Origin of the sequence: Rouxiella badensis (assembly GCF_002093665.1) — a bacterium.
Classification (GTDB): domain Bacteria; phylum Pseudomonadota; class Gammaproteobacteria; order Enterobacterales; family Enterobacteriaceae; genus Rouxiella; species Rouxiella badensis.
Genome location: NZ_MRWE01000030.1, coordinates 1 through 57,671 on the forward strand (window position 1 = coordinate 1; position 57,671 = coordinate 57,671).

General features: G+C 53.7%; 52 protein-coding genes, 2 tRNA genes and 1 pseudogene (1 of these 55 running past the window's edge). 35 read left to right on the forward strand and 20 right to left on the reverse strand.

Annotation, left to right across the window (positions count from 1 at the left end):
• Positions 1–122 precede the first annotated feature (122 nt).
• The 7 genes from hemA (BS640_RS16410) to BS640_RS16440 are packed head-to-tail and all read left to right on the forward strand — an operon-like array spanning position 123 to position 8,608.
• The gene (gene hemA / locus BS640_RS16410; RefSeq protein ID WP_017494385.1) at positions 123–1,328 is read left to right on the forward strand and encodes a 5-aminolevulinate synthase; all 1,206 of its coding nucleotides are present in this window, start codon (positions 123–125) and stop codon (positions 1,326–1,328) included.
• A 10-nt stretch (positions 1,329–1,338) separates the two neighbouring features.
• A complete protein-coding gene (locus tag BS640_RS16415) occupies positions 1,339–2,172 on the forward strand; it encodes a TauD/TfdA dioxygenase family protein (protein WP_017494386.1) in 834 nt (277 codons plus the stop codon).
• Positions 2,172–3,137 carry a 3-oxoacyl-ACP synthase III family protein gene (locus tag BS640_RS16420; RefSeq protein ID WP_017494387.1) on the forward strand — a complete coding sequence of 322 codons (966 nt, stop codon included), beginning with the start codon at positions 2,172–2,174 and terminating at the stop codon, positions 3,135–3,137. The genes BS640_RS16415 and BS640_RS16420 overlap by 1 nt, the downstream gene beginning before the upstream one ends.
• Positions 3,134–4,297 (forward strand): ATP-grasp domain-containing protein, encoded by a 1,164-nt coding sequence (locus tag BS640_RS16425; RefSeq protein WP_084912937.1) that lies wholly within the window; start codon positions 3,134–3,136, stop codon positions 4,295–4,297. The genes BS640_RS16420 and BS640_RS16425 overlap by 4 nt, the downstream gene beginning before the upstream one ends.
• 48 nt (positions 4,298–4,345) lie before the next feature.
• Positions 4,346–6,205, forward strand: coding sequence for a phenylacetate--CoA ligase family protein (locus BS640_RS16430; RefSeq protein ID WP_084912938.1), 1,860 nt, complete (start codon positions 4,346–4,348; stop codon positions 6,203–6,205).
• Entirely contained in the window at positions 6,202–7,407 is a 1,206-nt protein-coding gene (locus BS640_RS16435; protein WP_084912939.1) for a pyridoxal-phosphate-dependent aminotransferase family protein, read from the forward strand. The genes BS640_RS16430 and BS640_RS16435 overlap by 4 nt, the downstream gene beginning before the upstream one ends.
• Positions 7,400–8,608, forward strand: coding sequence for an MFS transporter (locus BS640_RS16440; protein ID WP_017492179.1), 1,209 nt, complete (start codon positions 7,400–7,402; stop codon positions 8,606–8,608). The genes BS640_RS16435 and BS640_RS16440 overlap by 8 nt, the downstream gene beginning before the upstream one ends.
• A gap of 10 nt (positions 8,609–8,618) precedes the next feature.
• On the opposite strand, the gene BS640_RS16445 is transcribed toward BS640_RS16440, so the two are convergent.
• Positions 8,619–9,701, reverse strand: coding sequence for an Ldh family oxidoreductase (locus tag BS640_RS16445; RefSeq protein WP_017492178.1), 1,083 nt, complete (start codon positions 9,699–9,701; stop codon positions 8,619–8,621).
• Positions 9,702–10,120: 419 nt separating this feature from the next.
• Here BS640_RS16445 and BS640_RS22390 point away from each other — a divergent pair.
• Both BS640_RS22390 and BS640_RS16450 read left to right on the forward strand, forming a co-directional pair.
• Positions 10,121–10,585 (forward strand): annotated as a pseudogene (locus BS640_RS22390) (iron-containing alcohol dehydrogenase); the annotation flags it as partial.
• Between the two features lie 618 nt (positions 10,586–11,203).
• Positions 11,204–12,397, forward strand: a complete 1,194-nt coding sequence (locus BS640_RS16450) for an aminotransferase class I/II-fold pyridoxal phosphate-dependent enzyme (RefSeq protein WP_026110563.1) — start codon at positions 11,204–11,206, stop codon at positions 12,395–12,397.
• An 85-nt stretch (positions 12,398–12,482) separates the two neighbouring features.
• On the opposite strand, the gene BS640_RS16455 is transcribed toward BS640_RS16450, so the two are convergent.
• Positions 12,483–14,102, reverse strand: coding sequence for an ABC transporter substrate-binding protein (locus BS640_RS16455; RefSeq protein WP_084912940.1), 1,620 nt, complete (start codon positions 14,100–14,102; stop codon positions 12,483–12,485).
• Positions 14,103–14,364: 262 nt separating this feature from the next.
• Positions 14,365–14,697: a YebG family protein gene (locus BS640_RS16460; protein ID WP_084912941.1), complete on the reverse strand. Its 333-nt coding sequence runs from the start codon at positions 14,695–14,697 to the stop codon at positions 14,365–14,367.
• 309 nt (positions 14,698–15,006) lie between these two features.
• On the opposite strand from BS640_RS16460, the gene BS640_RS16465 reads away from it, so the two are divergent.
• Positions 15,007–15,945: a 2-hydroxyacid dehydrogenase gene (locus BS640_RS16465; protein WP_017492174.1), complete on the forward strand. Its 939-nt coding sequence runs from the start codon at positions 15,007–15,009 to the stop codon at positions 15,943–15,945.
• Between the two features lie 8 nt (positions 15,946–15,953).
• On the opposite strand, the gene BS640_RS16470 is transcribed toward BS640_RS16465, so the two are convergent.
• Positions 15,954–16,952, reverse strand: coding sequence for a nitrilase family protein (locus tag BS640_RS16470; RefSeq protein WP_084912942.1), 999 nt, complete (start codon positions 16,950–16,952; stop codon positions 15,954–15,956).
• Positions 16,953–17,065: 113 nt separating this feature from the next.
• Between BS640_RS16470 and BS640_RS16475 the strand changes: the two genes are divergently transcribed.
• The 6 genes from BS640_RS16475 to BS640_RS16500 all read left to right on the forward strand — a co-directional run bounded on the left by BS640_RS16475 (position 17,066) and on the right by BS640_RS16500 (position 23,969).
• Entirely contained in the window at positions 17,066–17,920 is an 855-nt protein-coding gene (locus tag BS640_RS16475; protein WP_084912943.1) for a LysR family transcriptional regulator, read from the forward strand.
• A 406-nt stretch (positions 17,921–18,326) separates the two neighbouring features.
• The gene (locus BS640_RS16480) at positions 18,327–18,857 is read left to right on the forward strand and encodes a Csu type fimbrial protein (protein ID WP_017492171.1); all 531 of its coding nucleotides are present in this window, start codon (positions 18,327–18,329) and stop codon (positions 18,855–18,857) included.
• A 28-nt stretch (positions 18,858–18,885) separates the two neighbouring features.
• Positions 18,886–19,608, forward strand: a complete 723-nt coding sequence (locus BS640_RS16485; RefSeq protein WP_017492170.1) for a fimbrial biogenesis chaperone — start codon at positions 18,886–18,888, stop codon at positions 19,606–19,608.
• Positions 19,580–21,952 (forward strand): fimbria/pilus outer membrane usher protein, encoded by a 2,373-nt coding sequence (locus BS640_RS16490; protein WP_017492169.1) that lies wholly within the window; start codon positions 19,580–19,582, stop codon positions 21,950–21,952. The genes BS640_RS16485 and BS640_RS16490 overlap by 29 nt, the downstream gene beginning before the upstream one ends.
• A gap of 27 nt (positions 21,953–21,979) precedes the next feature.
• On the forward strand, positions 21,980–22,954 hold the full coding sequence (locus BS640_RS16495) for a Csu type fimbrial protein (protein WP_026110562.1): 975 nt from the start codon (positions 21,980–21,982) through the stop codon (positions 22,952–22,954).
• A 40-nt stretch (positions 22,955–22,994) separates the two neighbouring features.
• The gene (locus BS640_RS16500; protein ID WP_241528252.1) at positions 22,995–23,969 is read left to right on the forward strand and encodes a Dyp-type peroxidase; all 975 of its coding nucleotides are present in this window, start codon (positions 22,995–22,997) and stop codon (positions 23,967–23,969) included.
• 75 nt (positions 23,970–24,044) lie between these two features.
• Here BS640_RS16500 and BS640_RS16505 read toward each other — a convergent pair whose 3' ends face one another.
• Entirely contained in the window at positions 24,045–24,458 is a 414-nt protein-coding gene (locus BS640_RS16505) for a DoxX family protein (protein WP_084912944.1), read from the reverse strand.
• Between the two features lie 108 nt (positions 24,459–24,566).
• Between BS640_RS16505 and BS640_RS16510 the strand changes: the two genes are divergently transcribed.
• Positions 24,567–25,475, forward strand: a complete 909-nt coding sequence (locus tag BS640_RS16510; protein WP_017492165.1) for a LysR family transcriptional regulator — start codon at positions 24,567–24,569, stop codon at positions 25,473–25,475.
• A 51-nt stretch (positions 25,476–25,526) separates the two neighbouring features.
• On the opposite strand, the gene BS640_RS16515 is transcribed toward BS640_RS16510, so the two are convergent.
• The 5 genes from BS640_RS16515 to ychF all read right to left on the reverse strand — a co-directional run bounded on the left by BS640_RS16515 (position 25,527) and on the right by ychF (position 31,404).
• Entirely contained in the window at positions 25,527–25,883 is a 357-nt protein-coding gene (locus BS640_RS16515; protein ID WP_017492164.1) for a cupin domain-containing protein, read from the reverse strand.
• Between the two features lie 203 nt (positions 25,884–26,086).
• Positions 26,087–27,370, reverse strand: a complete 1,284-nt coding sequence (locus tag BS640_RS16520; protein WP_084912945.1) for a c-type cytochrome — start codon at positions 27,368–27,370, stop codon at positions 26,087–26,089.
• Positions 27,371–27,386: 16 nt separating this feature from the next.
• Positions 27,387–29,162 (reverse strand): GMC family oxidoreductase, encoded by a 1,776-nt coding sequence (locus BS640_RS16525; protein ID WP_084912946.1) that lies wholly within the window; start codon positions 29,160–29,162, stop codon positions 27,387–27,389.
• A gap of 2 nt (positions 29,163–29,164) precedes the next feature.
• The gene (locus BS640_RS16530) at positions 29,165–29,893 is read right to left on the reverse strand and encodes a gluconate 2-dehydrogenase subunit 3 family protein (protein WP_017492161.1); all 729 of its coding nucleotides are present in this window, start codon (positions 29,891–29,893) and stop codon (positions 29,165–29,167) included.
• Between the two features lie 419 nt (positions 29,894–30,312).
• Positions 30,313–31,404: a redox-regulated ATPase YchF gene (gene ychF, locus BS640_RS16535; RefSeq protein WP_017492160.1), complete on the reverse strand. Its 1,092-nt coding sequence runs from the start codon at positions 31,402–31,404 to the stop codon at positions 30,313–30,315.
• Between the two features lie 190 nt (positions 31,405–31,594).
• Here ychF and BS640_RS16540 point away from each other — a divergent pair, with 190 nt between their 5' ends.
• The gene (locus tag BS640_RS16540; protein WP_084912947.1) at positions 31,595–33,124 is read left to right on the forward strand and encodes a SulP family inorganic anion transporter; all 1,530 of its coding nucleotides are present in this window, start codon (positions 31,595–31,597) and stop codon (positions 33,122–33,124) included.
• A 77-nt stretch (positions 33,125–33,201) separates the two neighbouring features.
• On the opposite strand, the gene pth is transcribed toward BS640_RS16540, so the two are convergent.
• Positions 33,202–33,792, reverse strand: coding sequence for an aminoacyl-tRNA hydrolase (pth, locus tag BS640_RS16545; RefSeq protein WP_017492158.1), 591 nt, complete (start codon positions 33,790–33,792; stop codon positions 33,202–33,204).
• Between the two features lie 299 nt (positions 33,793–34,091).
• On the opposite strand from pth, the gene ychH reads away from it, so the two are divergent.
• A complete protein-coding gene (ychH, locus tag BS640_RS16550; RefSeq protein ID WP_017492157.1) occupies positions 34,092–34,364 on the forward strand; it encodes a stress-induced protein YchH in 273 nt (90 codons plus the stop codon).
• A 113-nt stretch (positions 34,365–34,477) separates the two neighbouring features.
• Here the strand turns inward: ychH and prs are convergent, their stop codons facing one another.
• The 3 genes from prs to lolB all read right to left on the reverse strand — a co-directional run bounded on the left by prs (position 34,478) and on the right by lolB (position 37,150).
• Positions 34,478–35,425 (reverse strand): ribose-phosphate diphosphokinase, encoded by a 948-nt coding sequence (gene prs, locus BS640_RS16555; protein WP_026110560.1) that lies wholly within the window; start codon positions 35,423–35,425, stop codon positions 34,478–34,480.
• Between the two features lie 221 nt (positions 35,426–35,646).
• The gene (gene ispE, locus BS640_RS16560) at positions 35,647–36,522 is read right to left on the reverse strand and encodes a 4-(cytidine 5'-diphospho)-2-C-methyl-D-erythritol kinase (RefSeq protein WP_084912948.1); all 876 of its coding nucleotides are present in this window, start codon (positions 36,520–36,522) and stop codon (positions 35,647–35,649) included.
• A gap of 1 nt (position 36,523) precedes the next feature.
• Positions 36,524–37,150: a lipoprotein insertase outer membrane protein LolB gene (gene lolB, locus BS640_RS16565; RefSeq protein WP_017492154.1), complete on the reverse strand. Its 627-nt coding sequence runs from the start codon at positions 37,148–37,150 to the stop codon at positions 36,524–36,526.
• Positions 37,151–37,485: 335 nt separating this feature from the next.
• On the opposite strand from lolB, the gene hemA (BS640_RS16570) reads away from it, so the two are divergent.
• The 7 genes from hemA (BS640_RS16570) (at position 37,486) to BS640_RS16600 (ending at position 43,711) form a co-directional block, all read left to right on the forward strand.
• Positions 37,486–38,763: a glutamyl-tRNA reductase gene (gene hemA, locus BS640_RS16570; protein WP_017492153.1), complete on the forward strand. Its 1,278-nt coding sequence runs from the start codon at positions 37,486–37,488 to the stop codon at positions 38,761–38,763.
• Between the two features lie 96 nt (positions 38,764–38,859).
• Positions 38,860–39,942, forward strand: coding sequence for a peptide chain release factor 1 (gene prfA, locus BS640_RS16575; RefSeq protein WP_017492152.1), 1,083 nt, complete (start codon positions 38,860–38,862; stop codon positions 39,940–39,942).
• Complete coding sequence (gene prmC, locus BS640_RS16580) at positions 39,942–40,796, forward strand: peptide chain release factor N(5)-glutamine methyltransferase (protein WP_017492151.1); 855 nt, start codon at positions 39,942–39,944, stop codon at positions 40,794–40,796. The genes prfA and prmC overlap by 1 nt, the downstream gene beginning before the upstream one ends.
• 119 nt (positions 40,797–40,915) lie before the next feature.
• Positions 40,916–41,317 (forward strand): SirB2 family protein, encoded by a 402-nt coding sequence (locus tag BS640_RS16585; RefSeq protein WP_017492150.1) that lies wholly within the window; start codon positions 40,916–40,918, stop codon positions 41,315–41,317.
• A 2-nt stretch (positions 41,318–41,319) separates the two neighbouring features.
• On the forward strand, positions 41,320–42,129 hold the full coding sequence (sirB1, locus tag BS640_RS16590) for an invasion regulator SirB1 (RefSeq protein WP_017492149.1): 810 nt from the start codon (positions 41,320–41,322) through the stop codon (positions 42,127–42,129).
• A 68-nt stretch (positions 42,130–42,197) separates the two neighbouring features.
• Positions 42,198–43,052: a 3-deoxy-8-phosphooctulonate synthase gene (gene kdsA / locus BS640_RS16595; RefSeq protein ID WP_009635433.1), complete on the forward strand. Its 855-nt coding sequence runs from the start codon at positions 42,198–42,200 to the stop codon at positions 43,050–43,052.
• Positions 43,053–43,141: 89 nt separating this feature from the next.
• Positions 43,142–43,711 carry an RBBP9/YdeN family alpha/beta hydrolase gene (locus BS640_RS16600; protein WP_017492148.1) on the forward strand — a complete coding sequence of 190 codons (570 nt, stop codon included), beginning with the start codon at positions 43,142–43,144 and terminating at the stop codon, positions 43,709–43,711.
• 94 nt (positions 43,712–43,805) lie between these two features.
• Here BS640_RS16600 and BS640_RS16605 read toward each other — a convergent pair.
• Together BS640_RS16605 and BS640_RS16610 are read right to left on the reverse strand one after the other, a co-directional pair.
• A tRNA-Ser gene (locus tag BS640_RS16605) sits at positions 43,806–43,895 on the reverse strand.
• 197 nt (positions 43,896–44,092) lie between these two features.
• Positions 44,093–44,182, reverse strand: a tRNA-Ser gene (locus BS640_RS16610).
• 395 nt (positions 44,183–44,577) lie between these two features.
• On the opposite strand from BS640_RS16610, the gene BS640_RS16615 reads away from it, so the two are divergent.
• From BS640_RS16615 to BS640_RS16630, 4 genes are all read left to right on the forward strand, one after another.
• Positions 44,578–46,047, forward strand: a complete 1,470-nt coding sequence (locus tag BS640_RS16615; protein ID WP_017493857.1) for a peptide MFS transporter — start codon at positions 44,578–44,580, stop codon at positions 46,045–46,047.
• Positions 46,048–46,161: 114 nt separating this feature from the next.
• Positions 46,162–47,103 carry a glyoxylate/hydroxypyruvate reductase GhrA gene (gene ghrA, locus BS640_RS16620; protein ID WP_017493858.1) on the forward strand — a complete coding sequence of 314 codons (942 nt, stop codon included), beginning with the start codon at positions 46,162–46,164 and terminating at the stop codon, positions 47,101–47,103.
• Between the two features lie 87 nt (positions 47,104–47,190).
• Positions 47,191–47,928: a phosphatase gene (locus BS640_RS16625; RefSeq protein WP_084912949.1), complete on the forward strand. Its 738-nt coding sequence runs from the start codon at positions 47,191–47,193 to the stop codon at positions 47,926–47,928.
• A gap of 48 nt (positions 47,929–47,976) precedes the next feature.
• The gene (locus tag BS640_RS16630; RefSeq protein ID WP_017493860.1) at positions 47,977–48,561 is read left to right on the forward strand and encodes a TorD/DmsD family molecular chaperone; all 585 of its coding nucleotides are present in this window, start codon (positions 47,977–47,979) and stop codon (positions 48,559–48,561) included.
• A gap of 85 nt (positions 48,562–48,646) precedes the next feature.
• Here the strand turns inward: BS640_RS16630 and BS640_RS16635 are convergent, their stop codons facing one another.
• The 3 genes from BS640_RS16635 to mdtH form a co-directional block, all read right to left on the reverse strand.
• Positions 48,647–49,210: a lipoprotein gene (locus tag BS640_RS16635; protein ID WP_017493861.1), complete on the reverse strand. Its 564-nt coding sequence runs from the start codon at positions 49,208–49,210 to the stop codon at positions 48,647–48,649.
• Positions 49,211–49,333: 123 nt separating this feature from the next.
• Positions 49,334–49,981: a glutaredoxin 2 gene (gene grxB / locus BS640_RS16640; RefSeq protein WP_017493862.1), complete on the reverse strand. Its 648-nt coding sequence runs from the start codon at positions 49,979–49,981 to the stop codon at positions 49,334–49,336.
• Between the two features lie 157 nt (positions 49,982–50,138).
• Positions 50,139–51,344 (reverse strand): multidrug efflux MFS transporter MdtH, encoded by a 1,206-nt coding sequence (gene mdtH, locus BS640_RS16645; protein WP_017493863.1) that lies wholly within the window; start codon positions 51,342–51,344, stop codon positions 50,139–50,141.
• A gap of 319 nt (positions 51,345–51,663) precedes the next feature.
• Here mdtH and rimJ point away from each other — a divergent pair, with 319 nt between their 5' ends.
• From rimJ to murJ, 4 genes are all read left to right on the forward strand, one after another.
• On the forward strand, positions 51,664–52,248 hold the full coding sequence (gene rimJ / locus BS640_RS16650) for a ribosomal protein S5-alanine N-acetyltransferase (RefSeq protein ID WP_017493864.1): 585 nt from the start codon (positions 51,664–51,666) through the stop codon (positions 52,246–52,248).
• A gap of 16 nt (positions 52,249–52,264) precedes the next feature.
• On the forward strand, positions 52,265–52,924 hold the full coding sequence (locus tag BS640_RS16655; protein WP_017493865.1) for a YceH family protein: 660 nt from the start codon (positions 52,265–52,267) through the stop codon (positions 52,922–52,924).
• A gap of 11 nt (positions 52,925–52,935) precedes the next feature.
• Entirely contained in the window at positions 52,936–53,856 is a 921-nt protein-coding gene (locus BS640_RS16660) for a Gfo/Idh/MocA family protein (RefSeq protein WP_084912950.1), read from the forward strand.
• Between the two features lie 144 nt (positions 53,857–54,000).
• A complete protein-coding gene (gene murJ / locus BS640_RS16665; RefSeq protein ID WP_017493867.1) occupies positions 54,001–55,530 on the forward strand; it encodes a murein biosynthesis integral membrane protein MurJ in 1,530 nt (509 codons plus the stop codon).
• Positions 55,531–55,646: 116 nt separating this feature from the next.
• On the opposite strand, the gene argS is transcribed toward murJ, so the two are convergent.
• A complete protein-coding gene (gene argS / locus BS640_RS16670; RefSeq protein WP_084912951.1) occupies positions 55,647–57,377 on the reverse strand; it encodes an arginine--tRNA ligase in 1,731 nt (576 codons plus the stop codon).
• Positions 57,378–57,632: 255 nt separating this feature from the next.
• Here argS and BS640_RS16675 point away from each other — a divergent pair, with 255 nt between their 5' ends.
• A protein-coding gene (locus tag BS640_RS16675) for a VOC family protein (protein WP_084912952.1) crosses the window boundary here: on the forward strand, positions 57,633–57,671 show its 5' portion. 531 nt of this gene lie beyond the right edge of the window; the window shows 39 of its 570 coding nt (coding positions 1–39); the start codon lies at positions 57,633–57,635; its stop codon lies beyond the right edge, outside the window.

The following is a 57,671-nucleotide window of genomic DNA, read 5'->3' on the forward strand; positions in this document are numbered from 1 at the left end:
GTATTGTCATAATCAACAATGTTTATCAATTAAAACTATTTAAGAAAATTTGGCTTAGTGGTTATCTTCGAGGGTAAATGACGTTCTTTATTAACGGGTGTTTCTTATAACAGAGGTGAGTCATGTCGATAATAGAGGTAGAGAGTAAAGATATTTATAATGATACTTTTTTTCATACGTTACAGCATTTGAAATCAACGGAAGCCTATCGTCATTTTCTCGAGTTTTCGCGTAGCGCAGGCCATTTCCCTCTTGCAGATTTCCAGAATGAAAAGATTGAGGTCTGGTGCAGTAATGACTATCTGGGAATGGGGCAAAACCAGCAGGTTATCGATGATTTTAAGGCGTCAATTAGCCGATTTGGCGCGGGCTCCGGTGGCTCAAGAAACATCTCGGGAAATACCACCGCCCACGTGGCGTTAGAAAAGAGATTAGCCGATCTTTATCAGCGTGAAAGTGCGCTGGTATTTAATAATGGCTACCTGGCGAATACAGAAAGTCTGAGCGTATTGATTGGGCTGTTTGATAACATTAAAGTTTATTCCGACGAGTTAAATCATCGCTCTATTATTGAGGGGCTTAAAAAGAGCAAGGTCGAGAAGTATATATTCAAACACAACGACTTGAAGCATCTGGAAATAGGGCTTTCTCTGGAACCCTTTGAACGTCCTAAAATCATTGTGTTTGAGTCTATTTATTCGATGGATGGCGATCTGGCACCGGTTGAAGAAATAGTCCGTCTAGCCAAGAAATACAACGCGTTGACCTTTATTGATGAAACCCACTCCTTCGGCGTATTAGGGGAACGGGGATTAGGCCTGGTCGAAGCATTGCACGTCCGCGACGTTGACTTTATTCAGGGCGGATTTGGCAAGGCGATTGGCACCTCGGGAGGCTTTATCGTCGGCGATCGTGATGCGGTTGACTGCATCCGCAGTCTGGCACCGGGCTTTATTTTCACTACCTCGTTACCGCCAGCCTTATTGCACGCGACGTTGACCAGTATTAATCAAGTTGTCGCCAGTCCAGAACGTCGCAACAGGCTCTTCCAGAACGTGCGTCATCTGAAAGGCGCGTTACGTCGGCAAAACATCGATTTTATCGATGCCGAGAGCCATATCTTGCCGATTATTATCCCCGGTCTGGCCAGAATTAAAGCCGTCTCCGACCAACTGCTTAAGCAGTTCAAGATTTATGTGCAGCCTATTAATTATCCCTCCGTACCGCGCGGACAGGAGCGTTTTCGCGTCACCGTGACGCCCGATCATTCCATTGAACAGATCGAACGTTTCGCCGCTGCCCTAAAAAATACACTCGACCTTGCCTGAGGAATACACGATGAGAATTGAAAAAGTTAGCGATCATATTGGCGCCGAAATTCATGATGTTTCCATTCGCGATATTCGTGTTCCTGAGGTTCGTGACCGCGTATTGCATGCATTGCATGAGAATGAGCTGCTTATTTTCAAAGGACTGGATATTTCACCGGCGGAACAGGTTGAGCTGGCGCAGGTTATTGGCGAGCCGGTCCCGTTTGTGATGAGCCAGTATCGTCATCCTGAGCATCCTGAAATTATGATTTCCTCAAATGAAATCGTGAACGGTAAACCTTACGGCGTGCCGCGAGTCGGCAATTTCTGGCATCAGGACTCGTCGTATACCGATAATCCGACCACCTATACGCTGTTGCACGGCATTAATATTCCCGAGTGGAGTGGTGACACATTATTCTCGAGTGCGGGCAACGTTTACGACCGGCTTTCCACACACTGGAAGGATAAAATAGCCGGACGTGACGCGGTTCATACGGTCAGAAAACGCTTTAAAATCCGCCCTGAACATGCCGGCTATTCGATTACCGAATTGATGAAAAAGGCCGACGAGCTTCATCCTCCCGTGACTCATCCGCTGGTAAAAATCGACCCCTACACCAAGCTGCCTTATTTGTACGGTGCCAAGGACTATCTGGACTACGTGATTGGGTTCGATGCCAATGAAAACCACGAGTTTCTCAATCTGGTCGAAGAGTTAGTGACGGATCCCGCGCACGGCTACCGCCATAAATGGACCCAAGGTGACCTTCTTCTGTGGAAGACCGAGACGGCCTACCATGCGGTGACTGACGTCGAAGACAACCAGTCACGCACGGTTCACCGAGTGGCGGTGAAATAATGACGCGTGCAGGCATCACCGCGTTTGAAACTGTGATCCCGCCGGGCAGCCTGTCCCGGCAGGATATTGCACGGCTCTCAGGCGTAGAAGCCAAAGAGTTGGAGGAGATCCTTCCCGCCCCCGCGCTCTCGGTATTTGCTGCGGATAAGGCCGACTGGGAGTATGCCACCGAGGCGGCAAGTCGAGCTCTGGAGCAGGGCGCAGTGCCCGCCTCGCGGCTGGGGTGGATTATCTACTGTGGCTCCGGGGTATGGGATAAACCCTTCTGGTCACCCGCCGCCAAGGTGGCCGAGCAGTTAGGTGCCCATCAGGCGCACTGCTTTGAAGTGGTCAACTTTTGCAACGCGGGGGCGACGGGAATCGCCATTGCCAGCGACAGGGTCAACGCCAATCCTGGGAAGGTCGCGCTGGTGGTTATCTGCGACAGGCTAAGCGGTCTGATTGACCATTCAGACGCGGCGTCACGCGCCTTGTTCAATTTTGGCGACAGTGCGACGGCCCTGCTGATAGGCGTTGACCAGCCGCTGCTGACGCTGACCGCCTGCGATATGCAAACAGACCCTTCCTGGTGCGATATGTATCAGGGGGAATACCGTGAAGGGCGGGTACTGGCGCGTAAAAATAGTGTGCGTAAAGGCCTGCTACAGGTGTACGTCGATATGCTCAGCAAGCTGCTGGACAGCAGCCTGTCAAAAGCGGCTACTCGTCTCGATGACCTGCGTTTTTTGCTCATTAATCAGGGAGATATTAACGTTCATCAAGCTCTGCTTACGCGGCTGGGGCTGCCCGCCGAGCGCAGTGTCTTCAACTATCACACCAACGGTCATCTGGGGGGCGGTGATAACTGGATAGCGCTCCGCCAGTTGCTGGCGGCGGGGAAGTTGAACAAGGGTGACAGACTCGCGCTGGCCACCAGCGCCATGGGCTTCAGTTGGGGAATTTCGCTGTTCGAGGTAACGCGATGAAGATACTGATTTTGCATCAGGCACCGTTTAAGAAGATGCGCTATGACCTGGTTATCGATCACCAACAGCATCAGGTTACCTACATTGGCCTACAGCAACATCTGAATGATTTGCCTGAGGCGTTGCACCTGCAAAAAATCGTGCTGCCGCCCGGTTCAGAAAACGCTCTGGTGTCGGCGGTTTTGGCGCGGGTCAGCCCAAGCGACGGCTATGCGTCGCTGTTGGCCCTGTCGGAATACGGCATTCTCGAGGCATGCCAGATTCGCGCTGAACTGGGGATCCCGGGGCCGTCCTATCAGCAAATCGAGCGGGTTCGCGACAAGGTCAAAATGAAACAGCGGATAGCCGAGCAGGGAACGCTGCGTTATCCCCGCTTCATCGAAACGCCCGAACAGGTCGCAGGCGGCGGCTGGACGGGAAAAACCATCAGCAAGCCGCGCGACGGGGCCTCCAGCCAGGGTATCGTCCTCCATGACAGCTTTTCGCAGGCCGTTGCGCACCTTGAGTCAACAACCGGCTGGGCCAACTATGAGCTTGAAGAGTTTATCGAGGCACCGCTTTATCACTTTGACGGCGTTGTGGTTGCCGGAGAGGTCAAGCACCTGTTGGCCAGCCGCTATATCAACTCTCCGCTGAAGTACCTTGCCGGAGTACCGGTCGGCTCGTTTCAGGTGGCGCTCAACGACATTTTCCGAACGTTTATCGACCAGGTGATTGGCGCACTGGAGATCCGCCGTGGCTGTTTCCACATCGAGGCATTTTACGACGGCAGGGCGTGTATCTTTCTTGAGGCCGCCAACCGGCTGGGCGGGGCGCGTATCGTTGAGACGCATCAATTCAGAACCGGCGTGCATCTTCCCTCGGTGGAGATAAGCGACTATCTCGCGCTTCCCGCGCCGCGTCATCAGCCTGACTCAACGCAGTATTTTGGCTTCGTGCTGTATCCCGCTCACCAGGCGCAGGACGCCAAAACGCTCAGCATACCGGAAAGCCTTTTGTGCAGCCCGCATCTGGTCAGCTTTCAGCGCGGAGGCGGGCAGACGGGAACGCTTACCTACAACGAAGATCTCCTCCCGCTGTCACTGATTGCTCGTGCGGACTCTCCACAGCGACTGCAACTCTTCCTCCAGCGATGTTTAACGGAAATTTCTGCGCACTGAATTAGCCCTGAACATTCACTCATCCAATCACTTTGGTGGAGCGACACTATGCAATTTATCAGCGATCGAATTATTACCCTGGCGGCACTCTTTGACGATTTGCAGCACAATACGCAATGGGCAGAGACGCTCACGCCGCAACAGGCGCAGCAGATTAACGCGCTGCTGGATGCGACAGCGTTAGAGCAGGCGGTGCAGATAAGGTTGGGCAATCTGCATGCGCTTCCTTGGATCTACTATCCCGCCAACAATGAAGTTACCGAGCTGTTGCCGCTGGGGGCGGTGACTTTAAGGAGCGCGAGCCTGGAAGGCGAGGTGCGCGGCGTGCTACTGGCCTGGCTCACCGGCAATCAGGTCACTGTGGTCAGCCCGTTTACCCACTTTTGGCAGCAGCTAACGGCAAGGGCATCGCGCCTGAAGGTGTTTACCCCCTTTAACATTCGGCTGGAGGCGGTGGCAAAAGACCCGGCGACGGTGATTGTTATCCCGGCGCAGGCGGCGTTGCAAAACGTCGGGGGCCGCTATCAGGTCACTCCAGCAGGCCGAACGGCCTATGCGCTGTCGATAGATTTACTCGACGCGTGGAGCGCAGCGCTGATTGTTAAAGTGCACCACGCGGGGGTCTCACTGAGTGAGGCTCGCAGCCAGCTGAGTGTTGATGAACGTCGCCAGCGACTCGACAGTCGTCTGCGTTTCCTGCTTTACAAAACTCGACGTCTCCCGCATTACCAGCAGACGCCGCAGCCGCAAACCCTCGACCAACTGCACCAGCTGCCGGTGTTAACCAAAGAAGCCCTGGAGAAAGAGTCGCCGCCTTATGGCCGGGGGATGGCGTCGGACGCACTTCCGTCCGGCGAAGTGCTGGTGTCGGGGTCCAGCGGCGGCAAGACCCGTTATATTCCCTACTCGCGCGATGACTGGCAAAGCATGATTCATGAGGCGGTACAGACGCTGTATGACGTCGGGCTGGCGGCGGGCGACAGGGTGGTGAACACGCTTTACGGCGGGCACATGTACGGTGGAATGTTGACCTCGTCGCAGGAGCTGGCGCTGATGCCGGTCGAGTCGTATACCGTGGGCCAAAACATTACCCCGCAAGAGTTGGTTAACCTGCAAAAAACCTTTGGCATCAATACGGTTATCGGCATTCCCAGCCTGCTCGACACCTTGCTCACGCAGGCAAAAGAGATCAATCCTCAGTTCAGCATCGAAAAGGTGATTTACGGTGGGGCGCTATGGCCTGAGCACCGCAAACAGTGGCTGACCGAGACGCTGGGGATCAAGACGTTTCACAGCATTCTGGCGGCCAATGACGGGGCGCAGATTGGCTATCAGTCAGGGGCTTTACAGGGCGTCGATCATTATCTGGTCGATGATTATAACTATGTTGAAATCGTCGATGACCACGGGCAGCCGGTCGCGGAGGGAGCGCGCGGGCATATTCTGCTGACCAATTGGCAGAAGTTTGAATATCCTCTAATTCGCTACAAAATCGGTGACGTTGGGCGCATTCACCGACAAGTGAACGGTGAGCGCGTGCTCGAGTTTCTCGGGCGCGGCGACGGTCTGATTGTTCTCAATGGCCGTAAGGCACTTTACTATCAACAAGTTGCCGATGTGCTGTCGGAGGAAGGAATAGGGCAAATTCAGCTGACCATTAGCCATCGGGGGCATCAGGAAACGCTGCAGGTCAGCGTTGAGGCTGCACATCCGGTGGATGCGCAGGCGCTGGAGCAAAAATTGCAGGCGGCGCTGCCGTCGCTGCGACCGGGTGACGGCGTGGCCATCGAGCTGCTGGATTTCCGCGTCAGGGTCGTTCAGGTGCAAAAACTGGCTCGTCATCCGGTCAGTGGCAAAATTCGGCTGGTTGAGGACCTGCGTTTTTCACCTTCCGGGGAGGTCGCATGATCCCTGCCAATACATTCCCGGCGCTGGGAAATAGCTTTTTTCCTCAGGAAACACTGTTGATGGGGGCCGGGCCTGTGCCTCAGCCACCGTCGGTGAAGCAGGCGAATACCCACATTGCCAGCCACCTGGGCCAGAGAATGAATGAGGTGGTTGAACAACTGAAGGCGATGGCACGCTATGCGTTTCAGACCACCACCCCCTGGGTTTTTGGTCTGTCAGGGCCGGGTTCGGCGGCGGCAGAGATGGCCATCGGTAATCTGGTTCATCGCCGCTCGCGCGTTTTGGCCATCAGCTCAGGGCATTTTGGCTTAAGGATGTGCGAAATGGCGCGACGTCATCAGGCCAAGGTGGTGCTGTTCGAATTCGACGGCAGGGAGGCCTTTCCGCTGGACCGGCTTCGTGCGTTGCTGGAGCAACAGGTTTTTGACGTGGTTACGCTGGTCCACGGCGAAACGTCGTCAACCACGCTGAACCCTGATTTGCCAGAGATTGCCGCGCTGTGTAAAAAACAGCGGGCGCTGGTGGTGGTCGATACGGTTTGTACGCTGGGAACCACCGAGGTATTGATGGACAACTGGCAGTTGGACGTGGTGTTTTGCGGTGGGCAAAAGGGCCTGTCGTCCATTCCCGGCGTGTCGTTGATTGCCTTCTCGAACGAGGCGTGGGAGCGCGTCGTTCAACGCACCTTTACGCCAACGCAGTGGTGCTATGACGCCCTGCTGGCGAAGGAGTTTTGGCATCACCACCGTTATCATTACACCGCACCGGTCAATGGTATTTTCGCCCTGCACGAAGCGCTGCGCCTGCTGAACGAAGAAACATTGCCGCTGCGCATTCAGCGTCATCGCCAGAGTTCGCAAGGCGTACAGAAGGTTCTTCTGCAATTTGGTTTAACGCTGGCGGCACCGCTGCCAACGCGGCTGGACGCCGTCGTTGGATTTCAGCTGCCGGTCTGGTTATCCTCTGTGGCGTTGATTGATCACCTGTTGTCACAGCATCAGGTCGAGATTTCAGCCTCATTCGGTTCACCGCTGTTACGCATCGGTCAAATGGGCGAGCAGTGTCGGACGGCAAACGTACTTCGTTTGGTCACTGCGCTGGGTGAATCACTTGATGCATTAGGGCATCCCGTCGACCTGGTCGGCGCCTTAAAGACCGTATCGGCGCAGTATGGCCACAGGGAGTTGTTGCAATATGATTAGGAATTCTTTTTTATGGCCGTTGTTTATTCTGGATTTTATTCTGCATTTTAGCAGGGCGCTGACGTTTACATTTTTCCCCATTTATCTTTCACATACCCTGGGTTTTAATCCATTACTGACCGGCTATGCGCTGGGCGGAAGTCTGGTGACCGCCACGCTGGTAGGGGTCTATTGCGGGATTCTGATTGACCGCTTTACCCCACTGCGTTCACTGCTGCTGGCCATCGTGGTTTCTGTGCTGGTGTATAGCGTGCTTCCGGCGTCTCGTCAGTTTGCGCAGGTGTTCTTGCTGCTGGTGATCATCGAGGTGGCGTTTACCACCATGCATCTGTCGGTGAAGTCGCTGTTGACGGGATTATTGCCGTCGGGGCAGCGGGGGGCGGCCTACTCGATAAGTTATACGCTGATTAATATCGCTTTTTGCAGCGCGCCGATACTGGGTATCACCCTCAGTCACTTCGCTATACGCGCTCCGATGTGGCTTTCGGGGGCGCTCAGCGTAGTTTCTTTGCTGATTCTGCTGGCCGTTTATCGCCGTTATCGCGCCCATCTACGGATAACGCGTCCACAAAGCGGGCAAAAAACCGGTCTCAGGCAGACCTTTAAGGTCTTAGCCAGCGACAATCGTCTGCAACTTTTTACCCTCGGTGGATTGTTTAGTGCGCTGGTTTATGCACGTTTTGCCACCTACCTTTCGCAGTATCTGGGTTATGTGGTCAGTGAGTCGGAGGCGCTGAGGCTGATTACGCTTATCGTGAGTATTAACGCCGCAACCGTTATTCTGCTGCAATACGTGATAGGCAAAAGGATAACCCATAAAAATATGGTGTTTAGCGTGATGATTGGCAGCGGGTTATTAGTCAGTGGATTGTTGTTCTATCAGGTCTCGGAGCTGACCATTTTCTGGATTATTGCCACCGTGCTATTTTCACTCGGAGAGGTGATTATCGTACCGTCCGAGTTTCTGTTTATCGACGCCATCGCGCGGGAAGATATGAAAGGGGCCTACTTTGGCGTCCAAAATATCTCGATGCTGGGCGGTGGGGCGAACGCTATCCTGTTTGGATATTTACTGGATAGCCATCTCGCCCGACCTGCGGCAATATTCTATTTCCTGATGGTGTTTGCGGTGCTTGGCTGTGCCCTTTATCTGATAGGCATCCGGCAAAAGCGGGCCGTTGCCGTGGTGGATGAGTCATAGCCTCAGGCTTTTAGCCTAAAATAAATTCAAAGTTGTCATGCAGGCATATCTGCTGTAGCTGACCGAGCAGCGCCGTGGGCAGAGGAACGCCGTTTTTGCTGCGTTCACGGTGCTGCCGATTCTCCGGATCGCCCGCCACTAACACCGGGCGTTGCACATCGCTTGGCGAGGTGGCGTGCAGGGTATCGATAATCTCGTCGAGGTCCTGCTTAAAACCGTTCTCCGTGCGGAAGGCTTTGGGGTCTAGCACCAGGAAGAAATGGCCAACGTTCGGCATGCCTTCTTTGTCGTTGGTGGCACCAAACGCTGCACCGGCCAATGGACCCGCGAGTATCTGCGCCAGCATCGCTAAACCATACCCCTTGTGACCCCCGGTTTCCTCTGCACCACCGACCGGCGTCAAGCCGCCTTTGGGGGTCTGAAAGATGTTATTTACCGCCAGCGCGCTGTCGGTGACCGGCTGACCGTTTTCATCAATAACCCAGCCTGACGGCAAAGGTTTGCTATAGAAATCATAAACCTTGACCTTGTTGGCCGCGACAGTGGTGGTGGCCATGTCCAGCACGAAATCGGCGTTTTTTCCGGCCGGGGCCGAAAAAGCAATCGGATTGGTGCCCAGCACCGCTGAGGCTGCGCCGGTCGGCACCAAAATCGCACCGCGGGTGGTGCTGGTGACCAGGCCTATCAAACCCTGTGAGGCGGCGTAGCGGGCGTAAAGACCGGCTGCGCCAAAATGGTTGGAGTGACGTACCACCACGGAGGCGAGGCCGAGGGTTTTTGCTTTCTCTACTGCCGTTTTTATCGCCAGCAGCGACGTGGCGTGGCCCAGAGAGTGGCCGCCGTCAATGACCGCCGTTGCCGGCGTTTCGTTGATAATTTTGGCTCGTGCGGCTGGTCGCCACTTGCCCGCCTGAAGAAGACGATGATAGTGCGGCAGCATCGAAATACCGTGTGAGTCGATGCCTAATAGGTCGGTTTCAATGATAAGCTCAGCCGTCTGAGCGGCAATATCATCGGGCATTCCCCAACCGGTCAGAATAATTTCAGTCTGCTTTCTAAGAACCTCAGCTTGAAAAGTGGGTAATTGACGCATTGTTATTTCTCCAGTGTGAATATAATTTTTGTGATAATAAATGAAAGAAATTATTTTCTATTTTTTCTTTAGTGTTTAATTAAGTGAAATATACAGGGCCGTATTTTTTGTTATTGTTTATTTATTTTTTCTGTGGCCGGTGAACAACCAAGGGGCTGGGCTTTACCCCCCCTAGACATTAGTAGGCACTGCACGTATTTCCCAAACTAAAAAAATGGCTATCTATTTGTGAATTTTAGAAAAGCGATAGGGCACGAAATCATTGCTTATCTGTTTTTTTATCGTAGCATGAGAATTAGCTCCATTATCCTGGCTCACGGCTATTGAAACTGACGCTGTATCATTAATGGTACAGAATTATTAATCATTTGAATCATTCTCCACCGGGTGATATCGAATTAATCGAATAGGTTATCAACGTGTTTGCTATTAAATCCCCCCTTACTTATCTCCATCAACCCGGTTTACGCGCCCACGTTGGTGAATATATTTCTTCACTGGCTAAGAACATTGCGATTATTACCAGCCAGACGGCATGGAAGTCGGTTAATCCTGAGCTTGAAAACAGCCTTCAGTCGCACAATATTGCCTATCAGGTTGAATTTCTTAAAGGTGAATGTACCGAAGCGGCGATTGCCGAACATGCTGGCAAAGTAAAAGCGCAGGGGGCCGGAGTTGTATTAGGCATTGGCGGAGGCAGAGTGCTGGACACCGCGAAGGCGGTAGGCAATCGGCTCGACAACGTTGCCATCATCACGTTCCCGACGATTGCCGCGACCTGCGCAGCCTGGTCACCCGTGACCGTGTTGTACAACGAAGCCGGTGGGCAGGTGGGCGGCCTGCCGTTGCACCGAATGCCGGAGCGCGTTTTTGTCGATACCGAAGTGATCGCTAAAAGTGACGTTCGTTATCTCAAGGCCGGTATCGTTGACTCATTGGCTAAATGGTACGAGTTCCGCCCGTATCAGCAGAAAAGCGCAGAAAGCCTGGCGCTCAACTTCAAGGTGCAGGCGGCGCGCTATGCGGCCGAGGTGTTTGACGAGTTTGGTCGGCAGGCGGTAGAAGACAACCTGCACCACCGCGTGACGCCGGCGTTGATTAAAGTTATCGATGCCAACATCGCCGCCGCGGGCATGGCCAACAGCATGCGGGATGAATTCTCGTCGCCGGGCGTGGCGCACGCCATTCATAACCGTCTGACCCATCAGCCCGAGGTGCACGACTGGCTGCATGGCGAAAAGGTGGGCTTTGGTCTGCTGGTTCAGTCATATCTTGAAAGCGGCAGTGAAAAAGCCGACGCAAAACTGGTCGCGCTTTTAAAGCAATTCGATGCCCCGCTGCAACTTCCCGAGCTGCACGGTAATCGTGCCGAGACTCTGCGTGTGATTGCCGAACAGGTCGAATTCCCGGCTCAGGTTGCTGCACGGTTGCCGTTTGTCTTATCGCCCGCCACGCTGTTGAAGGCGTTGCAGGCAACCGAAAATACGGCTCCCAGCGCGCTTATCCTGTCCGAACGCATCCAACGGGTGACGGTTTCGGGGATTGCCAAGGCCAAACAGCTTACCGATAGCCTGAAGGAGGCGGGGGTCGATATTTTGGATATGACCACGGGCGAACCCGATTTCGACACCCCGAATCACGTCAAGCAGGCGGCCTATGCCGCCATCGAGCGTGGTGAAACCAAATACACGGCGGTGTCAGGCATCAAGCCTTTGCGTCAGGCGGTGCAGCGCAAACTTCAACGCGAAAACCATCTGGCGTACGACATCGACCAGATTGTTATCGCCAACGGGGCCAAGCAGATTATCTTTAACACTTTCGCCGCTACGCTGAATAAGGGAGATGAGGTATTAATTCCCGTACCGTTCTGGCCCAGCTTCCCGGATAGCGTGCGTTTTAACGGCGGGACACCGGTATTGCTATCCTGCCCGGTTGAGCAGGAATACAAGCTGACGCCCGCACAGCTTGAACAGGCGATAACGCCGCAAACGCGTTGGCTTGTTTTTAATAACCCCAGTAATCCGAGTGGGGCGGTCTATGATCGGACCGAACTGACGGCGCTAGCGGAGGTTATTCGCCGCCATCCGCAGGTCTGGGTATTGCTCGACGAACTCTATGAGCACGTGCTGTTTGACGAGCGCGAGCATCTCGGCCTGCTTAACGTTGCCCCTGACCTGCGCGAGCGTGCGCTATTAGTCGGCGGTGTCTCTAAAACCTATGCCATGACCGGCTGGCGCATCGGCTACGCTGCGGGTCCGAAAGCGCTGGCGCAGGCGTTGGCGCTGGTGCAACTGCAAACGACGTCGGGCGCCAGCTCGGTGAGTCAGGCCGCGGCGGTGGCGGCCTTTGACAGCGGCCTTGACTTCCTTAAGCCTCAGGTCGCCGCCTACCAGTACCGTCGCGACGTGCTGGTTGACGCGTTGTCGAAAATTGAGGGCCTGAAGCTGCTGTCGCCGCAGGGGGCGTTCTTTGTATTCTGCCAGTGTGAAGGGCTGCTCGGTCGCCAACGTCCAGACGGCAAAGTTTTAGCCAGCGAGGCGGACGTGGTCGAGTATATTCTTGAGAACGGTGTCTCAGGCGTCGGCGGCAGCACGTACGGATTATCGCCTTATTTCCGCCTGTCGATTGCTACCGACAATGCCACCGTGGAAGAGGCAGGGCGGCGCATCACGGCAGCCATTGAGCGGCTGAAATAAACGCGTAAAAGCGCCGCACTTCCTGTGCGGCGTGTATTGTTAACCCCGATTAATGAGTGAGGCAGCGATGCCTCACTCATTTTTGTTAATGCTTGCTCACCCAGACGTCGTAGGCGTTTTCAGGGATCTGTCTGAAGGTACGGAACCCAATGCCGTGTACATAGGACGCGGCGGCAATCTCGTCGTCCGGAGCATAGAGTGGAATCACCAGCGCCTGTTGCAGGAGGGCATAGTTCTGCAACTGACTGTAAATGGCTTTACGTTTAGCCTCGTCTAGCGTTTGTGCCGCTTCATTGAGCCATGCCGAGACTTTGGGATCGTCGGTGCGGCTGTAGTTAATCGCTCCTCCGGCGTTGATCGGCAGGTAATGGTTTTCGATGTCCAGACCGTCGGTATCGTCGTGGGAATTGGCGATGGAGCCGTAGTTACCGTTTTTGATGTACTGGAAGTAGGTGCCGGGATCGACGTAGCGGATCTTTAGCTCAATCCCTAGACGCTGGCGGGCCTGCGCCTGTAGCGCCTCCAGCAGCACGTCGCGCTGGTCACGCACCGTCACCTGAGACTGGACAACCAGAATGCTCAGACGTGCGCCGTTTTTGGTACGAATGCCGTCTGAGCCCTTGGTCGTCCAGCCTGCTTCATCGAGCAGTTTGTTCGCCAACTGCGGATTGTTGCCGTATTTGCCTTCAATGCTTTTGTCATAAAGCGGGTCGATGGGCGAAGTAATCCCCCAGCTGTGAATGCGGTGGCCGCGATAAATAGACGTCAGAATACCTGCAACGTCAAGCCCTTGCAGCAGCGCCTGACGCACGTTCAGCTCCTGCGTTGGGCCATCTTTGACGTTCAAAAACAGCGAGTAAGGCGTGCCGGTATTCGGCGCACTTTGATAGCTATAGTCTGGGTTGTCAATGAACTCTCCGGCGTCGTTACCGGAGATACCCTCGATGGCATCCACCTGACCGGAGAGCAGTGCACCGGTACGCACCGACGACTCTGGCAGAATGCGGTAGGTGATGCTGTTGAGGTAAGCCGGTCCCTGATGCGCAGCATTGCCGGAGGACCAGTGATAGTCCGGGTTACGTACGAAGACAATCTGCTGATTCTTGTCCCAGCGCTTGAGGATAAAAGGCCCGGTTCCCGCGATATCGGTACCGCCCGACTTCAAATCTGCCGCCTTCCACGAGGACGGAGAAATAAGTTTCAACCAGCTAATATAAGACAGGAACGGGCTATAGACCGCCTTGAGGGTGACCACCACGGTATAATCGTCCGGCGTTGCAATATTGGCAATGCGCGAGCCTATCACGCACATTGTTGAGCCGGCGCAATAGGTCAGGTTCTGAAGATTTTTAAAGTTCTCGGCAACCGCTGCGGCATTAAATTTCTCGCCGTTCGAAAATTTCACGTCCTGGCGTAAATGGAAGGTATAGGTTTTATGGTCTTTACTAATTTCATAGCCGGTTGCCAGCCATGGAATATAGCTGCCGTCGGCTTTACGCGCCAACAGCGATTCAAACGCCGCTCGCTGAACTAATTCCACTTTGGTCTGCCCGTTAAACTGTGGATTCAGCGTCGTGGGGTTGGTTTCAATGCCCCAGATAAAATCTCCGCCCTGTTGCGGTGTTTGCGGGGAATTATCGGCGGCATAAAGAGGATGGAGGGCGGAAATAACGAGTAAAGAAATTGCACTTATTGAATATTTCATAAAGTTCTCATCAAAAGATCAGGCAATTATTCCCGAGGGTGATAAATAAGAAGAGCTAATCATGGTAATTACGGCTTATTCAAAGAGACGGATTATTATTGATGAGCGGGTTTTATGAGTAAAATCACAATAATTGCTTAGGAATGAAAATAAAAAGCTTAGGTTTACGTTATTGAGGGTGAGGAATAGAGGTTTTATTCCCTGACGCCGGAAATACTTTAGCGCCAGGGAAGGGGGTATTCATTTTCAACGATGATAGCAATCAGGCGGCTTTTACCGCACGGATTTTCTTCTCGCTAACGGCATTTTCAGCATCAGGCTGGATTTCTGCTTTGTCTGATTCGGCGTTGGCATCAGCATCAGGAACCTTGCTGGTGCGCAGAATATGCTGAACCGCCTCTTTCTGCTCGGCAAAGAACAACCCCATGCTTTCTGCCTGCGTTTCGTCTAGCTCAAGGTTACTCTGCAATAACCAGTCTGAGAACGCTTCGGCCATGTCGAGCATTTTGTCATAGGCATCGGCTTCTTTTTTACTGGCAAAAGTCATTTTTTCTTCACCTTTTCTAACGACAACAAATTTTGTTTCAACAGCCATGGCTTACTCCTTATACTGTAATTATGTACAGTGTATCAGAGGCGCGTGAAAAGTGCAGCCTCTGATGGCAATTTTTGTGAGGCGAGCAAGGAATTCGCCGACGGTTCGCCGGGGAGTTGTTGTTAGAAGGAATAACGTCATTCTGGCATTATGTTGGCCTGATTCACCGGCCATTCAACGGATGCCCGGCTTTTTTATGCCTTTTTAGGGCAGGTGTTTCCATTCTGATTACAAAGACATTATTGTTTATTGCGATAACAATCACTCTATCTCGCGCCCTTGCCCGCGCGACTCGAAGGAATGAATTTAATGACCCCACAGATTGCGTTGCTGGTTTTAAATACCCTTACTGAAGAACATCAGGCGAGGGTGGCGCAGGCCTGCGACGCCACCTTTGCGCAGACCGACGAATCGCGCGCTACCGCTATTCGGGAGAAGGGCGCTGAATTTAGGGCCGTGCTTACCATTGGGCTGCTTGGCCTGACGCGTGAAGAGATGGAGGCCATGCCGAAGCTGGAGATTATTTGCTGCATGGGCGCGGGGTACGAAGGCATTGATATTGAGGCCGCCCGAGCGCGCGGCATCGTGGTCGTCAACGGGCGTGGCACGAATGATAACTGTGCGGCCGACCACGCGATGGGGCTGGTCATTGCCACCGTGCGTAATTTCCGCAGACTCGACAAACTCTGCCGTGACGGCGTCTGGCGGACCTCCATTCCTCAGCCGACCAACGTGTCGGGTAAACGCATGGGAATTTACGGATTGGGCACCATCGGCGAGAAAATCGCCAGACGCGCGCAGGGGTTTGATATGGCGATTGGCTATCACAATCGGCGCGCCAAGGCAGACTCGGCCTATCGCTATTTTGATAACCTGCTCGACCTCGCTGCATGGTGCGACATTCTGGTTTGCGCTGCCCCGGGCGGTGCCGAAACCAAACACAGCATTGATGCTGCGGTGCTGGAAAAACTCGGGCCAGAGGGTTATCTGATTAATATCGGGCGCGGCAGTTTGGTCGAGACGTCTCTCCTCGCCGCGGCACTGCGCGACGGGGTGATTGCGGGGGCGGGAATCGACGTCTATGAGACCGAACCCCAGCGCCCCGAGGCATTACTGGACCTCGACAATCTGTTGATTACGCCGCACCTCGCCGGTTGGTCACCTGAGGCGACGCAGGCGCAGCTGAGTCTGTTCCTCGCCAATCTTGAGGGGCATTTCACCGGCAGCGGCGTGCTTTCACCGGTCTAAAAAGGCGATTATTCGCCAGGCTTGTCTCCCCGCTCCGGCACTTCCTCGGAGAACCGGGCGGTAATGGCATCGCGCTCATAGCCTTGTCGCTCGGTCAAAATGTGGTAAAGCTCTGGACGACGGCCGTGGATCCAGCGGCGTCCGGTGCTCATGGCCATTAACGACAGGTCGAGGCTGGCGCAGACCATCGCGTCGGCTGCCGCGCAGGTTTCGTCAATAATGCGGCCGTAAGGATCTAAAATCATCGCATTGCCGGTACGCACTTCGTCATCGTCAGCCCCCACGCCGTTGCTGAATAAAATAAACAGTCCGTTGTCGTGGGCACGGGCCGGTAACCAGCGCAGCAGCCATTCCCGACCGTTCGCGCCTCTAAAGGCGGCGGTAATCTCCTCTTTTCGGCTTTCTCGCTGCTCCCACAGCGCGACCGCAATAGGCTTCATACCGTGAGGGCTGCGCGAGTGGGTTCCACCGGTCTGATGAGGCGCTAACAGGATATCTGCTCCCAACAGCGCCGTCGCGCGTACGTTTTCGACCAGGTTATTATCCCAGCAGATCAGTATTCCCACCTTCACGCCCCATGGGGTATCAAAAACCGTGAAGCTGTCGCCGCTGCTGATGGCCGGGTGCTCAAAAGCATGCAGCTTGCGGTGGGCGTGCAAAGTACCGTCCGGCAGGCAGGCGACGTAGGTATTATAAAGGCGCCCGTCATCCGCGCGCTCAATCAGCCCGGCACCAATCAGCATTTGATGCCTGATTGCCAGAGAGCGAATTAATGCCACCGAGGTGCCGGTGTCGAGAGGTTCAGCCAGCGCGTGGACCTGCGCCGACGTCAGTTTGGGCACGTGCCAGTATCCCGTGATGCACATCTCGGGGAAGGTCAGGATTTTCACGCCCTGAACCGCCGCCTGTTCGATAAATTTCTCCATCATCAATAAGTTGTATTTTTTATTGCCCGCCTGATGCTGAAACTGTACCACGGCAGCTTTTAAAGACTTTGATTCGCGCATTTCTGTTCTCCTAAGGCAGTGAGAGGGATTATTTACACCGCTAGTAGAGCAGGGCGGCTGATAACTTTATAATGAAAGCTTTTCGTCTCCTGATAACTTATTGGAATGCAAAAATGAATCTGCGGTTGCTCAAAGCCTTTGTGACTCTGGCAGAGAAGGGGAATTACGCCGACGCAGCGCAGACGCTGGCGGTCTCGCAACCGGCGTTGACCAAACAGATCAATCTGCTCGAGTCGACGATTAATGTGGCTCTTTTCTCACGCGGAAGGCAGGGCACCTCACTGACTGCGGGCGGGAAACGGCTGCTGCCCGAGGCTGAGAAGGTGCTCAAACAGGCGGGGTTATTTTTGCAGCGTGCCGAGGGTGTCGCGAAGGGTGAAGAGGGCATGATGGCAGTAGGGTTTGGGCTCTCGAGCTTTACCTTTGCGCCGCAGTGCATTGCGCATTTTCAGCGTCATTACCCTGGGGTAAACGTTTCGCTGGAGGATCTGCCGTCTTCGCAGCAGGAAGAAATGCTGCAAAGCGGCGTGCTGCAGGTTGGTTTTGTTCGCGTTCCGCCGAAAGCACCGCTGGAGTATCGCGCGCTGTTCGAGGATAGGCTGGTGCTCGCCGTGCCGGAAGAAAGCGCATTAAACGTGGAACAGTGGCTGGCAAAACTGCCGTTACTCAGGCTTTACACCGAACGAGGCCGTGGACTGAACCTGCAAACTGACCTGTTTTTGCAGGCCAATCGGCTTCATCCGTCTTCAAGCCAACAGGTAGAGGACATCCAGACTATCGTCGCGCTGGTGGTTGCAGGCATTGGCGTTGCGCTGCTGCCGCAAAGCGTTGCCCATATTGCGCCGACGGGATTTACGATGGTGCCGATTAGCAGTGAAACCAGCGCTTGGCAGGTGGGTATCGCCTGGGACGGACAGGCGGAGGACCGTATTCGCGACAATTTTATTGCGACAATATTTTTGCAGTAAACCCGACAATGCCATAGAGGAAGTGATACACGACGCCTCGAGAAGGGGAGAATTAAATGCGTCGGCGGTGCGGCGCGAGCTTGTCCTGCTGATTTGCGCTTATTTAAGCGATGACTCAAAAAAATATAAAGCCTGACTTAATTGATAAGGTATACGACAGTTTTAATCGCTAACCCTTGTGAGAGTAGGCGTGGCGTCCCATTTTTGGAACAGGGGAGGAGATTGTAGCAACAGCCCTGTTTTTTCAAAGTGTGCTTGCGATCCCAATAGCAGAGAGTCACTTCAATCTCCCCCTTCTCTTAAGGCAAATTCAATCTAGCATTACACATAATTTTACATTATCTTTACTAATGTGTTCATTCGCTCCATATCATAAAAAAATTGCTTTCCATCATGAGGGTTAGATATGAAATTAAAAATGGCACCACGCATTCTTTTGTCCTGTTTGGCTCTGGCCATGATCCCCTCTGCAAACGCAGCGACCGCAACCGGGACATTTCAGGTACTGATTACCATCCTCAAATCCTGTTCCGTAACGGCAGGGGCATCCTCAAACATTAACCTTGGCTCAGTCAATGCGGGGGCAACGGCTGCCGCAGGCAACAGCACTATCTCTGTGGACTGCTCAAGAACCACGCCTTATTACATCGGTCTGGCACCTTCCAGTACCAATGGCGGAACAACCACCGGCTCTGGCTCTATGTCCTCGGTTGCTAACTCAACAACCAACACCGACAAAGTGCCCTATCAGTTGAACCAGACCTCCGCAACGGGTGCCGTCTGGGGTAACACAGCGACCTCGACGAATGTCGGTAATGGCGTGGCCGGAACAGGGACCGGGGCTGCACAAACTTATACCGTCTACGCGACAGCAACCAGCACTAACTTTGCCCCTGACAGCTACGCCGATACCGTCACTGTCAACGTGAATTACTGATTCAAAAAGGTTCAATCCAGGAAAGGAGATGACGTTGAAATTGCTTGTGCGGCAGTTTGTTTTTGCATGCCTGCTAGGGACGGCGGTTTGGGGAACCGAGGCTGCGGCCAGCGGCCTGCAGGTTTCCCCGGTAAGTTTAACACTGACAGGCAACCAGAATGCCGGCGGCCTGTGGTTAAGCAATCAGGGAGATAATATTGTTAACGCGCAGGTACGTGTCTATCACTGGAGCCAAAGTAACTTTGCCGATACCTTGTCCTCTTCTCAGGGACTGGTAGTGAGTCCGCCTATGCTGACACTGGCACCCGGCGCTCGACAGTTGATCCGTATTATTCGCGTGGGCGCACCGCCAAATAATGTCGAAGACGCCTATCGGCTGGCTATTGATGAACTTCCTCCTGCCACGCTGCAAAAAAATAAATTGGAATTTGTACTGCATTATTCGTTACCCGTTTTTATTCAACCGGCAAGCAATCCTCCTACTTCGGTAAAATTGCAATGGACGCTGAGACATATCGGCAATAGTGATTTTTTGGAAGTTAATAATCAGGGAAATAGCCATGCTCAGCTATCCGCGATTACCTATATAAGCCCTAATGGTGCGCGCAAAGTCATCACCCCTGGATTATTAGGTTACGTTCTTCCTGGAATGACCATGCGCTGGATACTACCCGTCTCTAACGAGTATCTTAATCGCGGTAGCAAAATTGAAGTGTCAATAAATGGCGAAAAAACGCTACAGGATTTGTAATAACCCGCGCCATCTGGTGAAGGTTTTTTTACTGCATGGAATATTAATCTCGTCAGGGGCCATCGCGGAGGTCAATACTCCCGGCGGTCAGCCTGACGGTATTATTAATGACACAGCGCGTATTCCTGGTATTGACCTGTATCTTGATGTAACCCTAAATGGCAATCATTTGGGGTTAGCCCATTTTGGCGATGCCAATGGGAAATTATACGCCAGCGCAAATACCCTGCGGCAGCTGGGATTTCGGCTGCCTAAAGAGGCAACCGACGCCGTTAGCCTAAATAATATTGACCAACTCAAGATAGATTACGACGTTCAGCAACAGACGCTGAATATGACCGTGCCGTTGAGCCAGCTGGATTCCGCGACCACCGAGCTCAACGGGCTTAATATGCAAAGTCCTGCGGCAGCCAAATCGCGCGGCATGCTGCTCAACTACGATCTTTATGCCGCGCAGCAAAACGGCACCACGGCCAACAGTTTTACTGAATTTCGTGCCTTTAACTCCGAGGGCGTATTCAGTTCGACTCAGCTTACCCGCTATTCCGAGCAGACTAACAGCGGTTCTCAGGGCAACGAGTTTAGCCGACTGGATACCAGCTGGCGATCGTCATTCCCCGACAAACTACTGGCTGTCACCGTCGGGGATACCCTAACCAGTTCGCTCTCCTGGTCTCGCCCCACGCGCATTGCTGGTATTCAGATTGGCACCGACTACAGCCTGCAACCCTATCTGCGCACCGCACCGCTGCCGACGTTCCTCGGTTCGGCGACCTTGCCCTCCAGCGTCGAACTGTTTGTTAATGGCATGAAGTACTATAACGGACAGGTGCCGTCGGGTAATTTTGCCATCAATACGATGCCGAATATCAGCGGCGCCGGTAACGCACAGGTGGTGATGACGGACGCGCTGGGCAGAACGACGACACAGAATTTTTCTTTCTATAACGACCAGCAGCTGCTGCGTGAAGGACTCAAGGACTGGTCGGCGGAAGTGGGCGTGGTGCGTAAAAACTACGGTTATGCGTCCAACGACTATGGCAGCACGCCGGCGGCGAGCGGCACCTGGCGCTACGGCGTGAGCAACACCCTGACCACCGGAATACACTCCGAGGCGACAGACGGGCTGGCCAACGGCGGCGTGAGCAGCGACTGGATCCCCGGTTCGCAGAGCGGCACAATTTCCACCTCGCTGGCCTTCAGCACCGATCGGGGGCAGAGCGGTTCCCTTTACAGCGTGGGCTACCGCTGGGCGGGAACCCGTTTCAGCTTTGGGGCCAGTACAACGGCGACCACCGGCAATTATCACGACGTGGCGACGCATTATGGCACTGCGCCTCCCGCACTTAACAGCAACGTCGTGGTGGGTTACGACACGGGTTACCTGGGTAACGTCAGCCTAAGCTACCTGCAGTTTCGCTATCCGCAGGAAAGCGCCATTCGCTACGCCAATGCCAACTGGTTCAAATCGGTGGCAGAAAATGTCTATCTCAGCGCCGGTTATAGCCAAAATATGGATGACAAGAGCGACCGCAGCGTCTATCTGATGGTCTCCGTAACGCTGGATAATCGCATCACCGCCAGCACCACCGTGCAGCGTACCAACAATCAGACCGGCTATCAGGTTAACGCCAGTCAGTCGCAGCCGTCTGAGGGAGGCTGGGGCTGGAACGTGGCCGCCGACCAGCAGGATTCTCAGCAGAGCGGGCAGGGTGAGGTGGGTTATCTGGGGCGTTACGGTAATGTCTACACCGGATTCAACAACATGCCGGATAACCATTATGGTTATGCTGGGGCCAGTGGTTCCTTGGTGATGATGGGCGGCGGACTGTTTGCTGCACGGGAAATCACCAATGGGTTTGCGGTGGTCTCCACCGACGGCGTGCCTGATGTCCCGGTGAAACTGCAAAACAATCCGGTTGGCACCACCAATAACAGCGGACTGCTGCTGGTGACGCCGCTGAACAGCTATCAAAAGAACCTGTTGAGTATCGACCCGATGAGTCTACCGGCCAACACACGTATCACTCGCATTGAGGCCAACGCGACGCCGGGTGACCGTTCGGGAACGCTGGTGAACTTTACCATTGAGTCGGTTCGTGCCGCCCAGGTGGTGCTGACCGACGCGCGCGGCAAGGTTATCCCTGAAGGCAGTCAGGTTCGACTCAACGGTGACCAAAGTCAGACCGTGCCGGTGGGCTTCGACGGTATGGCCTATTTTGATACGCTGAAACAACATAATACGCTGCAGGTGACCACCAATTCCGGTACCTGTTCCGTTCAATTCGATTATCCGGCGAAAACCGAGGGTATTCCACAGATTGGCCCGCTGGCCTGTAAGTAAAGCCAGCGAGGTCAAGGAGTGATTAGGATGCGGTGTAGAAATCTGTTGCTGCTGGCAGGATTGGGGCTTTGCCCAACAATGAGTTATGCGCTTGCCTGTTCGGTAACCAACGTACAGTCCATCAATTTTGGCACGGTTAATCCGCTCTCGACCTCCAGTAGCAGCACCAGCATGACTTTTGGCTACAGCTGTACTCGAGGGGTTCTGGACGGCCTGCTGACCGCCGTCACTCTGTGCTTTAACATTGGTGCCTCGTCCAACAGCGGGCAGGTCACGACGCGCACCATGGCGAATACCCTCACGTCCTCCAATACCCTGAGTTACCAGCTCTATCAGGGGACGTCGAGCGGCACGGTGTGGGGGAGCCAATTTGTGGCGGGCACCACGCCTGCGATGGTCAACCTCTCTTCGCTGGTCGTCGGCGTTCCCTCAACCGGCAGTCTGACCGTGGCTGCGGTGTTGCCTCTGCCGCAAATTTCCGCCATCCCCGGCAGTTTTCAGGATATCTATTCCTCCGCTACTGCGATTGTCACCAGCAATACCGGGCTTCTGGTGCCACCGGGAAGTTGTGGAACGACGGTGGCAACTACCTTTGCCTTCAACGTCCTGGCGACGGTTGCCAAGCAGTGTACGGTTACCCCTAATGGCAACATCAGTATGGGGTCGGTCAATAGTACGGCAACCAATACCACCTCAAGCAACACGTTAAGCGTCGCCTGTAGCAACGGCACGGCGTATACCGTAGGACTGGTGCCATCAAACAGCAGCACCACGGGGAGTGGGGTGATGGTCACCAGCCCGAGCAACGGCGACCAGGTCCCTTATCAACTCAGTTCAACGGCGGGGCCTAATGGTACGGTGTGGGGAAGCGCCTCAACCAACCAGGTCGCGGGCACAGGAAACGGTTCAGCAACCAGCTATACTGTCTATGCCACCGTTCCCAGCGCCAACTATACGCCCGGTAACTATGCGGATACGGTGACGGTTAATGTGACCTATTAGACGTCATAATGATAAAAACAACGCCTTGCAGGAGGTATTTGTGAGCCAGTCATCTTCTTCCCCGCAGTCTATGGGGCGGCGCGCCCTTGAGACCGAGCCTCAATATATTAATTCACCGATGACCTCTGCCGCTGCCTTTTTGATTCTCGCCGTTAAGGACGACAGTCATTCGCTCGCGACCGTTCGCTCGGTCATCGGCAGTACCGACGATCTGATTAAAGATGTGCAGGTGCGAACTATCGAGGTGCAATTTACCTGCAATGTCGGGATTTCCTCTCGCATCTGGAGCGCGCTGAGCGGTAAACCGATGCCTAAAGAGCTTGCGCCGTTCAAGGAAATCAAGGGCGCTAAACATACCGCGGTGAGTACCGAAGGCGACCTGCTGTACCATATCCGCGCGGGCTCGGCTGACCTTATTATCGAGTTTGAAAAACTGCTGCTGGAAGCCTTTGGCGACAGCGTGACCGCCCTCGATGATGTCGCCGGATTCCGCTATTTCAACGGCCGAGACCTGCTGGGATTTGTAGACGGAACCGCCAATCCGGTCGGCCTTGCTTTACCCGAGGCGACGATCGTCGGTGATGAGGATCCTGATTATGCAGGTGGCAGCTACGTGGTGATTCAGAAATACCTGCATAACATGGCGGCATGGCGCGCGCAGAAGGTCGAAACGCAGGAGGCCATCATCGGCCGTACCAAGTTTGACAATGTCGAATTACCGGACGCAACCGAAGGGCAAAAGTCGCATAAGACGCTGTGCACCATTGAGGACAGTCAGGGTGAGTACGATATTTTGCGCGACAATATGCCGTTTGCCGTGCCGGGCAAAGGAGAATACGGCACCTATTTTATTGGCTATTGCCGTTATTTATGGGTGATTGAGAAAATGTTAGAGCGGATGTTTATCGGCAATCCGCCGCCGCTGCACGATCGTATTCTGGATTTCTCTACCGCCGTTTCCGGTGTGACCTTTTTTGTTCCGGCGCGTAAATTCTTGAGCGATCTGGGGGGATGAAATAAACCCTTCATGCTATGAAGCGGCATGAAGGGCCGTTATTGCCGCGGGATAAGGGGATATTTAACGGGTTGATTATTTACGGTCGAGAGAAAATTTACCCGGTCCGGTCACGGCGAGCAGTAATAATCCCCCTACGATGGCAATATTTTTATAGAAATTGATTTCGTTGGCATAGTGCGCCGCACCGGTTAGACCCCAGAAAGGGTGACCAATTAAACCGGTTGCAAGGGTATACACCGCCATAATCAGCGCCAGCGGACGAGTATAAAAACCTAAAATAAGTGCAATGCCGACGAAGAACTCCATCACTACGGCAATAATCGCCGCGACGGTTGGGAACGGCGCACCTACCGAACTCATATAAGTCACTGTACCGCTAAAGCCGGTTATTTTCTCCAGACCGAAAATAACAAATAAAAGCATGAGCAGAACACGAGCCACAAGAATGATAATATCGCTGTATTTAGCAACGGAAAAATAACGCATAAGTGCCTTCCTGGTTAATTAATTTATAAACTGAAAGTTACTTTAACTCTTTCGTCATTGCGCATAAACTCCGTAAATGAACAACATAATCCCATAAGTGGCATAATCATGAAGTTTGACCCAGCGGATATGGTCCTGTTTGCCTGCGTAGTGGAGGAAGGCAGTTTCTCGGGGGCAGCAGAACGTCTCGACATCCCGAACTCAACCGTCTCGCGACGGATTTCAACGCTGGAAAACCAACTGGGTGAGCGCCTGCTGGTTCGCACCACCCGCAAGATGGTGATTACGGAATATGGTAAGGCGGTGCTGCGCCATGCCCAGCAGATTTCAGCCGAAATGGAGTCCATGCTGGCACTCACCGAAAACCGTAAGGCCAAGCCGAGCGGATTGCTGAGAATATCGATGCCGGGTGATTTCTCGCAGAACATGATTGGAGCGCTGCTGGCGGACTTCATTGAAAAATACCCCGACGTGACGCTGGATATCGACTCCTCCCAGCAGCGGGTTGATATCATCAGTGAGGGCTATGACGTCGCGCTACGTATGGGCAATCTGCAGAATGATTCTACGCTGGTGGCACGACAGCTTAGCACCTTTCGCGTGGCGCTCTACGCCTCGCCCAAGTTTCTTAAAAAGAGCGGGGCGGTAAAGCATCCGCAGGAATTGATGCATCGCGCCGTGCTAAGGCTTCGAACGCGTGGAGGGGAGGTTTCCCCGTGGCAACTCACCCGGGGAGACGAGTCCTGGGAGGGCAGCCCTCCGATGCGCGCGGTGGCCAACTCGCCGAGTGTGTTAATCAATCTTGCCCGGCTTGGGGCCGGGATAACCAGTGTAACGACGCATTTCGCCCATCCATTTCTGGAAAATGGAGAACTGGTGAGGGTACTCGAAGATTGGGAGTGTCCCGGCGTTCCCGTGTGGGCGGTATTCCCCGGACGGCGCTTGATGCCCTCAAGAACCCGGGTATTTATCGACAGTCTGGTTGCCAGCTTTGGGAAGTTTACCTCAACCTACTGAACCCCAACCACGGCAGCGCGTGGTTGTTCAGCTTAACTCTTTCAACGCAATTCAGGCAGCGTCAAAAATCACGTACAGCTTACGCATAGTGGTCTCAACCACCCAGGTGCCCTCGGTATTGGCCTCGAAGAAAAACGAGTCTCCGGCCGTAAAGGTCAATGTTGCCTCGCCGTCTGGGGTAAATGAACCGCTGCCACCGAGAAAATGCATGATCTCCGCCTGCCTGACCGAACGCCGGTAGCTGCCCGGCGTACATTCAAAGATACCGCTGTCGATGTCTTCCTTACCTGGAATGACCTTCTGCAGGCCGGAAAGCTTAACGGCAGGGGTATCGGGCAGTCCCTCAACGTTTCCCCAGGATTCCAACGCCTCGATAGAGGCCGGTTGTCCAATTTTTTGTACCTTCATTTAGTGAGTTCCTCAGCGTGGATGCAGTCAGGTTTTAGGGGGTTTTACGCTGTCCAGCTTACGGAATGCCTTAAAAACTTTATTAAACTTATGGGCGCTGGATTAACACATCAGAGTGCGAATCGACCCGGGTTTGGCAGGAAGTTTTGTCGGAGTGCGCTAAGGGGTGCAAACACACCCCATAGCGCTTTTCTTGTCGCGGGCTATTTCTTCACCTCAGGCTGGCCGACGCTCTGTTTCCTCAGTTTTGCCACCTCCTCGGCATTAACGGCTGACGCGCTATTTCCCCAACTGCTGCGAATAAAAGTTACCACGTCTGCCACCTGCTGGTCGTTCAGCCGCCATGCAAAATCTGGCATAGTCAGGCCGGTGATGGACTCGCGGGTTACCGGGGTTTTAGCGCCTGCCAGAACAATGTTGATCAGTGAGGACGGATCATCCCCCATCACGGCGGTATTCCCGGCAAGGGCAGGGAAGCTTTTTGTATACCCTTTGCCATCAATACGGTGACAGGCGGAGCAGTTATTCATATAAAGCAGAGATCCCGGTTGAGACATATCGCCTTTTATCAGCGCAGCGCTAGTCGAATCCGCTTTTGCAGAGGCTTGGGCCGGGGCATCGGACGACGGCAATGATTTAAGATAAGTTGCAATGGCGCTGAGATCGGCATCGGTGAGATATTGCGTGCTTTTCTCGATGGCTTCGCTCATGGGGCCAAATGCCGCATTCCCGTCGGTGTGGCCTGTCTTAAGGAACTCGGCAATCTCCTGCGCCGACCAGCTGCCCAACCCCGTTTTGCTATTGCCCGTCAGATCAGGCGCGGACCATCCGGCTAGCTGACCGCCGCTAAGGAAGCGCTTATCGTGCTGATCAAAGCCTTTTTCCTGATAAGCCAGTCCGCGCGGCGTATGGCAGGTTCCGCAGTGCGTAAGGCCCTGCACCAGGTAAGCCCCGCGATTCCATTCTGCACTTTGCGTCTGGTCGGGCTTATAGACATCGCTATCGTGGAAGGCCCAGTCCCACGCTGCCAGTGGCCATCGCATATTTAACGGCCATGGAATATCGCTCTTTCTGTTTGTCTGATGCACCGGCTTAACCTCATTCATCAAATAAGAATAAAGGGCGTGCATATCATCATCGTTTATTTTGGCATATTCCGTGTATGGCATGGCGGGATATAAACGATGACCGTCTTTTGCGATCCCTTGGCGTAACGCGCGTGAGAAATCTTCATAGCTGTAATTACCGATACCGGTGTCTTTATCTGGCGTAATATTGGTCGAGTAAATTGCCCCCACCGGAGTAACCATTTTCAACCCCCCTGTAAAAGGCGCGGAACCGGAGACGGTATGGCAGGCAGCACAGTCCCCTGTGGTGGCGATATATTCACCGCTGGCGACTTTTTCCTGAAAGTTTTCCGGGGCGGCCATGGCGAATTTGCAGGAAATAAATGCAGCAACAAATAACGAGAGTTGTTTTATTTTCATGTCTTTATTGCCTCAGTTAACGCTGAACCAGAGGCCCTGGATTTTTAAGATATTGCGACTTGATAGCGTTAGCGGCAAACAGCGTGGTCGCGCCAACGATTCCAGTCGGGTTGTAGGCAATGTTTTGCGGGAAGCAGCATGCGCCGAGAACAAAAACATTGGGCACATCCCAGCTTTGCAAATACTTGTTCACAACGCTGGTACGAGGGTCATCGCCCATGACCGCACCGCCGGTAGTATGCGTGGATTGATAAGGGCGGACATCGTAATGGGAATCCAGGTTTTTAAAGCCCATGCTGTAAGACAGCGGGTTGAGTTCCTTGACGATGTTCTCGACTTTTCCGGCCAGGAACTGGGTCAGTTTTAATTCATTTTGCTGCCAGTCGTAGGTCATCCTTAACAGCGGGAGTCCGTAGGCGTCCTTATAGGTTGGGTCGAGATCCAGGAAGCATTGCTTATACGGCATCACCGAGGCCGAGGAGCCGACGCTCATATTATGCAGATAGTTGTCTTTAATAGACTGCTTCCAACCCGATCCCCAGTTAGGTGCACCTTTAGGTAATACCATCTGTTGAATTGGTCTTGCGCCGGTGGCGTGGGCCGAAATACTGCCGCCGCCGATAAAGCCTACGTCGGAGTGGTCGAAGTTTTCACCGTTGAAATTATCGATATAGACCCCCGAAGCGCCCGCCGCGGCAAAGTGGTTGAAGTACACCTCTTTGCCAAAGAACAGTTTGGCTGCGCCATCGATTTGATAGGCATAGTTTCTGCCCACCACGCCTTCACCGGTGTCAGGGTTGTAAGGTTTTCCAATCCCAGAAAGTAACAGCAGGCGAACGTTATGCAGCTGGAAAGCGCTGAGAATAACCAGCGAGGCAGGTTGTTCAACTTCTTCGCCATTGGCATCGATATAGGTCACGCCCGTGGCTTTCTTTCCGGTGGAATCGGTAAGTACGCGCAGTACGTGGGAGTGGGGGCGCAATTCGAAATTACTGTACTGCTTGAGCGCCGGTATGACACAGGTCTGCGGTGACGCCTTGGAATAGTTGAAACAGCCAAATCTTTCGCAGAATCCGCAGTAGTTACAGGCCCCCATCTGAACGCCGTAGGGGTTGGTATAGCCGCCGGTGCTGATGGCCGCAGGACCGGAAAAGGCGTGATAACCCTGGTTCTTGACTACGTTGCGAAATATCTGGCCCGCATACTGATCTTTCAGCGGTTTATTCGGATAGTCGCCGCTGCGCGGTGCTTCGAAGGGGTTGCCTCCCTCAATAATTTTGCCCTGAATATTCCCCGCCTGGCCTGAAGCGCCACAAATTTTCTCAAACTTATCAAAATAGGGCTCCATTTCCGCATAGGTAAAGGGATAATCCTGAACGGTCATATCAGCAGGAATAAATTTAGCGCCATATTTTTCAGTGATAGTGGTTTTAACTTTCAGGTCGCTTTCAAGCGGACGCCACAACAAACCGTTCCAGTGAACGCCAGCACCGCCTACGCCATCGCCGGGTAAGAATGAGCCCAAACGGCGGTAGGGATAGGCTTTGCTTCCTGGGGTATGGCGGATAGTGACCGTTTCTTTCGAAATGTTCTGGAATAACTTAAGCCTTATCCCATAAGTTAATTCATCAACGATGCGTGGATAGGTAAAGTCGGGGTAGGTATCACGCTGTTCGCCGCGTTCTAACGCAACAATTTTTAATCCAGTCTCGGATAATTCTCTTGCCATTACAGAGCCGGTCCAACCAAAACCGACAATAACAATATCAACTTGCTCTTTTTTTATCGTCATTTTTATGCGCCATTCTTACCTGAAATACTCACCGGACCCAGCGGGTAATGGGTGTTGGGATTATCCATTACCTGAACAAAATCAGCGCGAGCGCCCGGGAAGCCGATCATTTTCCACGATGCCTGGGTGCGGTTTCCGCCATGAATAGGGTCGGCGAGATAGCCTTCTTTGGTGTTCTCCAACAGCTGGCCGAAAAACAGTTTGGAAGAAATATCGGCAAGCTGGATGTGACCCGCCTCAAGCGCGTGTAATACCCCCTCTCGCTCGGCATTTTCCAGGTCTGCAAATTTCTTCTGATATTTTTGCTGGCAGTATTGATCGGTGGCTTTAATTCCCCTGCGATATATATCACGCGGCACCAGATTAGTTTGATATCCCAGCTCTGGAATGGTTTGCTCAAACGGCGGTTGCATATACCACAAGGCGCCGTGACCGTAGGGCAGCTCCATTTGCTTATCAATATAGACAGGCACACCTTCGCTCACCGCACCGGGACCATTATCGTCCTGAGGAATTAACCGATCGGTGGCCGAAATAATGAAGCGCCATTCCTCGTGATTAAAAAATATCGGTACATATTGATAGACGAATTCATCCTCTTTATTTTTTTCAGCGGCTGAAACACTTTTTGCAATAACAGTTCCTGAAAGGGCGGTAACTGGCAATATCGCAAGGGAACGTTGAAGGAATTTTCTGCGAGAGTTTACAATCTCACCCTCTTCTTTTTTCATTATCTCCGACCTCAACTTATTGTTATAAAAAATAAATAAAAGTTAAAATAAAGTTACATATTTTGCGTTGGCAGACTTATAGCATGGGGTAATCACAAAAAACACAGGCTGACTGGTTATGAATGCCAACGGAGCAGGTTATGAATTGCCTAATGGAATGACTTTTTATGGGGTTTTACGCACCGGAATAACAACAGAAGGGGAGGGGAGATATCAGGTCTTGACGTATTTGGTTGCATATACTTACATGCATTAATGGATGTAAGTGAGCTTATTTAGCCTGTTTTTGGCGTTAGGATTAACTTTAGTTTGAGGGTAATGCAGAAAATGGGTATGTCATGGGCGAGAGATTTTTATATTCTAGATAATAAAAACCACGCCGGAGCGTGGTTTTTAAATTCAACCGTAAAGATGGATAATTAAACGTTGAACAGGAAGTTCATTACGTCGCCATCTTTAACGATGTAGTCTTTGCCTTCTGAACGCATTTTACCGGCTTCTTTCGCGCCTTGCTCACCTTTGTAGGTGACGAAGTCGTCAAAACCGATTGTCTGTGCGCGGATAAAGCCTTTCTCAAAGTCGGTGTGGATCTTACCGGCTGCCTGAGGTGCGGTAGCGCCTACTGGAATGGTCCAGGCGCGAACTTCTTTCACACCGGCGGTGAAGTAGGTTTGCAGGTTCAGCAGCTCGTAACCTGCGCGGATAACGCGGTTCAGGCCCGGCTCTTCCAGACCCAGTTCAGCCATGAACTCAGCGCGGTCTTCGTCTTCCAGCTCGGCGATATCAGATTCAACGGCGGCACAAACGGCAACCACAACGGAACCTTCGGCATCAGCGATTGCGCGAACTTTGTCGAGGTACGGGTTGTTTTCGAAACCGTCTTCGTTAACGTTGGCGATATACATGGTCGGCTTCAGGGTCAGGAAGCTGAGGTAGCGGATGGCCGCTTTGTCTTCGTCTGACAGGTCAAGCGCACGCAGCATACCCGCTTGTTCAAGCTGCGGCAGGCATTTTTCCAGCGCAGCCAGTTCAGCTTTTGCGTCTTTATCGCCGCCTTTGGCTTTCTTCTGTACGCGGTGAATCGCGCGCTCACAGGTGTCGAGGTCAGAAAGCGCCAGCTCGGTGTTGATCACGTCGATGTCATCAGCCGGGTCAACTCTGTTGTTAACGTGGATGATATTGTCGTTTTCGAAACAACGGACAACGTGGCCAATAGCTTCGGTTTCACGGATGTTGGTCAGGAACTGGTTACCCAGGCCTTCACCTTTTGACGCGCCTTTAACCAGACCGGCGATATCAACGAATTCCATGGTGGTTGGAACAACGCGCTGAGGTTTCACTATCTCGCACAGTTTGTCGAGACGTGGATCGGGCATTGGTACAACGCCGGTATTCGGTTCGATGGTGCAGAACGGGAAATTGGCCGCTTCGATACCTGCTTTGGTCAGCGCATTGAAAAGAGTTGATTTACCAACGTTCGGCAGGCCGACGATACCGCATTTGAATCCCATGTTTTATATCACCTTAATATCTTAATAATCAGGAGCTTAAAGTAATCATCCTGATGTAATGACCATAATTCCGCTTATTATACACAGTTTGCGTGTTGAACTCGATCCGCATCTTTTTAAGGTAAAATGCCCCCACTCTTGTTATTGTCGCCTTGTTTGTTTTATTTAACTCAAAGTATTGGATATTCGCATGTTAACTCTGAAGAACTTCAGGGCGGCTGACGTCAAAAATGACGTATTGGCCGGCTTTGTAGTTGCTGTCTCAATGATCCCTGAAGCGGTGGGCTTCTCGCTGGTGGCAGGCCTGTCACCAATAGTCGGGCTACATACCGCGTTTATCATCGGTATCGTCACCGCGTTGTTCGGCGGTAAGCCGGGCATGGTGTCAGGTGCGGCGGGGTCGATAGTGGTGGTATTAATGAGCCTTGCGGCGCAGCACGGCATGGGCTACGTACTTTGGGCTACGCTGTTTGCCGGACTGATTCAGATTGCCATCGGCGTGTTCCGGCTGGGCAAATTTATTCGTCTGGTGCCGCTTCCCGCTATTCACGGTTTCGTCAACGGATTAGCGATAGTCATTATGCTGGCGCAGCTGCACATGATTGCCGGACAGGGGATGTTGATGTACGGGCTGGTGCTGCTGGCGATTGCCGTGGTCGTCATCTTTCCGAAAATTACCCGCGTTATTCCTTCGTCGCTGGCCGCGCTGATTATCGTTTCTGCGGTCGCGATAGGTTTTCACCTGCAAACGCTGCGGGTCGGTGATTTAGCGGATATCTCTGGCGCATTGCCGAGCTTCTCGCTGCCGGCTGCGCCCTTTACCCTCGATATGCTGAAGGTTGTGCTGCCTTATGCGGTGGTTATCGCGCTGGTGGGACTCATCGAATCGCTGCTGACCATGACGGTGCTCGATGAAATGGGGGGCAAGAAAGGCAACGGTAACCGCGAGAGTATTGCGCAGGGTGCCGGTAATACTCTTTGCGGCCTGTTTGGCTGCTTCGCCGGGTGCGCGATGATTGGGCAGTCGATCATCAACTTCACCTCGGGCGGTCGCGGTCGCATCTCCGGCACGGTAGGCGCTATTCTGCTGATCCTCTTCGTGGTGAGCCTGGCGGATTATATCGGCCTGATTCCGGTCGCTGCACTGGCGGGCATTATGCTGGTGGTGTGCTATAACACCTTTGAGTGGAGCTCGTTCCGCCGTCTGCGCCGTATGCCGAAGTCTGACGCGCTGGTGATGGTGGCCGTGACCCTGATTACTATTTTCACCGATCTAGCCGTGGCGGTCATCAGCGGAGTGATTATCTCCGCGCTGGTCTTTGCCTGGCAGCACGCGCGTATCAGCATTCGCAGCCGTCAGCAGAAGGGGGATTTGGTGATGTATAAGCTGGAAGGGCCGCTGTTCTTTGGCTCAACCGCCGCCTTCGCCGAGCTGTTTACGCCAGAGCAGGATCCGCAAAATGTGATCCTGGATTTCTCGGCCACGCGGGTGATGGATTCAAGCGGCGTCGAGGCGATTGATAAAATCACCGGTCGCTATCTCGAGGCGGGCAAGACTATCCGTTTACGCCACCTGAGTGCCGACTGCGTGAGGCTACTCGCCAAGGCGGGGCCATTCTGTAGCCACGAGCTGGACGACCCAGACTATTACGTTGCGGAAGATAATTACCAGACTGACGATAAATCGTTGGGAAAAGAAACGTTTAGGGTAAGAACCTAACAACGTGGGTGAGAGAGGCTATGCGTAAGTTACCCCTCTCACGCTTCCCCCACGCCGGGGGAAGCGGCCTTAAACGCTTAACCTTCTGCTTTAAAACTGTGCAAACGGTTCATCGCTTTCAATAACCCGTCTTTCATCAGAATATCCGTACAGCGCAACGACTCGTCAATGGCTTCATCAATCAGCTTCTGTTCGCTGGCCGGCGGTTTACCGAGCACAAAACCGACGACCTTACTGCGATCGCCAGGATGACCGATGCCGATGCGCAGGCGATAGAAGTTTGGATTGTTACCCAGCTTGCTCTGAATATCTTTTAAACCGTTATGGCCGCCGTTGCCGCCACCCAGTTTGATCTTCGCGATACCGGGAAGGAAGTCCAGTTCGTCGTGGGCGACCAGAATTTCGGCCGGTTCAATACGGTAGAAGTTCGCCATGGCGCTGACCGCCTTGCCGCTCAGGTTCATGAAGGTGGTCGGCACCAACAGACGTACGTCTTGCCCATTCATTGATAAACGCGCCGTGTAGCCGAAGAATTTACTCTCTTCTTTTAACTGTTGGTTATGCTGACGGGCCAATTGATCCACATACCATGCACCGGCATTGTGGCGGGTCTGGGCATATTCGGCTCCGGGATTCGCCAGGCCAACGATTAATTTAATGCTGCTCACGTTCTTTTCGCTTCTCGAGGGAATAATCTGGCCGATAGTTTACCCGTGCTTTGCCGCCGTGCCAAACCGTGCGGTAAATAAAGCCCCCCATTACTTCAGAATCGAATAGTTACATTTTATAATTATTCACCTTTCAATGAGATATCCCCAAAGAAGCGTAAAGATTTGTCATTTTGCATCTCCACACTGTGATCGTGCCCGCAACCCCTCCCCGACGTGACGGCTATAATTTATACAGGATGAAGTGACGCTCTTTGCTTAATGCAAAGGAAAATGCAAAGGATTTAAGGAGGTGACGAATGAAACGTAAAAACGCAGCCCTGTGCGGTAACCTGTTGATGGGAGTAGGATTGGTTATCATGGTTGGCGGTATCGCCTATGCGGTACTCAGCCAGGTGTCCAACCTTGGCATGCCTGACTTCTTCACCCACGGTGCCGTCATGAGCATATTCATCGGTGCACTGCTGTGGTTAACCGGGGCACGGGTCGGGGGACGCGAAGCCGTCGCCGATCGTTACTATTGGGTACGTCATTACGACGCTCGCTGCCGTAAAAATCATCGCCACTCCTGACCCTAACCGCTGCGTGAAGCGAAAGCGCGCTGACTTAAGGTTAGAAACTAAAAAGCCCCGGGGATCCGGGGCTTTTTATTGTTAATCGCTTTTATAACGCACGGTTAAAAGGATTAATGCTCGAACATCGCTGAAATCGATTCTTCATTGCTGATACGGCGGATGGCTTCAGCCAGCATGCCGGACAGCGTCAAAGTGCGCACGTTTTTCAGGGCGCGAATTTCAGGAGACAGCGGGATGGTATCACACACGATCACTTCATCAATCACGGAGTGCTTGATGTTCTCTACGGCGTTGCCGGAGAAGATTGGGTGAGTCGCATAGGCGAAGACACGCTTGGCACCGCGCTCTTTCAGCGCTTCAGCGGCTTTACACAGGGTGCCGCCGGTGTCGATCATGTCATCAACCAGGATACAGTCACGACCGCTTACGTCACCAATAATGTGCATCACCTGCGAAACGTTTGCGCGAGGGCGACGTTTATCGATGATGGCCATGTCGGTGTCATTCAGCAGTTTAGCAACGGCACGCGCACGAACAACGCCGCCGATGTCTGGAGAAACCACGATTGGGTTTTCGAGATTTTGCTGCATCATGTCTTCGAGCAGGATTGGGCTACCGAACACGTTATCAACCGGGACATCGAAGAAGCCCTGGATTTGTTCTGCGTGCAAATCAACGGTTAAAACGCGGTCAACGCCTACGCTGGAAAGGAAGTCGGCAACGACTTTGGCGGTGATCGGTACACGCGCTGAACGCACGCGGCGATCCTGACGTGCATAACCGAAGTAGGGGATAACTGCCGTGATGCGGCCGGCAGAGGCGCGCCGGAGTGCATCGACCATTACCACGAGTTCCATCAGGTTGTCGTTAGTAGGCGCGCAGGTGGATTGGATAATGAAAATATCTCCGCCACGTACATTTTCGTTAATTTGCACACTTACTTCACCGTCACTAAAACGACTGACGGCGGCGTCACCTAGGCTGGTGTATAAACGGTTGGCAATACGTTGTGCTAGTTCCGGGATGGCGTTACCAGCAAAAAGCTTCATATCAGGCACGAGAAGAACCTCAGGCTTGCGTCCAGAGAAGATATCGGCTTGTGATTTCACCGGGCGGTGAGCGAAACCACAGCAATATACATACGTACAACTTACCCTTCGTCCCTCAGCGAGCGGCGGATGTTTCCGCGGGCTGAAGTCGGTCAGGTATACAGATTAAATCTAAAAAATTCCGAGAGGCTGGCAAAGAACAGACACAAATAGCGGGAACTTGTGACTCTCTACGCTTTGGCTGCGGCTCTCATCAGCTCGGCACGTGTTTTGTGCAGCGGCGAGACGTTAACGCCTCGGGCGACAAAACCGTTAATCCATGCCGGCGCCTTACTCAACACCTCGTTGGCGGACTCCTCTGTGTCGAATTCGGCAAACACACAGGCCCCTGTTCCGGTGAGGCGCGACGGCGCGTATTCTAGCAGCCATGAAACAAGCTGTTCAACCTCGCAAAAACGTTTTCTTGCAATAGGTTCACAATCATTAGTGTAAGTTGTGTGCAATAGCACATCAATCGAGCGTTTTGGCGTATCTCGAATCAGTTCGGGATCGCCAAAAATAGCCGGTGTCGGAATACTGACGCCAGGATGCGCGACCAGATACCATTTTTCCTCCGGTGAAACGGGCTGTAACACTTCCCCGATGCCTTCGGCAAACGCGGCGTGTCCCATCACAAACACCGGCACGTCTGCCCCGAGGGTAACGCCCAGCTCCGCCAGCTCGCTGTCGCTGAAATGGCAATTCCACAGCAGATTGAGCGCCACTAACGTGGTTGCCGCGTTGGAGGAGCCCCCACCGAGACCTCCGCCCATCGGCAGACGCTTTTCTATCTGGATGTCCATACCACACGGCGACGGCAGGCCTTGCTGCGCCATACGCGCCTGCAACAGTTTCGCGGCACGTATAATCAGGTTCTGCTCATCCGGCACGCCCTCGACGGAAGGGCTGAGCGTGATTTTATCGTCATCACGGGGCGTAAACGCCAGGCTGTCTCCGTAGTCAACGAACTGAAACAGCGTTTGCAGATTGTGATAGCCGTTGGCGCGTTGCCCGGTGATGTACAGGAATAAATTGAGTTTAGCCGGAGATGGCCAAAAAAGCGTCATCTCAGTTTAGCGTCCAGCTGTCCATTTTTAACTTAATGCGCTGCGTGCCCTGAGTCATCTCGAGGCGGTTCGGCAGCGGTGGTGTGACGGTAGTGTCGTAGCTCTGATAGCTGACGCTGCCGTTGAGGCCTTTCTGTTTATAGTTGACCTGGCGCAGACGGTACTGGCTGTCGAGGCTGAAGTCGCTGCTGTCGCCCGGCAGGCCCAGCATCCACTGGCGCATATTGGACAGCGGGATCGACATGCCGGTCAGCTTCTGAATCATGTCATCAGGATTGTTGCTGGTGTATTGTTTACCCTGATTATTAGTCAGCTGCGCGTTGCCGTCCTGCACTTTCAGTTCCATCTCGGTGCTGCCCAGCGGATTGGTCAGCAGCAGGCGATAGCTCTGTGGCGAGAATTGCTGCCAGAAGAAGTGCGCATACACTTTCTGACTGTCTGAGATATAGGCGAAGGATCCGCGGGTCTGGTAGTGATCCAGTTGCTTAACCTGCTGTTCGTGCTGACGCCACTGCGGCGAAGTCGGGCTGGTAGAAGGACCGGTGGTCGGCGAGAAGGTCGAACAGGCGGTCAGCACCAGGCTGGCGAGAGGAAGCAGGCGAAGCAGGTTGGCTTTATGCATTGGCATAACGAGTCGGGTCCTTTCATTAAAACAATCTTCCGGGGAGTCTAGCACACCTTGCAGGCGGAGGCTGCCCAGCGTTGAAGTTTGAAAAATCACGCGATGATGAGGGAATCACTTTGCCTTTGACAGCAGGTTAATGTAATCAGCTTTGTCTGGGAAAAGCGGCCAATTTTGGTGTAAATGATTATCAATCTCTACTGCCAGGTGCCGTTAATCACAGCTTTTTACAAAAACCGGACAGATAGTGCGGTGTGGCTTTTATTGATCTCAGTCATCTTGTAGAATGCGCCTCAGACGTAAACCCATACAAAGAAAAGTCTCTTTCGACTATCGCTCCCATGACCCTACTTGCATTAGGTATTAATCACAAAACCGCCCCGGTATCTCTGCGTGAAAAGGTCACGTTCTCGCCAGACACTATCGAACAGGCGCTCTCCAGTCTGCTTCAGCAACCGCTGGTGCAGGGCGGCGTCGTGCTGTCAACCTGTAACCGCACCGAGCTGTATCTCAGCGTCGAGCAGCAGGAAAAGCTGGCGGGAAAGGGCGATGTGCATGAGCAGCTGGTTGCCTGGTTATGTGATTATCATCAGTTGAGCGCGGAAGAGGTCAAGAAAAGCCTTTACTGGCACCAGGATAACGACGCAGTCAGTCACCTGATGCGCGTCGCCAGCGGTTTGGATTCGCTGGTGCTCGGCGAGCCGCAGATCCTCGGTCAAGTGAAGAAAGCCTTTGCCGAATCGCAGCACGGTCATGCGGTGTCGGGTGAGCTTGAGCGTTTATTCCAGAAGTCTTTCTCAGTGGCAAAACGCGTGCGCACCGAAACCGACATCGGGGCCAGCGCGGTTTCCGTTGCCTTCGCCGCCTGTACGCTGGCGCGTCAAATATTCGAATCTCTCGCTGAAGTCAACGTGCTGCTGGTCGGTGCGGGTGAGACCATCGAGCTTGTCGCACGTCATCTGCGCGAACACAACGTCCGTCATATGATGATTGCCAACCGTACCCGCGAACGTGCGCAGGTGCTTGCCGATGAAGTTGGCGCTGAGGTTGTTTCTCTGCAAGACATCGACGCCCGTCTGGCCGATGCCGATATTATCATCAGTTCTACCGCCAGTCCGCTGCCGATTATCGGTAAAGGCATGGTCGAGCGTGCGCTGAAAGCGCGTCGCAATCAGCCGATGCTGATGGTCGATATCGCGGTTCCCCGTGATATCGAGCCGGAAGTCGGCAAACTCGCCAACGCCTACCTTTATAGCGTTGATGACCTGCACAGCATTATTCAAAAAAATCTTGCCCAACGTAAGGCCGCCGCGATTCAGGCAGAGTCTATCGTCGAGCAGGAAAGCTCCAACTTTATGGCCTGGTTGCGCTCTCAGGGCGCCGTTGAAGTTATCCGCGATTATCGCTCCCGCGCCGATACCGTCCGCGCCGATATGGAAGCCAAAGCCCTGGCGGCAATTGCGCAGGGTGCCGACGTCCAAAGCGTTATTCACGAACTGGCCCATAAACTCACCAACCGCCTTATTCATGCCCCAACCCGTTCACTGCAACAGGCCGCCAGCGATGGTGATGTTGAGCGTTTGCAAATTTTACGCGATAGTCTCGGTCTAGATCAGTAAAATACCCGAAAGGTCGAGTACCTGAAGGCGGCCACCACACCTGCGTCTGGATGGACGCGGGTATAGTTCTTATTATCACAGGGTAAAACACTACGCATGAAGCCTTCTATCGTTGCCAAACTGGAAGTGTTACAAGAGCGCCATGAAGAAGTTCAGGCGATGCTCGGCGACGCGACTGTCATTGCCGATCAGGAAAAATTCCGCAATCTTTCTCGCGAATATGCTCAGTTGAGCGATGTTTCCGCCTGCTTCCTGACCTGGCGTCAGGCGCAGGAAGACCTGGTCGCCGCGCAGGAGATGCTCGACGATCCCGAGATGCGCGAGATGGCGCAGGACGAAATCAAGCAGTGTGAGGCCAAGCTCGAAGAGCTCGAGAAAGAACTCCAGCTGCTGCTGCTGCCAAAAGATCCCGACGACGAGCGCAGCGCCTTCCTTGAAATCCGCGCCGGAACCGGCGGTGACGAGGCGGCGATTTTTGCCGGTGACCTGTTCCGTATGTACAGCCGTTATGCCGAGACGCGTCGCTGGCGCGTCGAAGTCATGAGCGCCAACGACGGCGAGCACGGCGGATATAAAGAAGTGATCGCCAAGGTGACCGGTGACGGCGTTTACGGTCAGTTCAAATTCGAGTCCGGCGGCCACCGCGTTCAACGCGTCCCCGAGACCGAATCGCAGGGTCGTATCCACACTTCTGCCTGTACTGTTGCCGTGCTGCCTGAGGTTCCTGAGGCCGAAATGCCTGAAATCAACGCCGGTGACCTGCGTATTGATACCTTCCGCTCCTCGGGTGCGGGCGGCCAGCACGTTAACACCACCGACTCGGCTATCCGTATTACCCACTTGCCGACCGGCATCGTGGTTGAGTGTCAGGACGAACGTTCGCAGCACAAAAACAAGGCTAAGGCACTCTCTGTGCTGGGCGCGCGTATTCGTGCCGCTGAGGTGTCAAAGCGTCAGTTAGAAGAGGCCTCAACGCGCCGCAATCTGCTGGGCAGCGGCGACCGTTCTGACCGCAACCGCACCTACAATTTCCCGCAGGGAAGGGTGACCGACCACCGCATCAACTTGACAATCTACCGTCTGGACGAAGTGATGGAAGGCAAGTTGGATATGCTTATCCAACCTATCGTGCAGGAATATCAGGCCGACCAGCTCGCCGCGCTGTCCGAGCAGGAATAATGGACTTTAGCCGCTGGTTGACCCAAGCCGTTGGGCGTCTGGCGGCCAGTGATAGCCCGAAGCGGGATGCTGAAATCCTGCTCGGGCACGTCACCGGTCGTACCCGCACCTATATCATGGCCTTTGGCGAAACAGAGCTTAGCGACGATCAACGGCTACAGCTCGAGTCTTTGCTGAGCCGACGCGAGAAGGGCGAACCCATCGCCTATCTGGTCGGCGAGCGTGAGTTCTGGTCTTTGCCGCTGTCCGTTTCTCCCGCCACGCTTATCCCGCGCCCCGACACCGAGTGTCTGGTTGAGCAGGCGTTGCTGCGCCTTGAGCCTTCCCCTGCGCGAGTGCTGGATTTAGGCACCGGCACCGGCGCTATTGCGCTTGCTATCGCCAGCGAAAGGCCCGACTGCCAGATAACGGGCGTTGACTTACAGCCCGACGCCGTGGCGCTGGCGCAGTACAACGGCAGCAAACTCGCTATCCCCAATGCCCAATTTTTGCAGGGCAGCTGGTTTGTACCGGTCGGGGGGCAATCCTTCGAGATTATCGTCAGTAATCCTCCCTATATTGACGCCACCGACCCGCACCTTGCGCAGGGTGACGTACGCTTTGAACCCGCTACTGCCTTGATTGCAGACAATAAAGGTCTCGCCGACATTGACTATATTGTCTCTCAGGCACCGGCATTTCTGGTGCCCGGCGGCTGGCTGTTGCTCGAGCACGGTTGGGAACAGGGAGAGTCTGTCAGAACTATCCTACAGGCAGCCGGTTTTAACGCAATTGAGACGGTCAAAGACTATGGGGATAACGATCGCATCACTCTTGGACAATGGCCCGCTTTGTCTCAGGCCGAGTTGCCCTGATTTTGAAAACCCCCTCGGCCTGTTTTGGATGAAAATTTCGTCCTAAAGTGTCGCAGGTATGAGGGACATCCCGCAATAATTGAGCCTTTTCGGCTAACCTAATAAAAAAGGAAGCAGTAATGTCATCATATATTTGGGTAAAAGATTTCCATATCGTGTTTATTACGTTAAGTATCGCGCTCTTTGTGCTGCGCTTTTTCTGGAAATGGGCGAATGCCGACATCATGCAGAAGCGCTGGGTCAAGATTGCGCCGCATATCATTGATACCTTTATGTTGTTAAGCGGCATCTGGCTGGTCTTCATTACCCACTTTTATCCTTTCTCCCCACAAGGTTCATGGCTGACCGAAAAGCTATTTGGCGTTATCATCTATATCGCTCTTGGATTTGTGGCTCTAGGGTCAGGCAAGGACGGCTTGCGCAGCCAAAAGACGCGCTGGGTGGCTTTTATTCTGGCCTTGGGTTGTTTGTATTTGATTGTTAAGCTAGCCATAACAAAAATACCGCTGCTAATGGGATAACTATGAGCACCATTGCTGATTTTGAATTTAACACTGCGCCGTTAAGTGCAGGTGTCATCCTGGTGACGCAGGCAATCCGCTTTGATTTTAAGGCCGACGATGTCAATCGCCAGTTACAGGCGCTGATCGACGAAGCCCGCAGTAAGGTACCTGAAAACCTGAGTCAGGATCAGCAGCTGGAAGTACTGATTGAACTGTTTTATCGCACCTGGGGTTTTGGCGGAGCAGGCGGCGTATACCGCCTGTCCGATGCAATCTGGATAGACAAAGTGCTGGCCTCGCGTCAGGGTACGCCGGTGTCGTTGGGGGTCATTTTCCTGCACATCGCCCATGCGCTTGAGCTGCCGCTGATGCCGGTCATTTTTCCGACCCAGCTTATCCTACGAGCCGACTGGCTTGACGAAGAGATGTGGCTGGTCAATCCGCTCAACGGTGAAACGCTTAGCGAGCACGTTTTAGAAGTGTGGCTGAAAGGCAATCTTGGCGTTAGCGCCGAGATAGAGGACGAAGACCTCGAAGAGGCCGACCACACCATGATTATCCGCAAGATGCTCGACACGCTCAAAGCCGCACTGATGGAAGAGAAACAGATGGAGCTGGCGCTTAGCACCAGCGAAGCAGTGCTCGAGTTCGATCCCGACGATCCCTATGAAATTCGCGATCGCGGGCTTATCTATGCGCAGCTCGACTGCAATCACGTGGCCATCTCGGATTTGAATTATTTCGTCGAGCAGTGCCCGGAAGATCCGATTTCCGAAGTGATTAAAGTTCAGATTCACTCTATTGAACAAAAGCAGATAACGTTACATTAATGAGCTCGGCGTGAACCGGGCGATAACGCTTACATTTGTACCATTAATTTATTGATTAAGGCCAAAGCATGAAACATAAAGTGGTTAGCATTAAGGACATCAACGTAGCAAACGATTTGCCGTTTGTGTTGTTTGGCGGCATGAACGTGCTGGAATCACGTGACATGGCGATGCGCGTTTGCGAACACTACGTGAAAGTGACCGACAAACTTGGCATTCCTTATGTTTTCAAAGCCTCTTTTGACAAAGCCAACCGTTCTTCCATCCACTCTTACCGTGGGCCTGGCCTTGATGAAGGCATGAAGATTTTCCAGGACCTGAAAGCGGCCTTTGGCGTGAAAATTATCACCGACGTTCATGAAAGCTGGCAGGCACAGCCGGTTGCCGACGTGGTTGACGTGATTCAGCTGCCTGCTTTCCTGGCTCGTCAGACTGACTTGGTTGAAGCTATGGCCAAGACTGGCGCGGTTATCAACGTCAAGAAACCCCAGTTCGTTAGCCCAGGCCAGATGGGTAACATCGTCGACAAGTTCAAGGAAGGCGGCAACGATCAGGTTATTCTTTGCGATCGCGGAAGCAACTTTGGTTATGACAATCTGGTCGTTGATATGCTGGGCATGAACGTGATGATTAACGCCACTGGCGGCCATCCGGTTATCTTCGACGTGACCCACGCATTGCAGACCCGTGACCCGTTCGGTGCTGCTTCTGGTGGTCGTCGCGCGCAGGTTGCCGAGCTGGCGCGCGCGGGCATGGCGGTGGGCATTGCTGGCCTGTTTATCGAAGCTCACGAAGATCCGGCTCACGCCAAGTGTGACGGTCCTTCTGCGCTGCCACTGGACAAGCTTGAGCCGTTCCTGGTGCAGATGAAAGCCATTGACGACCTGGTGAAAAGCTTCCCGGCGCTGGATACCAGCAAATAAGCATTGCTGACGCCTTAATATGGATGTCAGTTAACGAGAGGCGACCTTGGGGTCGCCTTTTTAATGTTATCGATACTCGTGAGATATAAATGGAAACAAGCTTTCTTATCGTTCCGGGTTATACCAATTCAGGTCCTGAACATTGGCAGTCCTATATAGAAAGAAAATACTCAAATGTTAGCCGTGTTGTTCAAGATGACTGGAATACCCCAGATAAAGAGACGTGGGTTGCCTGTCTGGACGCTTTTATAAAACAAACACCCGGCAATATTGTGCTGGTAGGCCACAGCTGTGGGGCTGTCGCGGTTGCGCAGTGGGCAAGCTTGTATTCGGAACAGAGAGTCAAGGCCGCCGTTTTGGTGGCGCCTGCCGACGTTGACTCAGCCACTGCACTTGAAGAAATCCGTCAACAGAGGCCATTACCGGCACAGAGAATCGCTTTTCCGACACTGCTCATTTGCAGTGATAACGATGAGCATCTTTCTCTGGACAAAGCCCACACCTTGGCCGCCGCATGGGGAAGCGAAATAACCGTCATCTCAAAAGCAGGGCATATGAATACCGCAGCGGGTTATGGAGAGTGGATTGCAGGTGAGGAAATGATCGAGAATTTCACGGGTGAAAAACTGATCGAGAGTCGTGCAACGTTGTGCAACTGAACTCCCTAAACTTTCCCACTGTGTTTTGCTAATTTTACCGTCATGAAACGCAGAAAAAAAGGCCCTGATTTTCATCAGGGCCTTTTTTTAAATTTGGCGGTGAGAGAGGGGTTCGAACCCTCGATACGCTTTCGCGTATACACACTTTCCAGGCGTGCTCCTTCAGCCACTCAGACACCTCACCGTGGCGTTGCTCTGCTGTAGCAGCTCAACGGGGCGCTACTATAGGGAGACAACCATTTTGGGTCAAGGATTATTTCCGAAATGTTGACTGTGTGCTTAGGAGTTCAGCAATCTGCTGATAAATTACTCGCTTAGGGTGCTGCGGCGAGCAGAAACGAAAAAGGGTCCAGATTTTCATCTGGACCCTTTCGCATAATATGGCGGTGAGAGAGGGGTTCGAACCCTCGATACGCTTTCGCGTATACACACTTTCCAGGCGTGCTCCTTCAGCCACTCAGACACCTCACCGTAGTTGGACAAACACACTGTGCTTGCTCAACGGACGCTAATGTAGGGAATTCTGCCCCCAGCGTCAACACTCTTTTAGTTTTTCCGGTTCGTTTAGCGATTTTTAAAGCAATTTGCTGATTTACAGAACAAAAAGGCTCATATAACGACAGCCTCGGGGTGATTTACCCCTGTTTCAGCCGCGGCTTGTTCTTCTATTTTTGCCCGTTTTGGCGGGAAAAGCATCGTGTGGTTAAAAGAAACAATTTATTCAAAGAAATGCTAGGAATTTTGCTAACGACATCGGTATAACATCGTGGCACTCAAAAACCAGAGCATAAAAAACCGCCGCGTTTTTGAGCAGCCATCATCCATGCATTTTTCGATTGTTCAACAAGGCAGTACAGGGGTTTGACTTGAGTTATTTAGAAAACACATCACACCATCGTTCGGTGGTACCTGAGGGGTCCGGCGCACTGTTCTTTATCCAGACTTTCTCGACGTTGGGCTTTGCGGTTCTTTATTCCACGCTGGTGCTCTATGCCACTAAACGTCTGGGATTCAGCGAAAGCCAAGCCAACACCATCATGGGCGTCTTCGGTGCCTTTAACTATGGCCTGCATATGTTTGGCGGCTATCTTGGCGGACGCTACCTCAGCAACCGTAACCTGTTTGTGCTTGGTATGGTGCTGCAAGTCATTGGCTGTGCGCTGATTGCCCTGGCAGGCGTTACCGGGCTTTACTGGGGACTGGCGATGTTCCTGACCGGCAGCGGACTGAACGTGACCTGCCTGAACATGATGCTGACTCAGCGTTTCAAGCCGGAAGATGACCGCCGTGAAGCCGCGTTCTTATGGAACTATGCAGGTATGAACCTCGGGTTCTTTATTGGTTTTGCCGTCGCGGGCTATTATCAGCTGACGGAAAACTATCGTGCGCTGTTCCTGTTTGCCACGCTGGGCAATGCGGTCGCTATCGTGCTGACCCTGTCGCGTTGGAATATCCTCAAGGATATCAATACGCCGCTTAACCAGGTCAATTCACGTCAGCTTATGCAGCGCATGCTGGTGGGCATCGCGATTCTGGTGGTGCTGGTACCTGTCATTCGCGTTTTGCTGACTCATGCCGCCTTTAGCAGCTATTTTGTGGTTGTGCTTGGCGCAATTATTTTCATCATCATGGGCAGGGTGACCGCTCGCCATCGTCAGCAGGATGAAAAAAGCCGCATGAAGGCTTACCTGCTGCTGGCGGCGGGTTCGCTGGTGTTCTGGACGCTCTACCAGCTCGCGCCGATGGGCCTGATGTTGTTCTCCGAGAACAACATCAACCTCAACGTTTACGGCTTCCGCGTCGCGCCACAGTGGATCCAGGACATCAACACCGTGGTCATCGTCGTCGGCGGGCCGCTGATGGCACTGCTGTTCAAGCATTTGCGTCAGCGTGGCTGGCGTATCGATATCCCGATGCAGTTCTCCGGCGCGCTGTTCTGCATCGGACTGGGCATGCTGGTGCTGCCGCTGGGGATTCATTTTGCCGGCAGTGACGGCCTGATGGCGTTCAAATGGATCGTTATTAGCTACGTTTTCCAGAGCATTGGCGAACTGATGATTTCACCTATCGGCTATGCGATGATTGGCAAACTGGCCCCGGCTCGTTATCAGGGCGTGATGATGGGTTGCTGGATGATGGTGACCGGCGTCGCTTCCGTGCTGGCGAGCTATATCTCTGGCCTGATGCCCACCAATACCGGCAGCACGCCGCTGCTGACCAATCCGGGCTACAGTGAAGTGTTCAACGTGCTGGGCTGGGGCTCGGTCGCGACCGGCGTCGTGCTGATGCTGCTTGTCCCGCTGCTGCGCCGCTTGATCCAGCGCGTACCTGCGTAAATTCTGCTTCCGAAAGCCCTGACAATCAGGGCTTTTTTTTAAACAATTTTTGCAAGCAAAGGTTGCATCACGGTGATTTTAGAGGAAATCTAACAGGGCAAAGGAGGCTACAACATGAACATCATCTTCTATCACCCTAAAACAGATTCAGAGCCATGGATTGAGGGCATTCGCCACCGACTTCCCGAAGCTAACGTCCGCGTCTGGCACCGTGGCGATACCGCACCCGCCGACTACGCGCTAGTCTGGCATCCCCCGCAGGAAATGTTGGCTCCACGCAGCGACCTCAAAGGCATTTTCGTGCTGGGCGCAGGCGTCGACGCCATTCTTAATCAGGAGCATCGCCACCCGGGTACCTTGCCTGCGGGTGTGCCGTTGATCCGTCTCGAAGACACCGGCATGGCGCTGCAAATGCAGGAGTACGCGCTGGCGAGCGTGCTGCGCTACTTCCGTCGTCTGGACGAGTATCAGCTGTTTCAGCAGCAGAAACAGTGGCAACCGCTGCCTGCGCATCAGCACAGCCATTTCACGATAGGTATTCTTGGTGCCGGTATTCTCGGTACCGCAGTCGCGCAAAAGCTTATCGATCTTAAATTCAAGGTACGCAGCTGGAGCCGTAGCCCAAAAGTGCTCGACGGCGTGGAGAGTTTCTACGGCGATGACCAGCTCGATGATTTCGCCAGCGGCTGCAAGCTGCTGATTAATCTGCTGCCAAATACACCGCAAACGGTCGGGATCCTTAATAAAAAGCTGTTCTCCAACCTGAGCAAGGGCAGCTATCTGATCAATCTGGGACGCGGCATGCACCTGGTGGACGGCGACCTGTTAAAGGCGCTCGACGACGGGCAAATCGCGGCTGCCACGCTCGACGTATTTATTGAAGAACCTCTTCAGCGCATGCACCCATTTTGGTCACATCCGCGTGTTAGCATCACGCCTCATATCGGTGCCGATACCCTGCCGGACGAGGCGATGGACAACATTGTCGCCAACATTCAGGCTATCGAGGCAGGGCGCAAACCGGTTGGGCAGGTTGACCTCACGCGCGGATATTAACCCCACGCCGAGTCAGCCACACAGATCTGCTAAGCTTTTATTGCCGCCCGGCCCCTTACCGAGGCGGCCAAAAATTCAGGAGAAGTCATGTTTCCGGTCGACTTACATATGCACACCGTGGCAAGCACCCACGCCTACAGCACGCTGCACGACTACATTGATGAAGCTCAGCAAAAAGGCATCAAGCTTTTCGCCATCACCGATCACGGCCCTGACATGGCCGACGCACCGCATTATTGGCACTTTATGAATATGCACGTCTGGCCGCGCGTCGTTGACGGCGTGGGTATTCTGCGCAGCATCGAAGCGAACATCAAAAACATCAACGGTGATATCGACTGCACCGGACCGATGCTCACCGCCGTAGACTTTGTGATTGCCGGATTCCATGAACCGGTCATGCCGCCGGTAGATAAAGAGACCCATACGCAGGCGATGATTGCCGCGATGGCGGGTGGCGATGTGCATATTATCAGTCATCCGGGCAACCCCAGGTATCCGGTCGATATTCCCGCGATTGCCGCTGCGGCGGCGAAATACGAGGTGGCGCTGGAGCTCAACAACTCCTCCTTTACTCATTCACGCAAGGGCAGTGAGCCGAACTGTCGGGCTATTGTCGCCGCAGTGAAAGAGGCGGGCGGCTGGCTGGCATTGGGCTCTGATTCACACATTGCCTATTCGTTGGGGGGTTTTGAGCACTGTGAACGTATAATTGACGAAGTGGGATTCCCGCACGAGCGCATTCTGAATGCCAGCCCACGTCGTTTTCTGGACTTTCTGCAAAGGCGTGGTCGTCCGGCAATTGCAGAATTTAGTGAACTGTGACATTGTCACGCAAATTTTTGCTATGCCAACGTTAATCAGGTTCTGACTATGAATGAGTTTTCGATTGTATGCCGCGTGCTGGGCACGCTGTTTTATCGCCAGCCGCAGGACCCGCTGCTGGTCCCGCTGTTTGGGTTGATCCAGCAAGGTAAACTGCGTGAGCATTGGCCGCTGGAACAAGACGCCTTGCTGCTTCGTCTACAGCAAAGTGCCGATCCACAGGCGCTGGCCGCCGAGTTTAACCATTTGTTCGTCGGTACCGGCTGTGCGGTTTCGCCTTATCGCAGCGCCTATGTGGAAGGCGACTCCGAGCAGGAAGTGCGGACTTTCCTCAAGCAGCGCGGTATGCCGCTGGGCGAATCTCCGGCCGACCATTTCGGTTCAATGCTGCTTGCCGCTTCATGGCTTGAAGATCAGTCGCAGGAAGACGAAGCCGCGGCGCAAATTGCGCTGTTTGACGAGTACATGCTGCCATGGTGCGGCAAGTTTCTTGGCAAGGTAGAGGCCCACTCGACCAGCGGTTTTTACCGCACGCTGTCTGAGATAAGCCGCGAAGCGATCACCGCAATGCGCGACGAGTTGGAAGAGGCACTGCCGGAAGACATCGAGAACGGCGAAGAAGACGAGCAGTAATCACGCCATTCGCACATAAAAAACGCCTGAAGGTGATGCCCGACAAGGGGCGTCACGCACTCAGGCGTTTTTCTTTCAGCAGAATTTAGTCAGTGAACGGGATAACCAGCTGGCCCGGTTTCACTTCCAGCCCTTTGGCCAGTTTTTTCGCCATCGCTTCGCCTTCACTGTGTTCGCCGTTCAGCACGTAGGCCGGTTTCTGGTCGAAGTAGGACTTCAGTGACTGATTTAGGTAAGGCATCAGGCCTTTAACGATCGAATCCATTTTTTCCGGTTTAACGGTGTAGTCGACCACTTCCATATCTTTCAGATAGATAGCACCTTCATCTTTGTTATATACCGGCGTCGCTTTCAGCGTCAGTGTCAGGTCGGCTTTCTGAGCGCCAAACAGCGAGCTGACGTCGATGTCGGCATCGCCCGAGAGTGTCACTTTACCCGGCTCGCTGCGGCCAATCTGGCTGCTGAGGTTGGTTAGGGTAATGTGTGCGTCTACCAGGCCAGGCACACCGAGCTGCTTCTGGAAGTTATTGTGTTTTTGCAGGTAATTATTCACTTCCTGTTCACTCAGCGTGTACTGAGTCAGATGGTTGCATCCGGCAAGCAGGCCGGCAAAAATCAGGGCAGCGGCCCCTAAAAATAACTTTCTCATGACTTCCTCGATGACAATTCCAAGGCGCACAGTATGCCCTGTTTGGGAAAGGTGAGGGAAGGGTTACAGCGTATAGAAAGGTAAGGGTCGCACCGAAAGTGCAACCCTTGGGTTAAGGAAAGGTTAACTCGCGAGGCGGGTCAGCAGGTTTATCTGCGTTTGTTTCGCCATGTTGTCACGATAGGCCAAAACACGAGTAGGCAGCTCGACGCCTTTGACGATCGACAGCGATCGCAGGACCGGGAACAGGTGAATGTCGTCCTCGGAGAGCTCGCCATTCACGGCATTCGGCTCTTGAATGAGTTTGTCAAGGTCACGCAAATCCTGATTGATTTTCTTTACCAGACCGGGCGAATGTTGGAGATGTTCCTTAAAATCGCCCAGTTTTGCCTGTTTCTTGTCGGTGAAATATTGACGTGCCTGCGGCGTGGCAAACTCTTCGAAGGGGGCGGCGGCGAAGCGCGGGATGAACAGCTTTTCAGTATATTCCGAGACGTGGCGCAACCAGGTTGCTACCGCCGCACTAATTGGGCCGGTCAGCAGGGGTTTATGGTCGGAATTATCAATATATTGAACGATATCCATGCTTTCAGGCATGAAGCTGCCGTCCTGTTTTTGCAGGATTGGGACCACTTTTTTCCCGACCATCGAGGTTGGCGTTTTTTCGTCATCGTTCAGCAGGGCTTTCACCTCAACCGGCAGATTCTTAAGGCCGAAGATCATGCGGGCCTTGACGCAGTAAGGACAGTGTTCATAAACAAATAACTTCATGATACTTGGCTCCTTTTTATACTCGGCTAACCGGGGTGTAGGGAAGGTCGATTAGCCGTTTTCTCTTCTGTCACCAGAGATGTTTCAATCTGTGAGTATGGTGAAGATTCTCCCTGAGATCAAACGCAGTCAGCCAAAGCCGAGGCCTTTCGGCGACTTAATTTTCGCCGAGCATCGCGGGTTCGATACGACGCAGCTGAAACTGCCAGTAAAGGCCTGCCAGCGTGATCAGACCGACGATGCCGAGCAGGATCCAAGGCAGCTCCGGCAGCGCGAGTGCGCGACCGGTATCATACATCCAGCCACCGCCGGTATAACCAATCGCACCACCAATCGCCAGCCCAAGGCGGCTGAAACCCATATAGCTGCCGCGTGCACGCGGGTCAGCCAGCGAGGCGCCCAAGGTTTCTCGCGCCGGTTCGGCAATAATCGAACCGATATAGAACAGGCCAATCAACAGCAGCAGCGGATTCAGCCCACTGACCATACCGACAGGGAACAGGCTAAGGGTCATAATGGCCAAACCACACATCAGGCGTTTTTCCAGGCTGAAGCGCTTTTCGCTCCAGCGGGCAATCGGGTAGAGCAAAGTGAGCGACAGCGCCGCTTCAATGGCGTACATCCATTTCACCGCGGTAGGCGTACCGGCCATGTCATTGACCGCGATAGGCAGCATCAGCATGACCTGTACGGTTAGCATGTAATAGCCGGTAAGCGTCAGGACGTAGCTGATAAAGCGTTTATCGCGCATCACTCGCATCATGCCTTGTCGCATCGGCGCACGGCCCGCCGAGATACGGTAGGCGGGCAGGAAGACCGCGTTGAATGCGGCGGCGAGCACAAACAGTCCTGCGCCAACCCAGCAGACGAAATGAAAATTATATTGCAGCAGCCAACTGCCGATCAGCGCGCCAATGACCGCACCGGCGCTGTCTTGCATCATTAATAATGAGAAAAAGCGGCTGCGTTCGTGAGGGCGGATCAGCTTGATAACCAAGGCAGTGCGGGGCGGATCAAACAATGTGCCGCCAAGGCCGGATAAGACGCATGAGCAGATGAGAATCCACGGACTGTCTGCCAGCGCCATGGTGGCGAACCCCGCCGCACGCAGCAGCATGCCGGTGATGATCATTGGCTTGGCGCCAAAACGGTCGGCAATGGCACCGCCAAAGATCCCTAGCCCCTGCTGGGTAAGCTGGCGTAGCCCAAGCGCGAGCCCCACGGCCATCGCCGCCCAGCCAAGCTGGTCAACGAAGCGAATCGAAATAAGCGGAAAAACGACGAAAAAGCCGAGAATTACTAAGGCATTGTCAAACAAGAGGAAAAACTTTCCCAAGCTTCGCGCTTGCGATACCAGAGACATGCGTCACCCTGAGCGATTATTGGCATCCATTCCGAAAGATGCTGAGATGATATTAACCGCCTTAGTCTGAACCTCAAACAGGCAATTAGATAGGGCGCTATAGATAATATTTTTTTATCGTCAAGACGCTTTAGGACTGGCAAAATCAAAGACGCAGCGCTGAAAAACCTGAATAATTTAACGGCTGATTCACAGAGAGTGGTGGGCTCGACTATGATGCAAAGAGAAGCCGTGCGCAATATAGCAGTCCACGGCAAAGAACGGCCTCTGTTTCCTATAAAATGTTCTTATCGAGCCGGTCAAAATGTGGAGGGAAGGGATGTTTGGCTATCGATCAGCGGCACCTAAAGTGCGGCTTACTACGGACAGAATGGTACTGCGGCTGGTGTACGAGCGCGACGCCCATCGCCTGGCCGATTATTACACGGAAAACCGCGCCTTTTTGAAGCCCTGGGAGCCTATCAGGGACGAAAGCCACTGCTATCCTTCCGGTTGGCAGGCGCGACTGGGTTTGATTAACGAGATGCAAAAACAGGGGACGGCCTACTATTTTATCCTGCTCGACCCCGATGAGAATCACGTTCGCGGCGTCGCTAACTTTAGCAACGTGCTGCGCGGTTCTTTTCACGCCTGTTTCCTCGGCTACTCGCTGGGTGAGCAGTGGCAAGGGCAGGGGCTGATGTATGAGGCGTTGCAGTCGCTGATTCGCTACATGCAGCGCCAGCAGAAGATCCACCGCATTATGGCGAACTACATGCCGCACAACCACCGCAGCGGTAACCTGCTCGAAAGTCTCGGGTTTGAGCGCGAGGGGTATGCGAAAGATTATCTGCTGATTGACGGAAAATGGCAGGACCACGTTTTGATGGCGCTGACTGACCCACAGTGGCAGCCACCGCGATGATAAGGAAAGGAAAACCATGAAGTATGAATTCAGCGCCAAAGAAGCGCGAGTCATCGGCTGTATGCTTGAAAAACAGATTACGACACCGGAACAGTATCCCCTGAGCCTCAACAGTCTTACCACCGCCTGTAACCAGAAAACCAACCGCGAGCCGGTAATGGAGCTCAGCGAGTCCGAGGTCCAGCAGACGCTGGACCTGCTATTGCGTAAGCACATTATTCGTTCGCTCAGCGGCAGCCGTACCATGAAGTATGAGCACCGTTTCTGTAACTCCGAATTTGGCAATCTCAAGTTTTCCCCTGCCGAGGTGGCGGTTATCAGCACGCTGCTGCTGCGCGGCGCACAAACGCCGGGTGAGTTGCGTACCCGGACCAACCGTCTGCACGACTTTGCCGACGTCGCCGAGGTGGAGCTGACTCTCAATACGTTGGCAGGCCGTGAAGATGGCCCATTCTGCGTGCGACTGGCGCGCGAGCCGGGCAAGCGCGAGAGCCGCTATATGCACCTGTTCAGCGGTGAAGTCAGTGACGCAGCCGGTGAAGACGAAATCTTCAGCCCAGCAAGTTCGCAGAGCGCCCCGCGTGATGAACTGGCAGAGCGCGTCAACGTGCTTGAAACCGAAGTTGCCGAGCTGAAAGAGCGTCTCGAGCACCTGCTGGAACGATTGGCCGACTAAGGAGAGTGAGTGTGAGTAAACTTCGAATTGGGGTGGTCGGGCTGGGCGGCATTGCGCAGAAGGCCTATTTACCGGTGCTCAGTCAGGCGACTGACTGGACGCTTGAGGGCGGCTTTTCACCCAGTCAGGTGCGGGCGCAGGCGGTCTGCGACAGCTACCGTTTTCGCTGTTTTTCGCAGCTTGACCAGCTGGCAGGCGCCTGTGATGCGGTATTCGTCCACAGTAGCACCGACTCACATTTCAGCGTGGTCAGCGACCTGCTTAACGCCGGGGTGCATGTTTACGTCGATAAACCGCTGGCGGCGACGCTGGAACAGGCCGAGCAGCTGGTCGAGTTGGCGCAACGTCGCGGCAAAACGCTGATGGTCGGGTTTAATCGCCGTTTTTCGCCGCTGTACCAACAGCTCAAGGTGCAGCTGGCCGCACAGGTTGATGCACCGATTTCTCTGCGCATCGACAAGCACCGTGCGGACAGCATCGGTCCGCATGAGGCAGCATTTACCCTGCTGGACGACTATTTGCACGTGGTCGATACCGCGCTGTGGTTAGCCAATGGCGACAGTCTGCTGGTCGGCGGACAGATTGATTGTAATGAGAAAAATCAGCTGATCTATGCCGAGCATCAGTTCACGCGGGGTAAGACGCGTATGACTACTGCAATGCATCGTCGTGCCGGAACCCAGCGCGAGTCGATACAAGCGGTCTGTGACGGTGCCTGGTATCAGGTGGACGATATGCGCCATTGGGTTCAGGAGAGTCTGGCGGGCAGGGTTGAGCAGCCGGTCGCCGGTTGGCAGACGACGCTGGCTCAGCGCGGGTTCGAGGGGGCTATTCGGCATTTTATCGACTGTGTTAGCCACCAAACGGCCCCCGAAACCAGCGGTGAACAGGCGTTGCTGGCGCAGCGTGTTATCGAAAAATTGTTGCGCTAACAACGATTAATCCGATAATTTCCAATGGGAAACAATATATAACAACTGCCTGTAGCTATTGTATTTTTGATACGTAGACTATACGCACTTTCGAACCTTGCCGGGGCTTCTACAGGGAGTTTACCGGCCACAAGAAAAAGTCACATGAATCTACTGAAGTCTTTAGCCGCCGTCAGTTCTATGACGATGTTTTCTCGGGTACTTGGATTTGCCCGCGATGCCGTAGTTGCCCGCGTGTTTGGGGCCGGGATGGTCACCGATGCTTTTTTCGTTGCCTTCAAACTACCCAATCTTCTGCGCCGTATTTTTGCCGAAGGCGCATTCTCTCAGGCCTTTGTGCCAATTCTTGCCGAATATAAGAGCCAGCAGGGCGAGGAGGCGACGCGCACTTTTGTGGCTTATGTCTCCGGGCTGCTGACGCTGGTACTCGCGCTGGTGACCATTGCCGGCATGTTTGCCGCGCCGTGGGTGATTTACGTGACTGCACCCGGTTTTGCCGACACGCCGGATAAGTTCGCGCTGACCACTGCGCTGCTGCGCGTGACGTTCCCTTATATCCTGCTGATTTCGCTCGCCTCTCTGGCGGGGGCTATCCTTAATACCTGGAATCGCTTCTCGATACCGGCATTTGCACCGACGTTCCTGAACGTTAGCATGCTGGTGTTTGCGCTGTTCGCCGCGCCGTATTTCCATCCACCGGTGATGGCGCTGGCGTGGGCGGTGGTGGCAGGCGGCGTCTTGCAGTTGGGCTATCAGCTTCCGCACCTGAAGAAAATCGGCATGCTGGTTCTGCCGCGCCTCAACCTTAAGGATGCGGGCGTATGGCGCGTGATGCGCCAGATGGGCCCAGCCATTCTTGGCGTTTCCGTGAGTCAGATTTCCCTGATAATCAACACCATTTTCGCCTCGTTCCTGGTGTCTGGCTCGGTGTCGTGGATGTACTACGCCGACCGCCTGATGGAGTTCCCGTCCGGCGTGCTGGGCGTGGCGTTGGGCACCATCCTGTTGCCTTCGCTGGCGCGCAGCTTTTCCAGCGGTAACCATACCGAGTACAACCGCCTGATGGACTGGGGCCTGCGGCTGTGCTTCCTGCTCGCGCTGCCAAGCTCCGTGGCGTTGGGGATTCTGGCAAAGCCACTGACCGTTGCGCTGTTCCAGTACGGTAAGTTCAACGCGTTTGATGCCTCAATGACCCAGCGCGCGCTGGTGGCCTATTCGGTAGGGCTGATGGGGCTTATCGTGGTCAAAGTATTGGCACCGGGCTTCTATTCGCGTCAGGACATTAAGACTCCGGTCAAGATTGCAATTATCACACTCATCATGACTCAGTTGATGAACCTGGCGTTTATCGGCCCGTTGAAGCACGCGGGACTTTCGCTCTCTATCGGTCTGGCGGCCTGTCTGAACGCTTCACTGCTTTATTGGCAGCTGCGTAAACAGAAGATCTTCCAGCCTCAGCCGGGCTGGACGAGTTTCCTCATCCGCCTGATTATCGCCGTTCTGGCGATGGCTGCCGCGCTGGTGGGTATGATGTACGTGATGCCTGACTGGTCGGTAGGCGGCATGGCGATGCGTCTGTTGCGCCTCGCGGCCGTTGTGGTCGTCGGCGTGATTGTCTACTTCGGTGCGCTTGGTCTGCTCGGCTTCAAGCTCAGGGACTATGCGCGCAGCTAATTGACGCCAAGGTAAAATAGCATAAGGCCCCGAATCGATGTTATCGCTTCGGAGCCTTTTGTTTAGCCATAAAAAAGCCGCTTTCGCGGCTTTATGATTTCTGACGGTAGAGCGAGTTACATACGCTCAACGGTTTCAATACCGAGGGTATCAAGACCGGTCTTGAGGGTTCTCTGGGTCAGCAGCGCCAGTTTAAGGCGGCTGTTACGCACGGTTTCGTCTTCTGCGTTCAGAATCGGACAGTCTTCGTAGAAGCCGGAGAACAGGCCTGCAACGTCGTACAGATAGGCACACATGACGTGCGGTGTCCCTTCGCGTGCAACGGCAGTCAGCACTTCTTCGAACTGCAGCAGGCGCGTTGCCAGCGTAATTTCACGCTCTTCGGTCAGCACCATTGGCTGCGTCAGGCTGTTTACGTTGATGTCAGCACGTTTGAAGATTGACGCCACGCGGGTGTAGGCATACTGCATATACGGCGCAGTGTTGCCTTCGAAGGCCAGCATGTTGTCCCAGTCGAAGATGTAGTCGGTGGTGCGGCTCTTCGACAGGTCAGCGTATTTAATGGCACCGATGCCCACGGCGTTGACCAGGCTGTTCAGCTCGTCTTCCGGCAGGTTCGGGTTCTTGGCGACGATAAGCTCACGCGCGCGGACAATGGCTTCATCCAGCAGATCGGACAGCTTGATGGTACCGCCTGAACGGGTTTTGAACGGCTTGCCGTCTTTGCCCAGCATCATACCGAATGCGTGGTGCTCTAGAGTCACTGAATCAGGCACGTAACCGGCTTTACGCACGATAGTCCAGGCCTGTTGCAGGTGCTGATGCTGACGGGAGTCGATGTAGTAAAGCACACGGTCGGCACCCAGCGTTTCATAGCGATATTTTGCGCAGGCGATGTCAGTCGTGGTGTAGAGATAGCCGCCATCCTTTTTACGGATGATGACGCCCATCGGGTCGCCGTCTTTGTTCTTGTACTCGTCAAGATAGACAACCACGGCGCCTTCGCTGTCTACCGCGAGGCCTTTATCCTGCAGGTCAGAGACAATGCCCGGCAGCATGCTGTTGTACAGACTTTCACCCATCACGTCGTCGCGCGTCAGCGTTACGTTCATGCGGTCATAGGTAATCTGGTTCTGCGTCATGGTGACGTCAACCAGCTTGCGCCACATCTGCAGGCAGTATTCGTCGCCGCCCTGAAGTTTCACTACGTAGCCACGGGCACGCACGGCGAAGTCTTCGTCTTCGTCGTAGTTCTTCTTCGCGGCGCGATAGAACTCTTCGAGGTCGGACAGTTTCATGTCACCGGCGCTTTCGTTCTGCACTTTTTCGAGGTAGGCAATCAGCATACCGAACTGCGTGCCCCAGTCTCCGACGTGGTTGGCGCGGATAACTTTATGGCCCAGCAGCTCATTGGTCCGCGCCGCAGCATCACCGATGATGGTGGAGCGGATATGGCCCACGTGCATCTCTTTTGCTACGTTAGGAGCAGAATAGTCAATAACGATGGTTTGCGGTTCAACCGGCGCGATGCCCAGCTTGGCGTCGGCCAGCGCGGCGTCGGCGTTGGCGGCAACAAATTCGCGGTCAAGGAAGATGTTGATAAAGCCTGGACCGGCGATTTCGATTTTAGAGGCGATACCGGAAAGGTCTAACAGCGCCACAACTTTTTCTGCCAGCTGTCGTGGTGGCATTGCCAATTTTTTAGCAACGGACATCACGCCATTGGCCTGATAGTCACCAAACTGTGCTTTTGCAGACTGACGAACCTGTGCTTCGCTGTCTGATGGGGCACCTGCGGCAACGAGTGCCTGGCAAATTTTTTCTGAAAGAAGGGCCTGTATGTTCACCGGATTACCTTAATGACTAAACGTATAACACCGTAAAGGTGCCATCTTGATTGACTGGCATGGATGACCTTTGAGCACTTGTTGTCCCATTGTTCACCCCTGACTTTAATGATGCGCATTTATATCATATTAGCCAACTTGAGTCAGTAATGAGCGCTGCATTATCCCCTTCATCTTTCACCGGATTCGTTGAACTGGCAACCGGGCGGCGGGTTGTGTAAATTAAGCCCCCCGGCCACCGAGAGAGGAAAAATAATGACCACAATTAACGCCGTGCCTGAACTGGCGGATTTG

Coding starts and splice junctions, on each gene's coding strand:
- hemA (WP_017494385.1), top strand. CDS start 123: ATGTCGATAATAGAGGTAGAGAGTAAAGATATTTATAATGATACTTTT.
- BS640_RS16415 (WP_017494386.1), top strand. CDS start 1,339: ATGAGAATTGAAAAAGTTAGCGATCATATTGGCGCCGAAATTCATGAT.
- BS640_RS16420 (WP_017494387.1), top strand. CDS start 2,172: ATGACGCGTGCAGGCATCACCGCGTTTGAAACTGTGATCCCGCCGGGC.
- BS640_RS16425 (WP_084912937.1), top strand. CDS start 3,134: ATGAAGATACTGATTTTGCATCAGGCACCGTTTAAGAAGATGCGCTAT.
- BS640_RS16430 (WP_084912938.1), top strand. CDS start 4,346: ATGCAATTTATCAGCGATCGAATTATTACCCTGGCGGCACTCTTTGAC.
- BS640_RS16435 (WP_084912939.1), top strand. CDS start 6,202: ATGATCCCTGCCAATACATTCCCGGCGCTGGGAAATAGCTTTTTTCCT.
- BS640_RS16440 (WP_017492179.1), top strand. CDS start 7,400: ATGATTAGGAATTCTTTTTTATGGCCGTTGTTTATTCTGGATTTTATT.
- BS640_RS16445 (WP_017492178.1), bottom strand. CDS start 9,701: ATGCGTCAATTACCCACTTTTCAAGCTGAGGTTCTTAGAAAGCAGACT.
- BS640_RS16455 (WP_084912940.1), bottom strand. CDS start 14,102: ATGAAATATTCAATAAGTGCAATTTCTTTACTCGTTATTTCCGCCCTC.
- BS640_RS16460 (WP_084912941.1), bottom strand. CDS start 14,697: ATGGCTGTTGAAACAAAATTTGTTGTCGTTAGAAAAGGTGAAGAAAAA.
- BS640_RS16465 (WP_017492174.1), top strand. CDS start 15,007: ATGACCCCACAGATTGCGTTGCTGGTTTTAAATACCCTTACTGAAGAA.
- BS640_RS16470 (WP_084912942.1), bottom strand. CDS start 16,952: ATGCGCGAATCAAAGTCTTTAAAAGCTGCCGTGGTACAGTTTCAGCAT.
- BS640_RS16475 (WP_084912943.1), top strand. CDS start 17,066: ATGAATCTGCGGTTGCTCAAAGCCTTTGTGACTCTGGCAGAGAAGGGG.
- BS640_RS16480 (WP_017492171.1), top strand. CDS start 18,327: ATGAAATTAAAAATGGCACCACGCATTCTTTTGTCCTGTTTGGCTCTG.
- BS640_RS16485 (WP_017492170.1), top strand. CDS start 18,886: ATGACGTTGAAATTGCTTGTGCGGCAGTTTGTTTTTGCATGCCTGCTA.
- BS640_RS16490 (WP_017492169.1), top strand. CDS start 19,580: ATGGCGAAAAAACGCTACAGGATTTGTAATAACCCGCGCCATCTGGTG.
- BS640_RS16495 (WP_026110562.1), top strand. CDS start 21,980: ATGCGGTGTAGAAATCTGTTGCTGCTGGCAGGATTGGGGCTTTGCCCA.
- BS640_RS16505 (WP_084912944.1), bottom strand. CDS start 24,458: ATGCGTTATTTTTCCGTTGCTAAATACAGCGATATTATCATTCTTGTG.
- BS640_RS16510 (WP_017492165.1), top strand. CDS start 24,567: ATGAAGTTTGACCCAGCGGATATGGTCCTGTTTGCCTGCGTAGTGGAG.
- BS640_RS16515 (WP_017492164.1), bottom strand. CDS start 25,883: ATGAAGGTACAAAAAATTGGACAACCGGCCTCTATCGAGGCGTTGGAA.
- BS640_RS16520 (WP_084912945.1), bottom strand. CDS start 27,370: ATGAAAATAAAACAACTCTCGTTATTTGTTGCTGCATTTATTTCCTGC.
- BS640_RS16525 (WP_084912946.1), bottom strand. CDS start 29,162: ATGACGATAAAAAAAGAGCAAGTTGATATTGTTATTGTCGGTTTTGGT.
- BS640_RS16530 (WP_017492161.1), bottom strand. CDS start 29,893: ATGAAAAAAGAAGAGGGTGAGATTGTAAACTCTCGCAGAAAATTCCTT.
- ychF (WP_017492160.1), bottom strand. CDS start 31,404: ATGGGATTCAAATGCGGTATCGTCGGCCTGCCGAACGTTGGTAAATCA.
- BS640_RS16540 (WP_084912947.1), top strand. CDS start 31,595: ATGTTAACTCTGAAGAACTTCAGGGCGGCTGACGTCAAAAATGACGTA.
- ychH (WP_017492157.1), top strand. CDS start 34,092: ATGAAACGTAAAAACGCAGCCCTGTGCGGTAACCTGTTGATGGGAGTA.
- ispE (WP_084912948.1), bottom strand. CDS start 36,522: ATGACGCTTTTTTGGCCATCTCCGGCTAAACTCAATTTATTCCTGTAC.
- lolB (WP_017492154.1), bottom strand. CDS start 37,150: ATGCCAATGCATAAAGCCAACCTGCTTCGCCTGCTTCCTCTCGCCAGC.
- hemA (WP_017492153.1), top strand. CDS start 37,486: ATGACCCTACTTGCATTAGGTATTAATCACAAAACCGCCCCGGTATCT.
- prfA (WP_017492152.1), top strand. CDS start 38,860: ATGAAGCCTTCTATCGTTGCCAAACTGGAAGTGTTACAAGAGCGCCAT.
- prmC (WP_017492151.1), top strand. CDS start 39,942: ATGGACTTTAGCCGCTGGTTGACCCAAGCCGTTGGGCGTCTGGCGGCC.
- BS640_RS16585 (WP_017492150.1), top strand. CDS start 40,916: ATGTCATCATATATTTGGGTAAAAGATTTCCATATCGTGTTTATTACG.
- sirB1 (WP_017492149.1), top strand. CDS start 41,320: ATGAGCACCATTGCTGATTTTGAATTTAACACTGCGCCGTTAAGTGCA.
- kdsA (WP_009635433.1), top strand. CDS start 42,198: ATGAAACATAAAGTGGTTAGCATTAAGGACATCAACGTAGCAAACGAT.
- BS640_RS16600 (WP_017492148.1), top strand. CDS start 43,142: ATGGAAACAAGCTTTCTTATCGTTCCGGGTTATACCAATTCAGGTCCT.
- ghrA (WP_017493858.1), top strand. CDS start 46,162: ATGAACATCATCTTCTATCACCCTAAAACAGATTCAGAGCCATGGATT.
- BS640_RS16625 (WP_084912949.1), top strand. CDS start 47,191: ATGTTTCCGGTCGACTTACATATGCACACCGTGGCAAGCACCCACGCC.
- BS640_RS16630 (WP_017493860.1), top strand. CDS start 47,977: ATGAATGAGTTTTCGATTGTATGCCGCGTGCTGGGCACGCTGTTTTAT.
- BS640_RS16635 (WP_017493861.1), bottom strand. CDS start 49,210: ATGAGAAAGTTATTTTTAGGGGCCGCTGCCCTGATTTTTGCCGGCCTG.
- grxB (WP_017493862.1), bottom strand. CDS start 49,981: ATGAAGTTATTTGTTTATGAACACTGTCCTTACTGCGTCAAGGCCCGC.
- mdtH (WP_017493863.1), bottom strand. CDS start 51,344: ATGTCTCTGGTATCGCAAGCGCGAAGCTTGGGAAAGTTTTTCCTCTTG.
- rimJ (WP_017493864.1), top strand. CDS start 51,664: ATGTTTGGCTATCGATCAGCGGCACCTAAAGTGCGGCTTACTACGGAC.
- BS640_RS16655 (WP_017493865.1), top strand. CDS start 52,265: ATGAAGTATGAATTCAGCGCCAAAGAAGCGCGAGTCATCGGCTGTATG.
- murJ (WP_017493867.1), top strand. CDS start 54,001: ATGAATCTACTGAAGTCTTTAGCCGCCGTCAGTTCTATGACGATGTTT.